We start from the raw sequence: 55,795 nt of genomic DNA, 5'->3' as shown, positions 1-55,795 counted from the left end.
GCCTTCTCCATCCGATACCCGGCGCCGGCACGCATCACGCGCGCCTGAGCGTCGCGGCCCAGACGCCGAGCGCAGCCACGCTCACGGCCGCGCCGAGCACGCAGACGCCCGTCCATCCTGCACGCGCATACATCATCGTCGACGCAATCGCGCCGAGCCCGCTGCCGGCCGAATAGAACAGCATGTAGCAGCCGACGAGGCGCGCATGCGCATCGGGCCGCGCGCCGAGGATCATGCTCTGGTTGACGACGTGGACGGCCTGTCCGCCGACATCGAGCAGCACGATGCCGACGATCAGCCATGCAATCGACGTATTGCCGAACGCGAGCGGCAGCCACGAACATGCGAGCAGCGCGAGCGCGGCGCCGGTCGTCGCTTCACCGCGCCCGCGATCCGCGAGCCGGCCCGCGCGGGCGGCCGCCGCCGCACCTAGCGCGCCGACGAGGCCGAACGCGCCGATCTGCGTATGCGACATCGCGTGCGGCGGCGCGCTCAGCGGCAGCACCAGCGCGCTCCAGAAGATGCTGAACGCCGCGAACATCAGCAATGCGATCGCGCCACGCACGCGCAGCACGCGTTCATTGCGCAGCAGCGACACCATCGATCGCAGCAGCGCCGCGTAGCCGATGCGCTCGCGCGGCCCGTTCTCGTCCGGCAACAGCCGCGACAGCACGACGAGCATGGCGATCGTGAGCGCGCCCGACACGAGATAGACGGCCCGCCAGCCCGCGATATCGGTGACGACGCCCGCCAGCGAGCGTGCGGCCAGCAACCCGACCACGACGCCGCCTTGCGCGGCACCCACCACGCGCCCGCGTTCGCCGGCGCCCGCGAGCGCGGCCGAGCACGCGATCAGCCCTTGCGTCATCGCGGTGCCGAGCAGCCCGATGGAGACCATCCCCACCAGCAGCGCGACGCGCGTCGACGACGCGGCGACACCGATGCAGGCCGCCGTCAGCAGCAGGAGCTGCACGGCGATCAGGCGCTTGCGGTTCAGCAGGTCGCCGAGCGGGACGACGAACAGCAGCGCGAGTGCACAGCCGAGCTGCGTCGCGGTGATGACACCGCCGACGGCCGCCTGCGACACGCCGAAATCGCGCGCGATCGAATCGAGCAGCGGCTGCGCGTAGTAGACGTTCGCGACACTGACCGCACAGCAGGCGGCCAGCAACGCGACGCGCGCCGCGGACAGGCGGCCGACGTCGGCCGGATGCGCTGCATGGGCAGGTACGTTTGATGCAACGGTGCCGGTATGACAGGAAGAATCCATGAGTTTCCTTACGCAAAGTGGTTGCAAATTGAAACTAGTGTGGAGTGTAGGAAAAGTAGTTTTAAAATGCAACCTGTTATGCGGCGGACGGGAGGTCCGTGCACGGATGGCCGGCATTGCCGAGAAGGCGGCCGGCGCGATGGCGGAGAGGAACATGGCCAGGCAGAAAAGTCTTGCGGATTCGCCGTGCCCGGTGGCGCGGGCGACCGATATCGTCGGCGATCGCTGGGCATTGCTGATCGTGCGCGATGCGTTCGACGGCGTGCGCCGGTTCGGCGATTTCCGCGCGAGCCTCGGTGTTGCGAGCAACATCCTGTCCGACCGGCTCAGGATGCTGGTGGACGCGGGCGTGTTCGACGTCGTGCCGGCGTCGGACGGCAGTGCGTATCAGGAGTACGCGCTGACCAAAAAGGGCGAAGGGCTGTTTCCGGTGATCGTGATGCTGCGGCAGTGGGGCGAGGCGAACCTGTTCGCGCGCGGCGAGCCGCATTCGGTGCTGGTCGATCGCGGCACCGGGTGCGCGATCCGCAAGCTCGCGTTGCGGCATGACGACGGCCGGCCTTTGAAGGCGGCAGAGACGGTCGTGCGGAAGATCGGCGACGAAGCCGGTACGACGCGACCGTGAGCGTCATGCGCGACGGCCGCGCCGTCGGATAGACTGTCGCGATCGTCGTCGTCCGGAGCCGCATCGCCATGTCCCACCCGCTGGATTCCGCCGGTTATCGGCTTCTGCTCGACCTGCAGCGTCGCATCCACGACTACTGCGAGCGCGAGGGCGCTGAGGACGGGCGCGACCATGCCGATCCGGCCGAGCCGCTGTGGCAGACCGATTTCAACCATGTCACCGTCGCGCCGATGCGGGCCGGGCTGCATGTCCGGTACTTCGGCGGTGCCTGGGAGGAACCGTTCGACTGGACGCTGCAATGTCTGGCCGAGCGGGACGTCGCGGCGCTCGTGACCGACCTCGCGTTCAGCGGCCTCGACGAAGGCGCGAACGGCACGCGCGAATGGGATTTCGGTCCGCTGCTCGATTCGGATGCGCGCTTTCCGATGCTGCGCTCGCTGTATGTGCGGCCGACCGAGCCGGCCGATCACAACCAGTCGATGATCGTGCACCGCGACCGGATCATGCAGGAGGGCGGCGAGATTGCCCGCTTTGCTGCGAAGGCGCCGTTTCTCACCGAGCTGACGGTGCCGAATGCCCCCGACGGCTGCTTCTTCGACGTGCCGCTTGCGCATCTCGAACGGTTGCGCATCGGCGGCGGAGACGATACACAGCAGTTCATCGATCGTCTTGCGGACAGCGGCAACCTGTCGTCGCTCCGCTGGCTCGATTTCTCCGAATCGACCGCATTGCATTCGACGTGGAAGCGCGAGCGCGAAGCCGGCAGCGTGACGTCGTTCGAGGCCTACGAGCGCTTGCTGAAGAGCCCCGCCGGCCAGCGGCTCCACACGCTGACGCTGAGAAATACCTGTCTCGATCGGGACGCGCTCGAAGCGCTGCAGGCACTGCATCCGCGGCTGTCGTTCATGGTGATCCAGGCCGGCAGCGGCGGCTACGTGAGTCACTTCAAGGACAACGTGTTTCCGTGGCGTCACCTGATCCAGCGCGACCCCGGCGACGCCTGACCGCACCCGTTCAATCGGCCGCGGCCACAGTCTGACGCGAGGACGATGCGCCGCGATGCGCATCGGGCCGCACCCGCGTCGCGAGCAGCGCGGCGGCGACCAGCAGCGCGACCGACACGGCCGTTTCGATCCGCAACCCGTCCACGACCTGCGCCGCGCCGCCTCCGCCGGCGAGCGCGCCGAACGCTGCGACGCCCACCGCGCCGCCGGCCTGCCGCGCGGTATTCAGCACGGCTGACGCGATGCCGGCCCGTTCGGGCGCGACCGACGCGAGCACGGCGGTCGTCATCGCCGGCACCGCGAAGCCCATGCCCGTCGGAATCAGCAGGAACGGCACCAGCAGCACGGCCAGCGGCGTCGACGCGTCGATGAAATGCAGCGACCCGTAGCCGAGTGCGGCGACGAGCGCGCCCGCCAGCATCGGCGCACGCGGGCCGTGACGCGCCACGACGCGGCCGCTCGCGAGGTTCGACAGCAGGAAGCCGCCCGTCAGCGGCAGGAACGTGAGGCCCGCCTGCAACGCCGATTCGCCGCGTGCGCGCTGCAGGTACAGCGCGAGCACGAACACGGTGCCGTAGTACGTGAGGTTCACGCAGATCCCGAACAGCACGGCCGCGCTGAACGTGCGATGGCGGAACAGCGACAACGGCAGCATCGGCGTGGCCGTGCGCGCTTCCACCGCGACGAACGCGAGCGCGGCGAGTACGGCCAGCGCGAAGCCGCCGGCGACGACCGGATGCGCGAAGCCGAGCGGCCGCCATTCGATCACGGCGCCGGTCAGCGCGGTCAGCATCGCGATCGCGATGAACTGGCCGCGCAGGTCGAGCGCCCGGATGGAGGTGTGGGATGGCGTGGTCGGCGTGGTTGCCACACGGCGCGCGGGGATCCACGCAAGGGCGGCCGCCAGCCCGGCCGCACACAGCGGCAGGTTCACGAGGAAGATGCCGCGCCAGCCCCACGCCGCGATCAGCAGGCCGCCGACGACCGGGCCGGCCGCAATCGAAATCGAGCCGGCTGCCGTCCACCCGCTGACGGCTCGCGCACGCAGGTGCGGGTCGTGGCGGCACGCGTCGTTGAGCAGCGCGAGCGAATTGGGCAGCATCGCCGCGGCGCCGACGCCTTGCAGTGCGCGCGCCGCGATCAGCATCGCGGGCGTGCTCGCGGCGCCGCAGGCGAGCGACGCGAGCGCGAACAGCGCGAGGCCGGCGATGTACAGGCGGCGCGCGCCGAAGCGGTCGCCGAGCGCGCCGCCCGACAGCATCAGTACCGCGAACGCGAGCGTGTACGCATCGACGACCCACTGCAGGCCGGCGACCGGCAAGTGCAGGTCGCCGGCGAGATGCGCGAGCGCGATGTTGACGATCGTCACGTCGAGCTGCGTGACGACGAAGCCGGTGCTGACGGTCGCGACGATGCGGGCGAGCGCGGGCGGGAAGGCGGAGGAGGGGGCGGTCGTATCCATGCGTCAATCGTAGGACACGGCGGCGGGCGATGTTTCAGCGGGACGTGAAGCATCGAAGCGGGCGACAGGATGCGGCGGGGCGGCGAACCGGAGCGAAGCGGGGACGGCGAAGGTTGCGACCGGCCGGGCGCCAGCGCGAATGCGCGAATGTGGTTTGCCGAGCCGTGCCGCTACGACGTGCGTCGACGCGTGTTCAACGCGGGCACACGGCTGCGCTCAGTGCCGCTCGCCGCGCCAGCGTCCCGGCGCCACGCCGAAGCGCTTCGTGAACGCGTGCGTGAACGTGCTTTGATCCGCGAAGCCGACCATTCCGGCGATATCGACGAGCGGATACCGGCCGTCCGCGAGCAGGATCACGGCCGCGTCGAGCCTGAGCCGCTGCAGGTAGCGATGCGGTGTTTCGCCGAACGCATCGACGAACAGTTGATGAAAACGGCGCATCCCGTAGCCGCAATGCGCGGCGAGATCGGCGATGCGCAGCGGCTCCGCGAGCCGTGCGCGCAGCCAGCGGTCGATGCGCGCGAAATCGAGGCCTGGTGCGGGCGCGGCGATGTTGCGTTCGTCGAGCAGCGCGCCGCACAGCCGCGCGGCGGCCTGCCACTGGAAACGGTGCGCGGCCGCGTGCTGCGCGTCGCCGGCGGGCGCGTCGAGTTGCGCGGCTGCCGCCGCGATCTGCGCGACCAGCGACGTCAGCGCCGGATCGATTGCCACGGCGCGCGCGTTGTCGAACAGCCGCTGCGGCACCGCGAGCGACGCCGGGGGGAGATTGAGCACGAGCTGGCAGTTCTCGCCAAGGCCCGCGTAATCGTGGCGCGCGCCGGCTGGAATCAGCCAGGCGCCGTGCCGGTCGAGACGCTGGCTGACGCCGTCCACCGCCATCACCATCGCGCCGTCGATGCCGAGCACGATCTGGTGAAAGTCGTGCACGTCCGACGCTTCGAGCGTGTCGTAGCGTTGCAGCGCGACGGTGGGGGACGGAAGGTGTGCCATGGGGCAGCGCGTCAGCCGGCGGCTTGTGTGCCGTGTCAGATGTCGAGCAGTTCGACTTCGAACACGAGCGTGGCGTTCGGCGGAATCACGCCGCCTGCGCCGCGCGGGCCGTAGCCGAGTTGCGGCGGGATCGTCAGGCGACGCACGCCGCCGACCTTCATGCCCTGCACGCCTTCGTCCCAACCCTTGATGACCATGCCGCCGCCGAGCACGAACGCGAACGGGTCGTTGCGATCCTTGCTCGAGTCGAATTTCTGACCGTCGGTCAGCCAGCCCGTGTAGTGGACGCTGACGGTCTGGCCGGCTTGCGCAACGTCGCCGGTGCCTTCGGTCAGGTCTTCGTATTTGAGGCCCGATTCGGTCGTGATGACAGACATGACTTCTCCTGAAAAAGGATGGGTAAAACCGCTATTGTAGGCGAGCGCGCAGCGGGCCGCCGCTCGTGCCTTTCGGCCGGTCGCACGCGTATCGCCGACGGCGGCGGGCTGCCGCGGCCGCGATCGCCCGACACGCGAATGGAACGCGTGTTTGAATTGTTCGCGAGCCGCGCGACAGAGGTTGCACCGCACAAGTGCGACGCGCGTATGAATCGGTGCTACCGGGGCGCTCGGCAGTGTGCCGTGCGGCGCCGTCGCATTCCGCGAAATCCTTGCCACACGGGGCTTTCGGGCCACCGTCATGACACGGCGCGGGTCAGCGCGTATCGCTCGCGAGTCACCGCACGCGTTCGAATCCCGGCCCGTCCGGACGCCGTTCGAGCGCCGGTTTTTCCGCCTTTTCGACCGTGCCCTGTTTGGAAGCGCGCATCTACCGCGCGGCTTGCGTGCGCCGCCGCGGGCGGCCTATCTTTACAGTTGTCGATGTCAAGATTTTGGCGGTGCGCGACGCGCCGCCCGGGCCCGCGCCGGCCGCGTCGGACGACGCGCCGGGCCGCGCCGGAACCAGGAGAACGATGAACATGAAGTCAGCCGCTTCCGCCACCGCAGCCGGGATCATGCCGGTGCGCCGCGACCTGCGCTTCGACCTGCCGGTCGAACGCGCGAAGGACTGGCATGGCCTCGGGTCGCACGTGACCCATTTCTTCAACGCGCTGTCGCTGCTGTTCCCGGCCGGCGAGCGGTTCTTCATGGATTCGGTGCGCAACTACCGCGACCGGATCGACGATCCCGTGCTGAAGCAGCAGGTGCTCGGCTTCATCGGCCAGGAGGCGATGCACACGCGCGAGCACATCGAATACAACGAGCTGATGCAGGCGAACCACCTGCCCGCGCGCAAGCTCGACAAGCGCGTGTGGACCGTGCTCGGCTACATGAAGCGCAAGCTGCCGCATTCGGTGCAGCTCGCGCACACGGTCGCGGCGGAGCACTACACGGCGATGCTGGCCGACTGGCTGCTGCGCGACCCGACGCGCCTCGACGGCTCGGTCGAAGGCTACCGCCAGATGTGGATCTGGCACGCGCTCGAGGAAACCGAGCACAAGGCCGTATCGTTCGACGTTTGGAATGCCGCGATGAAACCGGGGTTGCGCCGTTACCTGATCCGCGTCGGCGTGTATCTGCTGACGACGCTGACGTTCTGGCCGACCGTGTTCCTGATGCACGCGACGCTGCTGTGGCGCGATCGCGGCGCCGGCCATCACGTGCGCGGCATGCTGCGGATGATTGCGTTCCTGTACGGGCCGCGCCGCGGGCTGTTCCCGCGCATCGCCGGCGAATGGCTGAGCTTCTTCCGGCCGGGCTTCCATCCGTGGGATCACGACAACCACCACCATCTCGCGCGGGTCGACGCGCTCGCCGCCACCTATGGCGAACACGGCGGCGCGTCGGCCGGCCGTGGCCGCGCGAACGCGCCGGCATCGCTCGCGTCGGGCCGCTGATACCGCCGCCGCGCCCGCATGCGCGGCAGCGCGCCGCGCATGTTGCGTTCGTGCATCAGCCGGCTTCCTCTGACGATTGACCGAAATCAATTCGAACCGGACGGACGGGCGTCCGGACGGCCGGTTGACCGGCCGCGGACACCCGCGCAGGCCCCCCGGTCGTGCGTGCGCCGTATCGCCCGCGCACCCCGCGCGCCAGCACCGGCGCGGCTTTGCGTGCCGTGCGGCCGCCCGCTCAGGGTTCGTGCCGTACACGCCACCGGGATAACACCCATCTAGCCGCGCGCCGGCCGCATCGATATACCGTTCATGACAATGTCCACCTCTCGCGTGATTCGTGCGCGGGGGGATTTTATTCGGACGGAAATGCGGCCAATATGTCGGTTCTATCGAGGTCCGTCGCGCGCGACGGCGAGCCGGCGCGATACCAACGCCAAGCGGGGAACAACGATGGTTGCTAGGTCACCTGACGCAAACGGGCAAGCGGTGTCCGAGATGACGCATGTGTCCGTCACCGCGCCCGAAGACGGGCGCAAGCTGTTCGTGATCATGCGTTCGCCCGACGAGCCGTTGCTTGCGCAACTGCGCGGGCTCGGCTGGGAAATCTCCGTCGCGAAGACGGCCGGCGCCGCGCAGAACATGACGTCCGGCGTGACCGTTGCCGCCGGTCTGGTCGATTTCACCGGGTTCACGTCGCGCGACTATCCCGCGCTGAAGGCGTGCCTGAGCCAGCCGTCGATCGGCTGGATTTCCATCGCGCAGGCCGGCATCACGATCGGCCCCGCCGTGCGGGAAATGATCCGCAGCTATTGCTTCGATTACGTCACCCTGCCGTTGCCCTACGAATGGATTTCGCACGTGCTCGGCCATGCGCGCGGGATGGCCGCGCTTGATCGCGTCGATGGCGCGGCCTATGCGGCGTCGATCGGCGAACACGGGATGATCGGCAACTGCGAGGCGATGCAGCAGCTGTTCAGCACGATCCGCAAGGTCGCGAAGACCGACGCGAGCGTGTTCATCTCGGGCGAGTCGGGCACCGGCAAGGAACTGACGGCGCTCGCGATTCATGAGCGTTCCGGCCGCGGCAAGGGGCCGTTCGTCGCGATCAATTGCGGTGCGATTCCGCATCACCTGCTGCAGTCGGAACTGTTCGGCTACGAGCGCGGCGCGTTCACCGGCGCGAACCAGCGGCGCGCGGGCCGGATCGAATCGGCGAACGGCGGCACGCTGTTTCTCGACGAAATCGGCGACATGCCGGTCGAAAGCCAGGCGAGCCTGCTGCGCTTCCTGCAGGAAGGGAGGATCGAGCGGCTCGGCGGACAGGAATCGATTCCTGTCGACGTGCGGATCATCTCGGCCACCCACGTGGATCTCGACGGTGCGGTCGAGGCCGGGCGCTTCCGCGCGGACCTTTATCACCGCCTGTGCGTGCTGCGCATCCACGAGCCGCCGCTGCGCGCGCGCGGCAAGGACATCGACATCCTCGCGCACTACGTGCTGCAGAAATACAAGGCCGACAGCGGCCGCAAGATCAGCGGTTTCACATCTGCCGCGCTCGACGCGATGCGGCGCTACGAGTGGCCCGGCAACGTGCGCGAGTTGATCAACCGCGTGCGGCGCGCGATCGTGATGGCCGAGAGCCGGCTGCTGACGCCGCACGATCTCGGGCTCGACACGCCGGGCGAAACCGAGCCGGTGACGCTCGAACAGGCGCGGGCGCTCGCCGAGCGCACCGCGATCGAGAATGCGCTGTTGCGCAACGATCACCGCATCAACAAGGCCGCAGCCGAACTCGGCATTTCGCGCGTGACGCTCTACCGGATGATGATCGAGCACGGGCTGAACGATCACGACAACAACGGCGGGAACGGCGACAACGGCGGGCACGATGGCGCGCCGTCCGGCGACGCGGGGCATCAGCGGGTCGGCTGAGCGGCGCACGCGTGGCGCGTGAACCGATACGGCGCACGCCGGGTTCGCCCTATTGCCGTGCAGTCGGCCGGCCCGGCGCCGGCCGATCCCTGCCGCGCGCGCCCCGCGATTTTTGCGCCGCCGACGGCATGTAAAGCGCATGAAACATTTCGCCTCGGCGGCCAGGCAAATTTGCGCGGCAAATCGGGGTGAACGGCCGGCCGCCCATCGGTAAAAATACCGCGCTGCATTGTTCAGCCTTATCCGGCAAGGCAGGGCCGCCACGCGCCCGATGCGTGCCGCGCGCCACGTGTTTCAGATTCGTAACTTCCCGCATTCCGCCCCCGTTCCGGACGCCGCGCTGTCCGGTCAACCCCTTGTCCGGCCGGGCTCGCGCGAAGCTGGCCCGCTCCTTGCGGAAGAGGGTGTACGAAGGTCGACGATGCACGGTCCGTCCGGTTCGGCAGCGAACCCTGTCAGTACCGGCCAGGACCCAGTCCGCGGGGATGCGGCGGCGGAGTGCGGCACCACGGCCGCGTTCCGGCGAGCACGGAGCGTCGTCGCCTGATCGTCGGGGCACCGGCCTCGCCCGGTTGCCGGAACAACCATCAGACTGATACGGGGAAGAAAAATGATCGATCGCCACACGCCGCGGCCGGCAGGCCGCGATCGCAGTGATTCGGAGCATCGCCGGTCGAACGTCGTTCTCGCAGCCGGCCGGCATGCATCGACAGGCCATCTCTCCGCGCCCGGTGCGAGGCGGATCCGGCTGATTGCCGGTCATCCGCGCCGGGTCGGCACTTTCCTGCAAGCGAACCCGATTCGCAAGGGCATGTGCGCACGGGCGCCGGTACCTCGACGCCCGGTCTTCGCCTACTGACCGAAGCCGTACGACATCCGTTCGCGCCGGACAGCGTCGTCGCGAACGATCAATCTGCAATCCGAATGAAATGCGCAGCGTCGTGCCGCACGTGCGACGGATGATGCATTCGATGTGACGGCGAACGGCATCGTGCCGTTGCCGTCCGGTAGTGAGGGGAGGGGCGGTCGGACGCGCGCGACGGGAGTGGCGCCCGTACGCGCGCGACGCCGTTTCAGCTGCCGTAGATGTCGAAGTCGAAGTACTTCGACGCGAGCCGCTTGTAGGTACCGTCCTTGACCATGTCGAGAATGGCGCCGTCGATCTTCGCCTTCAGGTCGGTGTCCTCCTTGCGCAACCCGATGCCGGCGCCGATGCCGAGCACCTTGTCGTCGACGAGTTCGGGGCCGACGAACGAGTAGTTCGCGCCGCGCGGCGATTTCAGGAACCCGATGGCCGCCTGCACCTCATCCTGCAGCGCCGCGTCGAGGCGGCCCGAGGTCAGGTCCGCATACACGCCGTCCTGGTTCTGGTACGACACGACGTTCGCGCCTTGCTTGCCCCAGTACGCCTTCGCATACGTTTCCTGCGTCGTGCCCTGCTCGACGCCGATCGATTTGCCCTTCAGCGATTCGGCCGTCGGCAGCAGCGGCGAGCCCTTCTTCACGACGAGCCGCGTCGGCTGGTTGTAGATCTTGGTCGTGAAGCCGATCTGCTGCGCGCGTTGCGGCGTGATCGACATCGACGACAGCACCGCGTCGAACTTCTTCGCCTTCAGCGCCGGAATCATCCCGTCGAAATCGTTCTCGAGCCACACGCACTTCGCCTTCAGGCGCGCGCAGATCTCGTTGCCGAGGTCGATATCGAAGCCGACGAGCTTGCCGTCGGGTGCCTTCGACTCGAACGGCGCGTAGCTGGCATCGGTGCCGAAGCGGATCGTGGTCCAGTCCTTCGCGACGGCGGGGCCTGCGGATACCGCGAGCAGGGCGATCGAAACAGCGGCAATCAGTCTCTTCATGGTGCGTTCCTTGGCGGGGTGCTTCCGGTTTCTGTGCGACACGGTTTCACGGACACGAACCGCGTCTGCGCGCGGTGTCCGCACGGCCATTAACGCAGAAAATAAAATCCGAGTCCAGAATGGACAAAAAATATCGTTTCGACGGAGGTGTCGGCCGGTCGCCGGGTGTCGACCCTTGCAAAAATACGAAAATGGACTAATCTTGTTAGTAAATTCGTTTCGAGACTAACGATCATGTCACAGCCCGCCTACGATTCGCATTCCGCCCCGCCGCAGGCCTCGGTCGCGCAGATGTCGGCGGCCGGCCTGCGCGCGTTTTTCAACATCGCGCGCGACTGGGAGCTGACGATCGACGAGCAGATCGTGCTGCTCGGGTCGCCCGGCCGTTCGACGTTCTTCAAGTGGAAGGCCACGCCAGAATCGGCGCGGCTGCCGCGCGATACGCTCGAGCGGCTATCGCTGCTGCTCGGCATCTACAAGGCACTGCAGATCCTGCTGCCGCAGCCGGCCGCGGCCGATGCGTGGGTCAAGCGGCCCAACGACGCGGCGCCGTTCGGCGGCAAGCGCGCACTCGACCGGATGCTCGCCGGCAATGTCGGCGATCTGGTCGCCGTCCGGCAATATCTCGACGCGATGCGAGGTGGCTGGGCGTGACGATGCCGATCCAAGTACAACAATGGCCCACGACCGCGGTCGACTGGGTGCCTGCCTATCGCGTGATTCCCACCCGTTTTCCGGCGATCAACCTGTTCGACCGCGTTGCATCGGCGGACGATTTCGACGCACTTTATGCGCTCGAGTCGCTGACCAACGATCGCATCCGCAATGAAGTCGGCTCGCTCGACCTCGTGCCGCCCGCCGAGCGCCGCTACGGGCAGGGCTGGGGGCCGATCATGGCCGCGTTCACGCACCTGAATCCGCAGGGCAGCCGCTTTTCCGACGGCAGCTATGGCGTGTTCTACTGTGCGCGCTCGCGCGATACGGCGATCGCCGAAACGCGCTATCACAGCGCGCTGTTCCTGGCCGCGACGAAGGAGCCGCCGATGCGCCAGCAGATGCGGCTCTACACGGTGATCGCGCAAGGCGACGTGGCCGATGTGCGCCTGTGGCCGAAACGCGATCCGGCGTTGCTGGATCCGCTCGATTACAGCGCGGGGCAGGCGCTCGGTCGTGCGGTGCGCAATGCCGGCGGCGCGGGAATCGTCTATCCGTCGGTGCGCGACCCGCGCGGCGAGTGCCTGGCGGCGTTCCGTACCGCGCTGCTGCGCGACTGCCATCACGCGGCCTATCTCGAGTACAACTGGAACGGCTCGGCCGTCGATGCGGTGTTCGAACTGAACCAGGTCGGCTAGGTACGGCCGGGTCCGCTCGCAAGTATCAGGGCATCAGGGCCTCAGGGCCTCAGGGCAACGGCGCATCAGCGCATCAGGGGCTCAGGGCAACGGCCAGTCGCCTGCGTGGCGTTCGCGCGCTTCGGCCTGCGTCATCGACCAGGTGCGCCCGGTGCGCGGCTCGGCGAGCGTGAGCCGCCCGGCCGGTGCGAACGCGCCCGTGTCGATGAACCACTGCGCACCGATCCGCTGCGGCGTGCGCACGGGCGTGTGCCCGGTGCAGGTCAGCGACAGCCCGGCCTGCCGCGCCGGATCGGCGAGCCCCTGGACGAGATCGCGGCCCCAGATCAGCCGCTCGCGCACGTCGTGCGCATAGCTGCCCGTGTCGAGCTCGGCATCCGAGCCGAAGAATTCCGCATGCAGCACGTTGAAGCGCCCGGGGCCGTCGCCGATCACGCGCACGAGCGGCAGCGCGTCGACGCGCGCCGCATGCGCGTGCAGCCGTTCCGGCGGCAGGTCGGCGCCCCAGTCGCCGCCGATCCCGCGCCACGCGTCGGGCGACAGCTTGCCGCGCGCCACGAGGCTCAGCACTTCCTCGTGATTGCCGCGCACGACGTGGCACCACGGTCGGTCGAGCAGGTCGAGGGCGGTTTCGGAGGCAGGGCCGCGGTCGACGAGGTCGCCGACCGAGAACAGGCGGTCGCGAGCCGGATCGAAGCGGAGGTCGTGCAGCAGGGCGCGCAGCACATCCACGCAGCCGTGCAGGTCGCCGACGACCAGGTCGCGGCCGGCCGTGTTCGCCGGATGGTGGCAGAGGGGGGCGGTGGCAGTCATCCCATTATCTTAGGCGCTCGCGCCCATCGCCACGTCACGATGGAATGACGATAATCGGGGCAGTACCCGCCGGTACGGCGCGGCGGGCTGCTCCGCGCGTCGGCCGAACCTTTCCATTCGCTTTCGGAATCACATGATGACGTTTTATCCGCAGGTATTACGCAACCGGCCGCGCCTGGTCGCGGCGTTCGTCGCCGGCCTGCTGTGCGCTGTGCTGCTGCCGTTTCCGCTGCGTCCGACGGTGCGTGCGCTGATCGGCTGGGATTGCGCGATCTGGCTGTATCTCGCGCTGATGTGGGTGCGCATGGTCACCGCGCACCACCACAAGGTGCGCGAAATCGCGATCCGCGACGACGAAAACGCGACCACCGTGCTCACGGTCATCTGCATCGCGACCGTCGCGAGCGTGGCCGCGATCGCGATCGAGCTCGCGACCGCCAAGAGCGTCGGCTTTCGCGCGGGGCTCAGCCATTACGCGATCACGGGCGCGACGCTGTTCGGCGCGTGGTTCCTGATCCCGACGATCTTCACGCTGCACTATGCGCGGCTCTATTACGGCTCGCCGAGCAACGATCGCGCGCTGCGCTTCCCGGACCAGAAGCCCGAACCCGATTACTGGGATTTCCTGTATTTCGCGTTCACGCTTGCGGTCGCGTCGCAGACGGCCGACGTGTCGCTGACGAATCGTTCCGCGCGGCGCTCGGTGCTCGCGCAGTCGATCCTGTCGTTCTACTTCAACATGGCCGTGCTCGGGCTGTCGATCAACGTCGCGGCGGGCCTGCTGAGTTGACGCAGGCCGAGGTTACTTGAGCAGGTCGTACGGGCCGCCGCGCTCCAGCGCCCGCTGGTACGCGGGCCGCGCGTGGATCGCGTCGAGGAAACGCGCGATCGCCGGATACCGGCTGCCGCCCCCGCGCGCGGTCGCGGCTTCGAGCGGAAAGCTCATCTGGATGTCGGCGGCGCTGAAGCCGTCGCCGACGAACCAGCCGGTGCGGCTCAACGTGTCGTCGATATAGCCGAGATGCAGCGCGATCTGCGGATCGACGAAGCTCGACTGCAGCGTGTCGGCGATCTTGCGCGCGATCGGCTTTGCGAAGAACGGCATCGGCGCGTGCGCGATCCGCAGCGCGACGAGCTTGAGCAGCAGCGGCGGCATCGCCGACCCTTCCGCGTAGTGCAGCCAGTACGTGTAATCGTGCCGCTCGGGCGTGCCGGGCGGCGGCGCCAGGCGCCCGTTGCCGTAGCGTTCGACCAGGTACTCGATGATCGCGCCCGATTCGGCATACGTGCGGCCGTCGTCGGTGACGACGGGCGACTTGCCGAGCGGGTGGATCGCGCGCAACTCGGCTGGCGCGAGCATCGTCTTCGGATCGCGCGCGTAGCGCACGATCTCGTACGGCACGTCCAGTTCTTCGAGCAGCCAGAGCACGCGCTGCGAGCGCGAGTTGTTCAGGTGATGAACCGTGAGCATGTCGACACCGGAAGTGGGGGCGGAAACGACATCATACCCAGCGCGTGTGGCGCGCACGCGAAACGCGTCGTGCCCCGTTTCGAGCGGCGTCTGGCCGACCGCGTCTGGCCGACCGCGTCTGGCTGACCGCGTCCAGCCAACCGCGTCTGGTCGACCGCCCCGATCCATCACGCGCGTCGCACCGCGATCCACGCGCCCCAGAACAGGCTCGCAAAAAAGCGCAGCGGCGCGTCGAAGCCCGTCTCGCGCAGCAGGCCGAACACGGCTTCCTCGGACGCGGGCGGATCGGCCCCCTGCAGGATCTTCGCGAGTTGCGCGCGCACGGCGTCGGGCGTCGCGCCCTTCATGCGCCAGCGCTGCTGCCATGCGTCGAGCAGGCGAGGGTGGTCCGCGTAGCGGCGATGATTGCCGGCGAGCACGAGCGGCGCGCCGGGTTTCAGGCGCCGCGCGATCGCATGCAGCAGCGCCGCCTTCGCTTCGTCGCCCGGGACGTGATGCAGCACGCCGATCAGCGTCGCGCCATCGAACGCGGGAGTGTCGGGCAACGCATCGACACCATCTTCGACGAACGCCGTGCGCGTGCCGAAGCCCGCAGCCTCGACGTTCGAGCGCGCGAGCGCGAGCATCGGCGCGGACGGATCGACGGCCGTGAGCCGCCAGCCCGGCTCGAGCGCGGCCGCCACGCAGATTTCCTGCCCCGTGCCGCCCGCGCCCGCGACGAGGATCTGCGCATCGGGCGCATCGATGGCCGAGGCGAGCATGCACGCGGTGAGTTCGTGGCAGGCATCGTAGCCGGCGAGCGCGATGCGCGATTGCTCGGCGTATTCGTGTGCGCGTGCCGGGTCGAATTTGGCGGCGCTGGCGGGAAGCGACATGGCGGGTTCCTCGGGTCGGGCGCGGACGACGTGTCCGCGAGCATGGCGCAGAGCGTAAGCGTGCGCAGCCGGTGCAACAAGGCGAGTGATCATTCCGGTATGCCGGCTACCTGACTCGCCGGCACTTGCCGGATTGCGGGTTTTCCCGGGGTCGATTCGTATTTAAAAATGTCCGGGAGCGACGCATCGCGGTGGCGAATCCGGCGCATACTCGTTTCTCTCCCCCCGCCTGGCCGTCGCATGCCGGGCCCCGATGTGCCGCGCCGCTGGCGTGGCCATGCCGCTCGGTACGCACGAGGAGCGCATGATGTCCGATTGTCCGCACGATCCGTATGCGCAGCACCACATTCACTGCTTGCCGTTCGGCGCACAGCCCTGTGGCGCGCTCTGCGCGACGCCGCGCACGCATTTTCGCGTGTGGGCGCCGGGCAGCACGCAGGTCCAGCTCGAACTCGATACCGGCTTTGGCCCGTTGCTCGTCCCGATGACGGCCGCCGGCACGAACTGGTTCGAAGTCTTCGCCGATTGTGGCGCGGGTGCGCTTTACCGCTATCGCCTCGACGATACGGTATCGATTCCCGATCCCGCGTCGCGCTCGCAACCCGAAGGGCTCAACGGCCCGAGCGAGGTCGTCGATCCGCGCGCGTTCACCTGGCGCAACACGTTCTGGCACGGGCGCGCGTGGGAAGACATCGCGCTCTACGCGATTCGTCCGCACGCGGTGGGCGGCTTCGACGGCGTGCGCCGGCGCCTGCCGCGACTCGCGCGCCTCGGCGTGACTGCGCTGGAACTGCTGGCGTCGCCGCACGACAGCCTGCCGTTCGCGCCGCTCGCGGCCGAAGGCGGGCCCGATGCGCTGAAGGCGCTGATCGACGATGCGCATGGCTACGGTCTCGCGGTGCTGCTGGAGCTCGACTACGCGCGCTTCGGCAGCGGCACCGACGCGCTGCGCCACTACGCGGTGCCGTTCTTCCATACGCGCGACGATCCGCTGCAGGCGCCGCCGCTCGCGCTCGATCATCCGGAAGTCTGCGATTTCTTCTGCGACAACGCGCTGTACTGGATCGATGAGTACCGTTGCGACGGGCTGCGCCTGCGCGAAGCCGACCGGATCGGCGTGTCGTGGCTGCGCGAGATCGCGGATCGTGTGCGCGCCGCCGTGCCAGCCGACCGCCTGATCCACCTCGTGCTCGGCAGCGAGCGGCATCCGGCGCATCTTGCCGATACCCATTTCGATGCGCAGTGGAACGGGTGCGGCGAACGTGCGCTGCACCGGCTGACGGGGCGCGACGCGTCGGGTCACGAAGGCATTTCCACGCACCAGTCGATCCACACGCTCGCCCGCGCGCTCACCGCGGCCGGGGCTGCGTTCCAGCCGGCCGCGTCGGGAGAGGGCATGATGGCTGCCGACAGCGGGCTGTCGTTGACGTCGCTGGTGCTGTCCGATGGCGCGTGGCGCGACAGCGGGCAGGGCGACCACGGGCAGGAGGCCGGTCTGGCCGCGCTTGCGCTGTCGCTGCTCACGCCGCAAATTCCGTTGATCTTCGACGAAACCGCGCGCGATGTCGATCGCGCGCATTTCGTGCAGTCGGCGCTGGCGGTGCGCGCGAAGCTGATCGCGCCGCGGCTGTCCGATTGCCGGCCGCAGGATGCGCGTGCGCTGAAGTCGGACGGCGACGGCGATGCCGACGCGCTGCTTGCATCATGGCGGCTCGCCGACGACGAGACGCTGACGATCGCGTTGAACCTGTCGCCCGAGGCGCTGCCGTTCGACGCCCCGAAAGGGCGGGTCGTGTTCGAGACGCCGGCCCGTGCGCGCGACCGGGTCGATGAACGGGTGTTGCCGCCGTATTCGCTCGTCGCGTGGCTGACGGGCGACGTCAACCGGTATGCGCTCACGCACGATGCGCGTCGCATCGATGACGGTGCGTGGCGAGACATGCGTCCGAACCTGAACGCATGATGATGTGAGCGAGTCAGCGTCCGAACGGCCGGGTGTGTGTGCGCCCGGCTGCGCCGCAGGAAATCCCCGAGCTACCAGAACCCGCGAATGCCCGCGACGCCGTACGCGCCGTGGCGGCGCGCGTCGTCGAGGTGCGTGCGCGTCATGCCGCCGAGTGCGAAGACGGGCATCGCGGCCTGGGCAGCCAGCGTTTCGAACTGCGCCCAGCCGAGCGTCGGCGCCCCGGGGTGGCTGAGCGTCGGCAACACGGGCGACAGCGTGACGAAATCCGCGCCGGCACGCGCGGCCAGCAGCAGGTCGTCGCGCGTGTGACAGGCGGCGGACACCCACCTTCCGGCTGGCAAAGGCCGCTGCGCGGCGGCGCGCAATGCGGTGCCGTCGAGATGCCAGCCGGCGCCGTCGAGCCGCATCACGCCGGCCGCATCGATCGGGCCGTTCAGCATCAGGTGCGCGCCGGCCGCGTCGCAGCGCGCGAGCGCGGCGGCGGCGAGTGAGGCGAACGCGGTTGCGTCGAGCGATTTCACGCGCAGCTGCACGAGAGTCTCGCCGCGCGCGAGCACGGCCGACAATCGATCGAGGAACGCCGCGCAATCGGCCGCCGACGCGGACGCCGGTTCCGGCGTGATCACGCAGCAGCGCGGCAGCGTGGCGTTCATCGCGTGCGGCGAAGCGCGGCCGTCATTCGTCGGCCTCTTTCGCGATCTTCGGGTAGACGCGCACGAGCACGATGCGCGGCCCGTTCATCTTCTTCACGACGACGTCGAAGCGATCGAACGACACGCGCTGCCCTTCGGTCGGCAGGTCGCTGAGCGCCTGGATCACGAGGCCGCCAACCGATTCCGCGCGGCCTTCGTCGATGTCGATGCCGAGCGCCTGCTCGAGCGACACGACGGGCAGGCTGCCCTTGCCCATCAGCGTGCCGTCGTCGAGGCGGCTCCAGTCGGCGTCGCCCTGGCGGAACTCGTCGTGGATCTGGCCGACCAGCGCGCCGAGCAGGTTGTCGAGCGTCAGGAAGCCGATCGGCTTCTCGCCCTTGTTGCCGACCAGCGCGAAGTGCGGCGCGCCCTTGCGGAAGCGGCGGAACAGGTCGAGCGCGGGCGTGTCGGGCTTCACGTACTGCACGGGGCGCACGTAGTCCGACAGGTCTTCCAGCGCCGCGCCGGCATGACGTGCGAGCAGCAGGTCCTTCAGGTGGATCAGTCCGCTCACCTGTTCGCGCGACGCATTCTCGAACAGCGGATAGCGGCTGAAGCGGTGCCGCGCGACGATCTCCATGTTGTCGGGTAGCGGCAGGTCGCGGCGCAGGCCGATCATTTCATGGGCCGGCCGCATCAGGTCCGACACGGTCATCGACGAAAAATCGAGCGAATGCGCGAGCGTGTTCCACTCGTCGTTGCTGTACGTGCCGCGCGCCGGCTGGGCCGGATTGCCGGCCGTGCTGCGGCGGCTGCGCAGGATCAGCTTCAGCTCGTCGGTCGAGTAGTGGGCGTCGCCGCCGTGGTCCGCGGACAGCCCCGCGAGCCGCAGCACCGCGTTGGCGCTGTTGTTGAGCACCCAGATCGCCGGATACATCGCCCAGTAGAACGCGTAGAGCGGCAGCGCGACCCACAGGCCGACCTTTTCCGACTGGCGGATCGCCATCGATTTCGGCGCCAGCTCGCCGACGACGATGTGCAGGAACGAGATCAGCGAGAACGCGAACACGAGCGAGACCAGGTGCACGACGCGTTCGGACTGCACGCCGATCAGGTCGAGCAGCGGGCCGAGCAGTTGCGCGAAGGCCGGTTCGCCGACCCAGCCGAGGCCGAGCGACGCGAGCGTGATGCCTAGCTGGCACGCGGAAAGATACGCGTCGAGCCGGCCGTGCACGATGCCGAGGATGCGGCCGCGCAGGCCGTGCTTGCGGGCCAGTGTCTTGACGCGCGTGGCGCGCAGTTTGACGAGGCCGAATTCGGCCGCGACGAAGAACCCGTTCAGGGCCACCAGGAACAACGCGCCGATGAGCGCGAAGATCTGTAACAAAGAAACACTCCGGTTATGACAGGCCCAACAGTATAGAGCCAGAAAGGAATTTGTAATGTATCGGGCGGCCGATTGCTTACACCGGCGCCTCACCGGGGACGGAGAACGTGATGGCGGCGGTCGCGCCATCGGCGAACGCGTCGTGCGAGCACGTGCCGCCGTGTGCGAGCGCGACCCGCTGGCAGAGTGCGAGCGTCCAGGCGATCCGCTTGGCGTCGCGCTCGCGCAGCATTTCGCGGCGAGCGAACGAATCGAACGCGTGCGGCTGCGCGGGATCGGCGAGCGCGCCGGCGTTCACGGTGCAGGTGGCGCGCGCGGTGAACTGCACGCCGTCGCGGGCGCACGCGAACGTCACGCGGCCGCCGGCGGCACTGACTTCGACCGCAGCCGTCAGCATCGTCCAGAGTGCCTGCGCGATGCGTTCGCGGTCGGCGGTCAACGACGGTTCGCCGTCCGGCAGCGTCACGTCGAGCGCGACCTGCCGTGCGTCGGCGAGCGCGAAACGCACGAGCGCGATCGTGTCGTCGAGCAACGGGCGCAGCGCGAACGGCTGCGGCTTGAGTGCGAGCGTGCGCGTTTCCGCGCGCGGCGCGTCGAGCACGTCGTCGATCAGCGCAACCTGCTGGTCGATGCCCGTGCGGATGCCGGCGAGCGCGCGCTGCAGGTTCGGATCGGCGTTGGCGAGCTGGCGCTCGAGCACGTATGCCCAGCTGTGCATCGCATTCAGCGGGCTGCGCAGGTCGTGCGACGCGGTGGAGAGCGCCTGGTCGCGCAGGAACAGCGCCGCCTGGGTGGCGTAATGCGCTGCGCGTTCGCGCAGCAGGTCGGCGGCGGGATCGACGGAAGTGGACGTCACGGAGCTGGCCTGTCGGAAGCGGTTGGCGTGGAAGTCACGCGAACCGCCATTATAGGGACGGTGCGTGTCACGCCGGCAGCGCGTCCTCGTCCTTTTTCCGGGCGTCGCCGTTCGGCAGCAACTGGCACGCGAGCAGGCCGGCCAGCATCAGCGCGCAGCCGACGAGCGCACGCAGCGTCAGCGTTTCGCCGAGCGCGGCCCAGCCGGCGATCGCCGCGAACACGCCTTCCATGCTGAAGATCACGGCCGCGTGCGCGGGCGCCGCGTCGCGTTGCGCGACGACCTGCAGCGTATAGCCGACGCCGACCGACAGCAGGCCGCCGTACAGCAGCGTCGGCAGTGCGTTGCGCAGCATCGTGCCGCTGACCGGCTCGATGACGAGGCCGACCGCGAGGCATGCCACGCCACACACGACGAACTGCATGAATGCGAGCACGAGCGGATTGTGGCGCTTCGCGAAATGGCCGACGGCCATCACGTGCGCGGCGATGATCACGGCGCCGGCGAGCTGGAACCAGTCGCCGTACAGCACCGAGAAGTGCTCGTTGATGCTGAGGAAATACAGGCCGATTGCCGCGAGCAGCGCGCCGAACCAGGTGCCCGGGCCGATCCGGTGACGGGCGAACACGCCCATCAGCGGCACGATCACGACGTACAGCGAGCTGATGAAGCCCGCGTTGGCGATGCGCGTGTACTGCAGGCCGATCTGCTGCAGCGAAATCGATACCGCCAGCAGCCCGCCGAGCGCGAGGCCCGGCAGCAGCAGCACCGGCTCGCGGCGGATCGCCGCGAACTGCGCACGCGACGCCGTGTTCAGCATCAGCAGCGGCACCAGCACCAGTGCGCCGAGCAGGAAACGGAGCCCCGTGAACAGGAACGGCCCGATCACGTCGAGGCTCAGGCGTTGGGCGACGAAAGCCGAACCCCAGATCGCGGCGGCGGCGAGCATCAGCAGGTTGGCACGGAGGTGCTTGCGGGCTTCGGTCTTCATTGGAATTCTTCTGGAGATTGCGGGCGGCGTAATCCGCTAGTTTACGCCGAGATTGCAAGGCTGTCGGCAAACCTTCGCAATGCGGCGGCGGCACGTGCGTCGCGTACGCGCGAATACAGCACGACCTGCGACAGGGGCAGCGGCGGCAGCCCGAATTTCGCGCCGACGTCGACCAGTGTGCGTGGCGCGACCCGCCGCGCCAGCGGGCAGACGGCAAGCCCCGCGGCAGCGGCCGCCGTGACCGCCGCCACGCCGCCGCCCGTAAAGCGCTCGCGCCACGGCCGCCCCGCATGGTCGAGCGCGCGCAGCGCGGCGGCCCGCACGCCGCACGGGCCGGCCAGCACCGCGAGCGGTAGCGGTTCTCCCGCACGCGGCATCCAGTCCGGCGCGGCGAGCCAGGCCAGCGGTTCGGAAAACAGCAGCGTGCCGTCTTCGCGCGGCGGGTCTTCGCCCGGCTCGTGCCGCACGATCACCGCGTCGAACCGGCGTTCGTCGTATTGCGCGAGCAGATTCGTCGACGTGCCGAGATGCATTTCCAGCGTCAACCCGGGATCCTGCCGATGCAGGCTCGTGAGCACGGCCGGCAGGTCGGGCACCGCGACGTGCTCGCTGACGCCGAGCGACAGCCGGTGCGTGCCGGCCGAGATCGCGCCGAGCGCGTGATCGTGCGCGTCGAGCAGCGCGCGGGCGGCCGGCAGGAAATTCTCGCCGTCGGCGGCCAGCTTGACGACGCGCGGCGTGCGCGCGAGCAGCGGCTTGCCGAGGTGGGCCTCCAGCCGCTTCAGCTTCAGGCTGACGGCCGACTGGGTGGTGCCGAGCGCATCGGCGGCGCGCGTGAAGCTGGCGAGATCGGCGACCAGCACGAATGCGCGGACGGCATCGAGGTCCAGGACTTTCATTTCAAATATAAATGGATGAAATATTCATCAATGACTGTTCATTATAGTTCGGCGAGCCTAACCTGACGCTGTGTTTCCGTTCTTCAACGTCAACTTCACCGACAGGAGCAGGACCATGCCATTCACCCGCATCGCAGTCCGCGTAGGCAAACCGGCCGCCTACCGCGCGGCGCTCGTCGACGGCGTGCATCGCGCGTTGATGCACACGTTCAACGTGCCCGAGGACGACATCTTCATGGTCGTCACCGAGCATGCGGCCGAGAACTTCGTGTTCGGTCGCCACTACCTCGACATCGAGCGCAGCGACGATCTCGTGATGATCCAGATCACCGCGAACAACACGCGCACGCTCGAGCAGAAGCGGGCGCTGTACCGGGCGATCGCGGACAACCTTGCGCAGCAGCCCGGTGTGCGACAGCAGGACGTATTCATCAGTCTTGTCGAGGTGCTGAAGGAGGACTGGTCGTTCGGCAACGGCCTCGCGCAATACGCCGTTTGATCTGCGACAGCGCGACAGGGCCAGATCGTCGACTGCGAGTTTTGGCGACGTGTACTATGGAAGCAGCTTCACGAGTGACGCCGGCGCGATCGATGCGCCGGCGATTCTTCATGTGCAGGAGCCTCCATGTCGCGTGTGCTGGAAATCGTGTTGTCGCTGTCGCTGGAAGGATGGCCGGTCGAGGCTGCAAGTCGCGCTCGCGGCGCGCAGCGTGATTTCGGCGCCGAACTCGTGCGCGCGTGGCGGATCTGCCCTCAGGTCAGGATGCGCCGCGGCCATGAGCGCGTGACGATCGAGCCATGCCAGATCGAGGAGGCCGAGCTGAGTCCCGGCGCGAGCTGGTGGACGTGGGTCGAGTCGAATGCGCACGGCAGGCGGGTCGTCGCTTCGCGCGCGAAGGCGTTTGCGCCGGGTGTCACGGCGCGTGAACTGTTCGACGCGGAGCATGCGGGCATCGCCGTCTCGATGCCGTTACCCGTGCCCGAGGCGGCCGTCGCAGCCGAGGCCGTCGTCGCGACGGGCGAAGTCGACGGCGCCGCGCCGGATACGACCGGGCGCCCGGAGGAGGTTGGTGCACAGCCGGAATCGTCGGCGCTGCGCCTCGTCAGCGAACGGCGGCGCGGACGGTGGGCCGACGACAGCGGTGTCGTGGTCGAGATGACGCTCGACGACGTCACGCTGCATCGCGGTAGCGAGCCGCCGCGCCGCTTCGTCGAGCTGCGTCTCACGGCGCCCGACTGGGAAACCCTGCCCGCGCGCACGGCCGCGCTGCACGCGCTGTTTGCCGCGGCGCGTGAACTGAGCGGCGCGTGGCCCGCATTCGTACAACTGACGAGCGTGATCGATCGCACATGTGCGATCGAGCCGACCACCGACGGGCCCGTCAAGGCAAAGCTCGTCGACCTGACCGGCGTGCGCACGCAGCGCGCCGCGCTGTTCGCGCTGTCCGGCGACATCACCGCGCAATGGCTCGGCAACGAGGGCGGTGTGCTCGAGCACGACGATCCCGAATTCGTGCACCAGATGCGGGTCGCGCTGCGCCGCCTGCGCACGCTGATGCGCTTCTTCCCGCTCTTTGCCGACCGCCAGTGGCGCGACACGCTCGGCGTCGACCTGCGCTGGCTTGCCGCGCTGCTCGGCACGGTGCGCGACTGGGACGTGTTCGCGACCGAAAGCCTGCCCGCGCTGATCGCGGCCGACGGTGGCGACGGCGAGTGGAACGGCACGCTCGACGCCGCGCGCGCGCAGTGCGCGGCCGCGCGGCTCGAGTTGCGGCAGGCGCTGCATTCGGCCCGCTATGCACGGCTGACGCTCGGCTGGCTCGAATGGCTGAGCGCGCTTGCGCTGCCGCCTGCCGAAGACGGCGACGCACCCTCGCTGCGACGCCACGCGACGAAGCGCGTGCGGCGGCTGTTCGGTCATCTGTACGCGTCGCCGTCGCTCACGTCGCTCGACACGGCCGCGCGCCATCAGGTGCGGATCGATGCGAAGCGGCTGCGCTATGCGCTCGAATTCTTCGCGTCGCTGGCGTCGCGTCGCACGCGTACCGAGACGGTCAAGACGCTCACGCGCGTGCAGAGCGTGCTTGGCGAAGCGAACGACACGATGGTCGCGCTGCATCATCTCGAAAAACTCGCGGCGCCGCCGTACCAGCTCGGTTTCGTGCGCGGCTACGGCGCGGCGCTCGAGCAGCGCGCGGCGCGCGACGCCGAGACGCTGCTGGCCAGCCTGCGGCCGCCGAAGCTCGACGGCAAGCCGGGTTGAGCCGCACGCGCTGACTATAATGGCCGCCCGATTCCCGCACCCATCCCGATGACCGACGCCCCGCATTCTTCCCCGCCCGCCGAACCGCTCGAACTGGGCGGCGAGCTGTGGCTGCGCGCCGGCGAGCAGACGCTCGGCGGCGCCACGCGCATCGCACTGCTCGCGGCGATCGGCGACACCGGTTCGATCACGCGCGCGGCGAAGGCCGTCGGCCTCAGCTACAAGGCCGCGTGGGATGCGGTCGACACGATGAACAATCTCGCCGGCGAACCGCTCGTCGCGCGTTCGACGGGCGGCAAGGGCGGCGGCGGCACGACGCTGACGCCGCGCGCGACGTCGCTGATCGCCGCGTTCCGCACGATCGAGCGCGAGCATCGCCGGTTCATCGAGGCCGCGAGCGCGGCGGTGTCCGGGTTCGACGTCGACTGGGCGCTGATCGGCCGGATCGGGATGAAAACCAGCGCGCGCAACCAGTTGTTCGGCAAGGTCGCATCGATCGTGCGCGGTACCGTCAACGACGAGGTCACGCTCACGCTGCCCGGCGGACAGCCGATCGTTGCGGTGCTGACGCACGAGAGCGCTGACGCGCTCGGTCTGCGGGTTGGCGCGGACGCATGCGCGCTCGTCAAGGCGTCGTGGGTCGTGCTTGCGGTCGACGATGGCGAGCCCGAACTCAAGGTGTCCGCGCGGAACCAGCTGCGCGGCCGCGTGGAAACCGTCGCGACGGGCGCGGTGAACAGCGAGGTGACACTGGCGCTCGACGGCGGCGGGACGCTGACGGCCGTCGTGACCAACGACAGCGTCGATGCGCTGCAGCTCGACGCAGGCCGGCCGGCGATCGCGCTGTTCAAGGCGTCGAGCGTGATTCTTGCGGTGACGGGGTGACGAAGCAGGCAGGGCGGCGCGCTTCGACGATCGAGTGACGGGCGGGGCGAAGCCGGCATCGCATGGTGCCTGCACGGTACCGGCTTCGTTTCCGCTTTTAGCATATGCCGCTACGCGCGGCTTCTCTCAGGCTCCAACGGTGCCTGCCACGACCACGGCCTCGCGCGCTCAGGTGACGCGCGTCGGCCACTCGGCGTGCGGCGGAGCCGCCTGCACGCGTCCTTCGCTCAACTGCACGACCTGGTCGCCGAACGCGGCGACGTCGTCGGGATCGTGCGAGATCAGCACCATCGGGATATCGAGCCGCGCCTGCAACTCGGCGAGCTCGTGACGCATGCGCTGGCGCATGGCGCCGTCGAGCGCCGCGAACGGTTCGTCGAGCAGCAGGATCCGCGGTTGCGCGACCAGTGCGCGCGCCAGCGCGACGCGCTGTTTCTGCCCGCCCGACAGTTGCGACGGATACTGCCCTGCGAGCGCTTCGAGCTCGAACGCTTGCAGCCAGTACGCGACTTCCGGCGGCACCGTCTTCGCACGCGGGTTGCGCAGTCCCGACGTGAGCCCGAACGCGATGTTCTGGCGCACGTTCAGATGCGGAAACAGCGCGTAGTCCTGGAACAGGTACGCGACACGGCGTTCGCGGGTCGGCACGTCGATGCGGCGCGCGGCGTCGAACAGCGGTTCGTCGTTCAGCACGATCGTGCCTTCGTCGGGCGACAGCAGGCCGGCGATCGCCTGCAGCGTCATGCTCTTGCCCGCGCCGGACGGCCCGAACAGCACGACGCGCTGTGTCGTCGCCGTGAACGACATGTCGAGCGTGAAGCGTCGCTCGGCGGTCGCGTAGGTCTTGCGGATGTCGACGACGAGGCTCATGCGGGCCTCCGCCGAAGCTGGCCGGCCGCCACGCGACACGGGTGACAGGGAACGGACGGGCGCTTCATGTCGGTTGCCTCCGCGCGGCACGCGACGGCGCGAGCCAGCCGGTCGCGAGCAGCACGAGCACGCAGGTGATCGACGTCACCAGCACGAGGAAGTTGGCCGTGCTGTCGTCGCCGGCCTGCACGGCCGCGTAGATCGCGACCGACAGCGTCTGCGTGCGGCCGGGCAGGTTGCCGGCGATCATCAGCGTCGCGCCGAACTCGCCGAGCGCACGTGCAAACGCGAGCAGCGCGCCCGCGAGAATGCCGCGCGTGGCAAGCGGCAGCGTCACGCGAAAGAACACCGCGGCTTCGCCGAGCCCGAGCGTGCGCGCGGCGCGCTCGAGATGCGGATCGACGCCTTCGAACGCGGCGCGCGCCGACTTCAGGATCAGCGGAAACGCGACGACCATCGATGCGATCACCGCGCCTTGCCACGTGAACACGAGCTCGATGCCGAGCTTGTCGAGCCACGCGCCGAACACGCCGCGCCGGCCGAGGAGCACGAGCAGGTAATAGCCGAGCACCGTCGGCGGCAGCACGAGCGGCAGCGTCAGCACGGAATCGACGACGTCGCGCAGCGGCGAGCGCCAGCGCGCGAGCATGAACGCGGCCGCGACGCCGAGCACGATGTCGAGCGCGGTTGCCCAGCCGGCAACCTTCAGCGACAGCAGCAGCGGTACCCAGGCGTCTTGCATCGCGCTACGCTCACTTGCCCGCGGGCTTGAAGCCGAACGTCGACAGTACGGCCTGACCCTGCGGCGACGCGACGAAGTCGATGAACGACTGCGCCTGCGCGGCGTGGCGGCTGTCCTTGACCACGGCAATCGGGTAGGTGATGGCCGTCTTCGTCGGCACCGTCAGCGCGACCTTCACGCGGCCCGGCATGATTGCGGCGTCGGTGCCGAACACGAAGCCCGCGTCGACTTCGCCGCGCGCGACATAGTCGAGGCTCTGGCGCACGTTGGCGGCCAGCACGCCCTTCGCGCTGACGGCATCCCACACGCCGGCCGTGCGCAGTGCGCCTTCGGTGTAGCGGCCGACCGGCACCGACGCCGGGTCGCCATACGCGATGCGCTTCACGCCGGGCGCCGTCAGGTCGTTCAGCGACGTCGGCGCGGCGGCCTTGCTGTCCGCCGGCACGATCAGCACGAGCGAGTTCGCCGCGAAATCGCGACGCGTGCCGGGCACGATCACCTTTTCGTCGGCCGCACGATCCATTGCCTTCTGGTCGGCCGATGCGAACACGTCGGCCGGCGCGCCCTTGGCGATCTGCTGCATCAGCACGTCCGACGCGCCGAAGTTGAACAGTACCTTGGTATCCGGGGGCTGCTTCTCGTACGCGTCACCGACGGCCTTGAACGCGTTCGTCAGGCTGGCGGCGGCCGACACGACCAGTTCGTCGGCGGCGGAAGCGGGCGCGCTGAACGCGATACCGGCAGCGGCAAGCGTGGCGAGCGGCAGCAGACGAAGCAGGGTGCGGCGAAGCGGACGGACGGTTGAGCGCATGGCGAGTTCGTTTGAATGGGTGGAAACCGTAATCGTAATATAGGGCGGGTTATAACGCTCGACATACCGCTCATGCGATGGCGCGCATGTAATGGTCAGACCTGAAAAGGGGCGGGCGTGGCGGCCGGGCGGCCGGTCACGTACGGAGCGTTTGCGGCGACGATTGGGTGCGCTGCAGCGACGACGGCTGCGATGCCGGGCGGTAGTTCGGGTTGGCCTTCCAGCGCGCGCGGACGAACGGGCGCTCGTGGCCCGACAGTTGCAGCGCCACCTTGGTGACCCACCGATGCGACGGCACCGTGATGCCGTGCAACGCCACGGTGACGAGCGCGAGGCTCACGACGACCGCGGGCACCGACCAGCGGTGCGGCACCGCGCGCCACGAACCGGCGATGAACGCGAGCGCGGCGATCGCGCCGACGATACAGCCGGTGATCGATTCGGACGGCGAGTGCGCGTCGAGCGCGACGCGCGACACGCCGACCGCGACGCCGGCCGCGAGCCCGAGCGCGATGCCGGCGATCCTCACCGGCGTGCGCGTGCGGATCAGCGCCAGGAAAATCGCGACCGGATAGACCGACGTCGACAGCATCGCATGGCCGCTGAACCCCGTGAAATCCCACTTGCGGATGCCGATCCCCCAGCCGAGGAACGCGATCTTCGTGAGCGCGACCACGCCGATCGCGGCCGCGAGCACGCCGAGCCACGCGGCCGCGCGCTGCCACGAGTAGCCGAGCGCAAGCCAGACGGCGATCGTGATCGCGAGCGGCAAGGTCAGGCCGGCGCCGCCGAACGCGGTGATCATGATCCACAGGTGAGACGACAGGTCGAACATCGGGAAGGGGACGAACGAAGGCGGGGAAGATGCTTAAATCAACGCGCGAGCCGGAAAGAACGACTACAACGGATACAAGCGGCGAAACCCCAGTATAGCGCCGCGTGCGCATGAGCCCCGTTTTTTGCGCCGCGGGGAACTATCGGCATGCAGGAAAAATCCCAGAAACAATGTTATGGTGCATTGCACAAAGACGAGCGATGCATCCGCGGTGGTGCCCCTATTTTTCCTGACTGCGAGCCCGATCGATGACCAAAAGTCTGACCAAGGTGTGGCTGGGCGGCATGAAACGCATGCTGTCTCCCGACGCCAAGCGCGCGGCGCGCGATGCGCAGCGCATCACACGCGACGCGCTCGAGGCTGCGGCCTCTCCCGCCGTATCCGATCTGTCCCCGCCGCGCGAATCGCGCGTGCGACCGCGCGCGGCTGCGTGGGCGGCCGGCGAGTGGACGCGCGGCGAACATCCGATGGCACCCGCGCTCGGGCGCCTCGTCCAGCATCTCGCGTATGGTCTCTACGTGCCGTCCGGCCGCCGGCGCGGCGCGATGCCGCTCGTCGTGATGCTGCACGGCTGCCAGCAGTCCGTCGACGAGTTCGTGCAGGGCACGCGGATGAACCTGCTGGCCGACAAGCACGGCTTCGCGGTGCTGTATCCGGAGCAGTCGCTGCGCGCGCACGCACACGGCTGCTGGCACTGGTATGAAGACACCGACCGCGCAGGTCGCGGCGAGGCGAACGCGGTAGCGTCGCTCGTCGACGCGCTCGTCGACGAACACGGGTTCGACGCGTCGCGTGTCTATGTCGCGGGGCTGTCGGCCGGCGCGGGTCTCGCGGCGCTTCTTGCACTGCACCATCCCGACCGCTTCGCGGCGGTGGCGCTGCACTCGGGCCCGGCGCTCGGCGAGGCGAGTTCGGGCATCACGGCGATGGACGTGATGCGGCGCGGCGTGCGGCAGAATCCGGCCGCGGCCGTCGATGCGCTGGTCGATGTCGCCGCGTATCCGGGCATGCCCGCGCTGATCGTCCAGGGCGACGGCGATCATGTCGTCGCGCCGAAGAATGCCGATCAACTCACGGTGCAGTTCATGCGCCTGAACGGGCTCGCCGACAGCCGCGGCGCACTGCGCGGCGGCGAACGGGTCGAGACGCGCGAAGCAGGCGCGCAGATTACCGATGTCTGCCGCGACGGTGAGCCGGTCGTGCGGCTCTGCCATGTGAAAGGGCTCGACCATGCGTGGGCCGGCGGTGACGAAGCCGTGCCGTTTCACGCGGCGGTGGGCCCCGATGCAAGCGCGATGATCTGGGCCTTTTTCGAAGCCCAACGCCGCACTGTGGCGGCCGAACGACGCATCGTCTGATCGACGCTGGCCAAAGCCTAGGGTTTTCCCTATAATTCGGGAAAACCCTAGTCAAAGAACCTTTGGATTGCGAGATCAACCATGTACCTGCTGAGCCACCTCTTCCTGATGCTGACCAAGAACGCTGAAACGGCCTCGAAAGAGCGCGCCGAGGCGTATCTGGCTGATGCGACCGACATCTACGATCTCGAATTCCGTATGCGCAAGATCGACCGCGAAGCGGCGATGAACCGCCCGTATTCGTTCGGTTCGCGCTAAGCCGCGCAGGGCGGGCAATCAGGTCCGCCGTTCCGGCGAGTCACGCAGCAAAAAAGGGCGCGTGCGGCTACATGCCGCACGCGCCCTTTTTGTATTCCTGGCCTTGTGTCGCGTCAGACGACCGTCAGGCGCACCGGCACGTTGTTACGCGTCGCGTTCGAATACGGGCACACGTGGTGCGCCTTTTCGACCAGCGCCTGCGCGTCGGCCTTGTCGAACCCGGGCAGCGACACACGCAGCTCGACATCGAGCCCGAAGCCGCCTGCATCGTTCGGGCCGATACCCACTTCCGCCGTGACCTGCGTGTCGGCCGGCAGCGCCTTCTTGTCCTGGCCGGCGACGAATTTCATCGCGCTCAGGAAACAGGCCGAGTAACCTGCGGCAAACAGTTGCTCCGGATTCGTGCCTTCCGCGCCCGTGCCGCCGAGTTCGCGCGGCGCGGCCAGCTTCACTTCCAGCTTGTTGTCAGCGGATACCGCGCGGCCGTCGCGGCCACCCGTGCTCGTGGCGCTGGTCTTGTACAGAATGTTCATCGTGCAGCTCCTGTCGGGAAAAGGGAGGAAAAGCGGCCCGGTCGAACGGGATGTCGCCGGCCACGAGAAAAATATAGAACACAAATCATTAGTGTGCAAATGAAATTTTGAAGAAAAAGCCCGGCGGTCCCGGGCCGGTTCGCCGGGGCTCGCCTGTCAGCGTTCGTTGGCGCCCGACAGCGCGTCGCGCAACTGCTGGAGATCGGCGCGCAGCCTGACCAGGAACTCGGGGGATTGCTGCATCGCGCAGAACAGATCGGCGGGTACCGAGCGCGCGCGGTCCTTCAGTGCACGGCCTTCCGGCGTCACGCGCACGTTCACGACCCGTTCGTCGGCCGCGCTGCGCACGCGTTCGACATAGCCGAGCGCTTCCAGCCGCTTCAGCAGTGGCGTGACCGTGGCCGGGTCGAGGTCGAGCCGCGCGGCGATGTCCTTCACGGCGATGTCGTCGCGTTCCCACAGCACGAGCATCGCGAGATATTGGGGATAGGTCAGCGACAGCTTGTCGAGCAGCGGCTTGTACGCCTTCGTCATCGCGTGCGAAGTCGAGTAGAGCGCGAAGCAGAGTTGCTCGTCGAGCGTCTGGGGCAGCGGGGGCAGGCGGTCCATGATTCGGAAGGCGCGGTGAACGCGCGAACAATTTGTACGCAAATTATTTTGCGCGCAAAAGATCGGGATGAACAGGGGGCAGCCGGCGCGGGGCGGTGGCCGTTGGAGGCGCGGGAAGGGAGGAGGCGCCGGGAGGCAACCCGGCGCGGAAACGGCAGGCCGGCGACGCGCGCCGGCCGGAGAGACTTCAGCGGCCCGACGTGGTCGTCGTCGCGCCCGGCTCCTGTACGCCGAAGCAGCCGCGATAGGTCGCGTAGAACGAGCAATACAGCATCGTGACGATGATGATCGTCACCGGCATCATGATCGTCAGCGCATAGGCGCCGGCACCGAGCGCCTGCAGCAGCAGCGACAGCGCGAGCGACGTGCCGAGCGCGACGCCGAACCACAGCACGCCGTACACGACGAATGCGCCGCGATTGCGCCAGCAACTGACGACGCTGAAGAACAGCGCCTTGGCGGGCGGGACGTCATGCCACGCGACCAGCACCGGCGCGAACCAGAACAGCATCGCGACCGGCAGGTACAGCAGCGTCGCAAAGAACAGCGCACCGAGCGTGCCTTGCGCGGCGAGCGCTTCCGGCGTCGTGCTGGCTTCGTCCGCCGCGCCCATCATCACGTGGAACAGCGCACCGCCGTCCACGAACGACGAAGCGGCGAACACGAGCACCATCGAGGCGACGTAGATCACGCCGAGCACGAGCAGCCGCTGGGTCGCGACGGTGCCGTACGAGCGGAAGCCGTCGACGAGGATCGTCGGCATCACGGGCTTGCCGGCCACCGTGTCGCGGCACGCGGCCATGAAGCCGACCGCGACGCCGGGAATGAATACCAGCGGCAGCGCGGAGCCGATCACGGGCACCATCGATATCAGCGTGATCGCCAGCAGGTACGTGAAGAACAGCGTGATGAACGCGAGCGGGTTCCGGCGGAACAGCCAGACGCCTTGACGGAACCAGACATAGCCCGTTTTGGCGGGCACTTCGATCAGTTGCATGCGGTTTGGATCTCGGGAAGCGCGGGCGTATGCGCGATACGCTCGCGCAGGATGCGTTCGAAATGGCCGGGGTCGTGCGGCTTGAGCATCTCGGCCGCGCGCGGCAGGTAGAAGTCGTACAGGCGCGACACCCAGAAGCGGTACGCGCCCGCGCGCAGCATGTCGCTCCAGTGGCGGCGCTCCTCGGCCGTGAACGGCCGCACGGTCTGGTACGCGCGCAGCAGCGCGTCGGCGCGCGCGACGTCGAGCACGCCGGTCGCGAGGTCGACGCACCAGTCGTTGACCGTGACCGCGACGTCGAACAGCCACTTGTCGCAGCCTGCGAAATAGAAGTCGAAGAAGCCGCCGAGCCGCACGTCGTGGCCGGTGCCGGGCGCCGCGTGCGCGAACAGCACGTTGTCGCGGAACAGGTCGCAATGGCACGGCCCGGCCGGCAGCGCCGCGTAGTCGTCCGACGCGAAGAAGCTGGCCTGGTGCGCGAGCTCGCCTTCCAGCAGCGCGCGCTGCTCATCCGTGATGAACGGCGCGATCGCCGGCACGTTCTCCTGCCACCACGGCAGGCTGCGCAGGTTCGGCTGGTGGCGCGGATAGTCGCGGCCGGCGAGGTGCAGGCGCGCGAGCATCTGCCCGACTTCGATGCAGTGTTCAACCCCCGGCGCGAGTTCAGCCGAGCCGTCGAGCTTCGTGACGATCGCGGCCGGCTTGCCGTGCAGCATGCCGAACAGCGCGCCGTCGTCGCGCGGGATCGGATCCGGCACCGGCACGCCATGACCGGCCAGATGGCGCATCAGGTCGAGGTAGAACGGCAGTTGTTCTGCCGTGAGCTTTTCGAAGATCGTGAGGACGTACTCGCCGCGCGTCGTCGTCAGGAAGAAATTGCTGTTTTCGATACCGGACGGAATGCCGCGGAACGCAAGCACGTCGCCCAGTTCGTAGTGGCGCATCCATTGCGCGAGATCGGAGTCGGAAACAGCAGTGAAAACGGCCATGCGGGATGCGTCAGGTCAGGGTGTCGGCACGCGGACGGCGTGCGGCGCGACAACAGGTGAAGGGAAGGTGGCGCGCGGCGTTCGGTGCGGCGCGCCCCGGAATCAGTAGCGCAGGTTCAGCGACGGCAGGCGCGTGATCGGGATGCCCGCGTCGTGCGGCTTCGGCGACGTGTCGGGCGTCGAGCTCATCTGGTAGCGCGTGCCGAAGTTCGACTTCACGTCGATTTCGACCGGTTTGCCACGATCGCGGTACTCGGTGACTTCGGTGCCGTTCTTGCTCTTTTCGTGGAAGCTCGGCGTGCGGCGGATGTCGGCGAAGTCGACTTTCGACGTGACTTCGGCGCCCGGCCGGTTGATCTTGCGGAGATCGGGCAGGCCGGCGGCCTCGTTGGCCTCGGCCCGTGCCTGCGCGTCGGCGTCAGGCGTGCCGCCGGCGGCGTAAGCGGCGCTGGCGGCGGCAAACGCGGCGGCAGCGACGACGAGAATGAGCGGCTTCATGATGAGTCTCCAGTGAACCCATCGATTTTAGCAAATACTGCGCCCCTTCCGGCCCTCGCGTGCGCAGGGGCGGCCATAAGCGTGACCGGGTTCCGTGGTAATGTCGTCAGATCAGACGAGGTGATGAAAATGAAGAACGATTTGAGCCGCCGGCACCGAGCGCTGACGCCCGAAAGCCCGTCGGTCGAGGCTTTCGACGATCCGATCGCCGCCGTCGCGCGGCTGTCCGCCATTTACGACACGAACACGGGCTTCCTGCGCGATGCCTTTGCGCGCTATCGCCGTCACGAACCGATTACCGAGCACGTCCGCGCGTGCTACCCGTTCGTACGGATCCGCACCGACGTCAACACGCACGTCGATTCGCGCCGCTCGTACGGTTTCGTCGCCGGCCCCGGCGTATTCGAGACGACGGTCACGCGCCCCGATCTCTTCGCGAACTACTATCGCGAGCAACTGCGCCTGCTCGCGAAGAACCACCATGTGAAGATCGAGATCGGCGTGTCGTCGCAGCCGATTCCGATCCATTTCGCGTTTCCGGAAGGCATCCATCTCGAGGGCGAGCTCGACCGCGATCGTCTGCTCGCGATGCGCGACATCTTCGATACGCCCGACCTGTCGTATCTCGACGACCGCATCGTCAACGGCACGTTCGAGCCGGCGCCGGGCGAGCCGCATCCGCTGGCGCTGTTCACCGCCGCGCGTGTCGACTTCTCGCTGCACCGGCTGCGCCACTACACGGCCACGTCGCCCACGCATTTCCAGAACTACGTGCTCTATACGAACTACCAGTTCTACATCGACGAGTTCGTGAAGCTGGGCCGCACGGTGATGACGGAGAGCGACGATCCCGAGGTGCGTGCGTACCGCAGCCAGTACAGTTCGTTCGTCGAGCCGGGCGATGTCGTCACCTACAACGCGAACCTCGGCAGCGAGCCGGCCGAGGGCAACGCGCCGCCGCGCCTGCCGCAGATGCCCGCGTATCACCTGAAGCGCGCCGACGGCAGCGGGATCACGATGGTCAACATCGGCGTCGGCCCGTCGAACGCGAAGACGATTACCGATCACATCGCGGTGCTGCGTCCGCACGCGTGGGTGATGCTCGGTCACTGCGCGGGTCTGCGCAACACGCAGCGTCTCGGCGACTACGTGCTCGCACACGGCTACGTGCGCGAGGATCACGTGCTCGATGCCGATCTGCCGCTGTGGGTGCCGATTCCGGCGCTCGCCGAAGTGCAGCTCGCGCTCGAACGCGGGGTGGCCGACGTGACCCGGCTGGAGGGGGCTGAACTGAAGCGCGTGATGCGCACGGGTACGGTCGCGAGCGTCGACAACCGCAACTGGGAGTTGCGCGACCATCGCGAACCGGTGCAGCGGCTGTCGCAAAGCCGTGCGGTTGCGCTCGACATGGAAAGCGCGACGATCGCCGCGAATGGCTTCCGCTTCCGCGTGCCGTACGGCACGCTGCTGTGCGTATCGGACAAGCCGCTGCACGGCGAGCTCAAGTTGCCGGGCATGGCCGACACGTTCTATCGCGGGCAGGTCGACCAGCATCTGCAGATCGGCGTGAAAGCGATGGAGATCCTGCGCACGAACGGGCTCGACAAGCTCCATAGCCGGAAGCTGCGGAGTTTTGCGGAAGTGGCGTTCCAGTAACGCGCACGGCTTGCGGGGATTTTGATGTCCTGCCGGCTTCACGGCGGCAGGCGCGAGCCTGTGTCACCCCGCGCCGTGTCACCCGTCTGGTCGCCTGGGCACTCGTCGTGGCCGCATCACGGCCTTCGTACTAGCACGTGACCATTTTCTCCAATTTGGAAGTTGTCCTATAGGTTGTCCTTGTCATCGGGAATATGCTTTCCTGCGTGGCGTTATCCGACGCCCGCACGAAGGAACGGCGAATAGTCGATCCAATTGATACCTATCATATTGAGAGCAGACATACCCGATGAAAATCAAAATCCTGCTGGCTTCCCTGATGCTCACCGCATCTCTGTCGGCAATGGCCCAAGCGGTGATCGGCCCATCCAAGCCGCCTTGCAAACCGGTCGCGGTAATCGGCCCGTCCAATCCTTGCAAACCGGTCGCGGTGGTCGGCCCTACTGCCCGACCGTGTTGGTGTAAGTGATGAAACAGGCGTGCCCACCCTTGGGTGCGCCTCGTCCGCGGGTTGGATAGCGACAGAGAAGGGAGCGCGTCAATGGCGCGAGGGAGCGACCTCTACTGCGCAAACCCGATCGAGACACCTGTCGCCTCGAGATTTCATCGTTCATCAGCCACCGCATTTTTCTCGTCATTGTGATCGCTACGGTCTCCGTTCTGAGCGGCGCCATGAAGGCGTGTCCGGCACGGAGGATCGATTGAAGGCGGTGACGGTATTCGTCTGCGTCGCCGTCGGCGGCATCAGCTGGGTGCGTTGAACTGCATGTGCTCCAGTGGCGCGGGCTGCACGTTCCGTTGTCTTCGCGCAGCGCATGCCTTCAACCGGGCCAGTTCCCCGCATCGCCGTTACCACTGCACCGGTTCAACCGTTCGATTGAACGCGACCTCGAGCAACGCGTTTTCAGCATCGTCGAGCGTCAGATCGAGCGCCGCGAGCGCATCGCCCAAGTGGTGCGGCTTCGACAACCCGACGATCGGCGCGGTGATGCCTGGCCGGTTCAGCACCCATGCCAGCGCGATCCGCGCAGGCGCCACCCCGCGCGCCTGCGCCACCTGCCTGACCGCATCGACGGTCGCCGCGACCGCGTCGCGCCCGTCGTACCAGGACACCATCTGCTGGTCGGTTGCGGCCCGCGTCGTCGACGCATCACGCGAGCCGGCCAGCAGCCCGCGGCCGAGCGGGGACCACGGAGTGTAGGCAATCCCTTCTTCCACGCAAAGCGGCAGCATGTCGCGCTCGTCGTCGCGGCAGATCAGGCTGTACTGGCTCTGCATCGACACGAATCGGGCGAGTCCGTGATGCCGCTGAAACGCGAGCATCTTCATGAATTGCCACGCATGCATCGACGACGCGCCGAGGTAGCGGACCTTGCCGCTCCTCACGAGGGTATCGAGCGCATCGAGCGTTTCTTCGATCGGCGTGTCCGGATCGAACCGGTGGATCACGTAGAGATCGACGTAATCCGTCCCGAGGCGCTGCAGCGACGCATCGATGCTGGTGAGCAGATGCTTGCGCGACAGCCCGCGCGCATTCGGCCCGTCGCCGGTTGGAAAGAACGCCTTGGTTGCAATCACCACGTCGTCGCGCGTCGCGAAATCGCGCAGCGCGCGCCCGAGAATGCGCTCGCTCTCGCCGCCCGAGTAGATGTCGGCCGTGTCGAAGAAATTCACCCCCGCATCGAGTGCCGTGCGGATGAAAGGGCGGGCTGCCTCCTCGGTCGCGACCCAGGGGCGCCATGACGGATCGCCGTAGGTCATGCAGCCCAGGCACAGCTTCGATACCTTCAGCCCGGACCTTCCCAGTCTCACGTATTCCATCGGTTCTTCCTCCGTGGCAGCGCCGGTCAGCGCATGCCGCCGATCGTGTAGCCGCCGTCGACCAGGAGCGATTCGCCCGTCACGAAGCGCGCTTCGTCGCTGCAAAGCCAGACGACCGCGTCGGCCACGTCTTCGGGCGTGCCGATCCGCCGGGCGGGCGTGAATGCGGCGAACGGGCGGAACATCTCGTCGTCGCCGAAACGGCGCGCCATCGGCGTATCGATGATGCCGGGGTTCACGTTGTTGATCCGGATGCCGTGCGGGCCGCCTTCGAGCGCGACCGCGCGAACCAGCGCATCGAGCGCGCCCTTGCTGGCCGAATAGGTCGATGAGCCGGCAAGCGCGCCTTTCGCGAGCCACGACGACGTATTGACGATCGCACCGCCGCCGTGCGCGAGCATCGCCTCCATTTCGTACTTGATCGACAGCCACGTACCCTTGAGATTGGTGGCGATCACCGTGTCGAAGTCGGCCTCGGTCTGTTCCACGATCGGCGCGAACGTGCCTTCCGTACCCGCATTGTTGAATGCCGCATGCAATGCGCCGTAGCGTCCGATCGTTGTGTCGACGAGCGCGCGCACGCCATCGGCGGAGGCGACGTCGATGGTTATCGCGAAGGCTTCGCCGCCGCGCTCGGTAATCGCGCGGACGGTCTCGTCGAGCGGCGCCGCGCGCCGTCCGGCAACGACGACGCGGGCGCCTTCACGCGCGAATGCGAGCGCGGCCGCCCGGCCGATGCCGGTGCCGCCGCCGGTGACGAGCGCGACGCGTCCGTCGAGCCGGGGCCGCGTCGCGGCGGAAGAGATTGACAGGCTCCGTGAATCGGACATGACGAGTTGCTCCAGGTGAAGGGAAACGAGCCGGCCGGCTGGCCGGCGCAGGGTCGAGGTGCTTAGTCCTGGCGGTCGGGCACCGTCAGGGGCGCGCCAGGCGTACCGGCGTAGAACACGATCAGTTCGGCGCGCTCGTCGCCGGTCTCGCCGCGATGGGCGCCGTCGACCATTTCCGGCACCACGTCGCCGGGGCCGAGCGCCAGCCGCTTGCCGTCGCTGCGGCGCACGGCGGTGAGGTGGCCCGACAGCACGTAGCCGATGTTGATCGACGGATGTGTATGCCACGGCAATACCGCGTGCGGCGGAATCGTGTAGCGTACGACCGTGATCTCCGGTTGTCCTGACGGATAGGCCCGATACCGCGAACCGTCCCACGCGCGCGTGGTTTGCAGCAGCACCGTTTCGGCCACGCGGCTGCCCGCGTCCGTTTCCTGTGCCGTCACTCGCGGCGAACCAGCGACGATCAATGCGGCCGCGACGGCGGCTCGCGAAACGGCTGAAAATGAAAGTGTGTTCATGGCGGCAGGCCGTTTCGGCCCGGGTATCGAAGACAGCGCCATTGTGCGAAGCCGGGTGCCGCGCGAATAGCATCCGACCGGTTGAAACCGATTCAACCGGTCGGACAGGCGTTGCGATGCCGTGGATGATTGCCCGGGCGTTCCGGGCTTGACGGGAGTTGCGAATGGATCGGTTGAAGGCGCTGACGGTATTCGTCCGTATCGCGGCCGCGGGCGGCATCAGCGCGGGCGCCCGCGAGATGGGCATGACGCCGCAAGCGGCCAGCAAGCAGGTCGCTGCACTGGAAACGCTGTTGAACGTGCGGTTGCTCCAGCGCTCGACACGCGGGATCGTGCTGACGCTCGAAGGCGAACGTCTGCTTGCACAGTGTCGCGGTGCTGTCGGGGAACTGGAGAGCGCGCTGCGCATGCTCGACGACGATCAGGCGCACGCGACCGGCACGATTCGTGTTGCGGCGCCGTATTCGCTGGCCCGGCGCTTTCTCGCGCCGCTGCTCGGCGAATTCTGCGACCGTCAGCCGGGTGTCACGGCCGAACTGATCGTCAGCGACGACATGGCCGACATCGTCGAACAGCGGATCGACATCGCGGTGCGGACCGGCAATCTGCCCGATAGCGGGCTCGTTGCACGGCGCATCGCCGATCTGCAATTGATCGTCTGCGCGGCGCCTGCGTATCTGCGTCGCCACGGCGAGCCGCAGACGATCGACGCGCTGCGCGATCATCGTTGCACCGCGTTCCTGTATCCGCGCACGGGCAAGCCGTTTCCGTGGGAATTCCTGGTTGATGGTCGTGTCGATGCACGGCAGATCGACCCGTTCATCGCGACCAACGACATCGATGCCGAACTCGACACGGTGCTGAGCGGCGCCGCGATCGGTCAGTTCTTCGGCTATTCGGTCCACGCGCACATTCGCGAGGGGCGTCTCGTGCCGCTGCTGACCCGGCACGTGACCTGCCGTTACGGCCTGCACCTGTGCATGCCGCAGCGCATGCACCTGCCGCGGAGGAGCCGTTTGCTGATGGATTTCCTCGCTGCCCGGCTTGGCGCGCATCCGGATCTGGCACCGCTTTCGTTTGCGGACGCGCCGGCATGACGCGCGCCTGATCGCGGACGCGCCACCGGGCGGCTGCGCGTCGTTGCTCCGCGCGCGTTTCTTCAGGCGTCCCGGCAGGCAATGACAGCCGTCACGGCCACGATCGGCGCGTTCGTCGGGACGTGCGACGTCGTCACGTACAACGCGAACCCGGGCGGCCGGCCGGGCAAGGGCGCCGCGCGGTTGTGCGCGCTGCAGATGCCTGCATTGCATGACGCCGGGTTCGGGTGCCGGGAGCCGGCACGCGCTCGCCGAGCATCAATACGCGGGTTCGGCGATGCGAACGTGCGACGGGCCTTGATGCGTCTCGCGCATCGCGGCGAGCGCGGCTTCGAGCATCGTGATCGCATCCGTGCGCCGCTTGACCGCCAGCCGCTGTTCCCCGAGCGCCCGCATCGGCGCGCCGCCGAAATAGTCCATGATGTCCGGCAGGCGGCGCACGACGCCGCGGCTGCCCCAGCGGCCGTCGTCGATTTCCGATGGAAAGACCCACACGCGCGTCGCAATGGCGTCGACCGGCACGCCTTCCGCGCGAGCCACGGCGGCGGTCACGTCCGCAATCAGCCCGGCACGCGCGGCGTCCGTGTACTGGCCTTCCGGCACGGTCGGCACGATCCGGTAGATCGGCGCAGGCGCGACAGCCCCGGCGCGATACACGGCCGCCGGCCGATGGACGAAGATCCAGGTCACGTCGCGCACGCGCGGATTGTCGGGATCGAGTCCCTCGTGGCGGATCAGCGTGTCCGTCAGTTCTTCCATCAGCTGTGCTTCGGCATGCGGTGCGAGCGCACCTTCGGGAATGTATACGTCGATCATCGGCATGATGGTGTCCTGGTTCGGTGGAGAGGGTGTCGCTCCGAGGCGGGGCGACGTGAATCCAGTGTACGAACCTCATGCTGGCGCGCAGAGTGGCGAAACTGCCATTCGACGATGCCAATGCCGACATCGCGTCCGATGCCTGTTGCGCGCGGTCAGGGCGTGAAACGACGGCGATATTCGCCGGGGGAGATGCCGGTCTCGCGCTTGAACAATTGCCGAAAGCCGCTGATGTCCGCGTAGCCGACGCGCTCGCAGACGGTGTCGATCGCGAGCTTCGTTTCCGCGAGCAGCCGCTTCGCGACTTCGATCCTGAGTGTCTGCAGATACCTGAGCGGCGGCGCGCCCACGGCGTCCCTGAAGCGGCGATGGAGCGTGCGTTCGCTCATCGCGACGTGATCGCTCAGCCGGGCGAGGCTGAAGGGTTCCCGCAGGTGCTTTTCCATCCAGCGTTGGGCGCGCGCGATGGTTGCATCGTCGTGCCCGCGATGGCCCATGCGGTCGAGGTCGATGAACGAATCCTGCGAGACGCGGTTCATGTCGATCAGCATGAGCCTGGCGACCGACGCGGCAAGGCGCGCATTCGCCAGTTTGTCGATGACTCGCAGCGCGAGATTCTGGTACGAGGTGACGGCGCCGCCGCACAGTATGCCGTCCTGCTCGGTCAGGATGTCCGACGCACGCAGTGCGACGTCCGGATAGCGTGCGCGGAAGCTCGATGCTTTCGACCAGTGCGTCGTGGCAAGACGGCCGTCGAGCAAGCCGGCCTCTGCGAGCAGGAACGTGCCGGTGCAGTACGTCGCGATCAGCGTGCCGCGCGCGTGTTGCCGGCGCAGCGCGTCGAACAGTGGCGCGAGCGCTGCGGGCCGATCGAGCAGCCGCTCGAGATCCGCGACGAACGGGCTGGTCAGCCAGATCGCGTCGGCGGGACTGCTGCCGTCGATCGCGCCATCGACCGGGATGATCTGGCCGGAGGTCGCGCGCACCGGCCGCCCGCCGATCGATTCGACGCGCCAGCGAAACGGTGCGCTCGTGCGGCCCTGCGAAGTCGTCGAGGCGAGATGGTTGGCCGCCGTGAGCATGTCGGTCGGCGCGGCGACGCCGGATGCAAGGGCCTGGTCGACAACCCAGATTCGGATGAGCGGCATGAGTGGCGGAAATGGCCTCGGACAAGGGCAATACTACCATCCGGTACCGAGCGATTCCGCGGGTCGTCAGGCATGTCGATGCATGCGCTCGGTGCTCGACAATCAAAAGGCCGCCCGGCGCCGAAGCGCACGGGCGGCCTTGGATGCGTCGAGCGGCTGTGCTGTGTCGCTCAGCACTCACCCTTCTTCGCGTGTCCCGGCGGGCAGTGATAGCCGCGATCGTCGTGACCGCGATAGCGCTGGTGGTCTTCCCACTCGCGGCGTTCCCAGTAGCGGTGGCCGTCGTAGTAACGGTCGCCATGCCAGCCGACGATCACGGCGGGCGCCGGGGCGACCATGACGGGCGCAGGCGCGACGACGACCGGTGCGGGCGTGCCGATGTTGACGTCGACGTTGACGGCGTGGGCGAGGCCGGACAGCGAAAGGCCGAGGCCGGCGAAGGCAAGGGCGATCAGCGAGCGTTGCATGTTCTTTTCCGTGATGTCGTTGTAAAAGGCCGGCGCGACGCGATGGAAGCGAGGGGGACCGTTCCACCGGGGGGAACGCCGCACCGACACATGCAGTGTGCTGGCGCGCGGCGGAAAATGCGAGGCGGGTTTGTTACGGCGGATTGGCGGCCTGCAGGCGCGGGGTACGGGTGTCGGGCCGCGTCATTTGACAATGGCGGCCCGCATGTACGGATGATTGCGCGCGCGTCGCACAGCACCGGCTGGGCGGATTTGACATTCGGCGGCGTGCGGCCGCGAAGCGCGATTAACGGCGCGTTACAAAGTGACACGCGGCAGATGGCGGGATCGCCATGCCTGCCGCGCGGGGAGCGGTACGCCGGCCGTCGGGCCGGCGGTCGCCACGGATGGATTACAGATAGAACATCCGGTCCTCTTCGGGGCGCGGCGGATGGCCGTCGTCGTCCGAACCTTCTTCCTCGCCGCTGTCCTCGTAGAACGCGAGCACCGCGTCGAGCACCTGGTCGGGATCGTCGATCACCTGCATCAGATCCATGTCTTCCGGATTGATGAGGCCCATCGGGATCAGCTGATCGCGGAACCACTGCAGCAGCCCCTTCCAGAACTCGCTGCCGACGAGGATGATCGGCACGAGGCGCGACTTCTTCGTCTGGATCAGCGTGAGCACTTCGGACAGTTCGTCGAGCGTGCCGAAGCCGCCCGGCATCACGATCACCGCATCGGAGTTCTTCACGAACGTGACCTTGCGCGTGAAGAAGTGGCGGAAGCGCAGCGAGATGTCCTGGTAGTGGTTGCCGGCCTGCTCGTGCGGCAGCTCGATGTTCAGGCCGACCGACGGCGCCTTGCCGGCGTGCGCGCCCTTGTTCGCGGCTTCCATGATGCCGGGGCCGCCGCCGGAGATCACGGCGAAGCCGGCATCGGACAGCTTGCGCGCGATCTGCGCGGCGAGCTTGTAGTGCGGTGTATCGGGCTTGAGACGGGCAGAACCGTAGATGCTGACAGCCGGGCGGATCTCCGACAGGTACTCGGTCGCCTCGATAAACTCTGCCATAATCGTGAACATCTGCCACGATGCGCGCGCCTTCTTGGCCGTCGCGCGTTCTTGATCTGCGAGCGAACGCAGACTCGGAATCACTTTTCTCTTGTTCATAATGCCTGAAGAACGAAATCTGGAAGGTAAGACCCTGCTATTGGTTGACGGTTCGAGCTATCTGTATCGGGCTTACCATGCGATGCCTGATTTGCGTGGCCCTGGCGGGGAGCCGACCGGAGCGCTCTACGGAATCATCAACATGCTGCGCCGTATGCGCAAGGAAGTCAGTGCAGAGTATAGCGCTTGCGTGTTCGATGCAAAGGGCAAGACGTTCCGTGACGACCTTTATGCCGACTATAAGGCAAACCGTCCGTCGATGCCGCCCGACCTCGCCTTGCAGGTCGAACCGATCCACGGCGCGGTGCGCGCGCTCGGCTGGCCGCTGCTGATGGTCGAAGGCGTCGAGGCCGACGACGTGATCGGCACGCTCGCGCGCGAAGCCGAGCGGCACGGGATGAACGTGGTCGTGTCGACCGGCGACAAGGATCTCGCGCAGCTCGTCACCGACCACGTCACGCTCGTCAACACGATGACCAACGAGACGCTCGACCGCGACGGCGTGATCGCGAAGTTCGGCGTGCCGCCCGAGCGCATCATCGACTACCTCGCACTGATCGGCGACACCGTCGACAACGTGCCGGGCGTCGAGAAGTGCGGGCCGAAGACGGCCGTGAAATGGCTGGCGCAGTACGACAGCCTCGACGGCGTGATCGAGCATGCGGGCGACATCAAGGGCGTGGTCGGCGACAACCTGCGCCGCGCGCTCGACTTCCTGCCGCTCGGCCGCACGCTCGTGACCGTCGAGACGGCCTGCGATCTCGCGCCGCATCTCGAATCGATCGAGGCGTCGTTGAAGACCGACGGCGAAGCGCGCGACCTGATGCGCGACATCTTCGCGCGCTACGGCTTCAAGACCTGGCTGCGCGAAGTCGACAGCGCGCCGGCGGAAGGTGGCGGCGCCGATGCGCCGGAAGGCGAGCCGGCACCGGTGGTGGCGGCCGACATCGTCCGCGAATACGACACGATCCAGACCTGGGAGCAGTTCGACGCGTGGTTCGCGAAGATCGACGCGGCCGCGCTGACCGCGTTCGACACCGAGACGACCTCGCTCGACCCGATGCTCGCGCGGCTCGTCGGCCTGTCATTCTCGGTCGAGCCGGGCAAGGCGGCCTACCTGCCGGTCGGGCACCGCGGCCCCGACATGCCCGACCAGCTTCCGCTCGACGAAGTGCTCGCGCGCCTGAAGCCGTGGCTCGAATCGGCCGATCGCAAGAAGGTCGGCCAGCACCTGAAGTACGACGCGCAGGTGCTCGCGAACTACGACATCGCGCTGAACGGCATCGAGCACGACACGCTGCTCGAATCGTACGTGGTCGAATCGCACCGCACGCACGACATGGACAGCCTGGCGCTCCGTCATCTGGGCGTCAAGACGATCAAGTATGAAGACGTGGCCGGCAAAGGCGCGAAGCAGATCGGTTTCGACGAGGTGGCGCTCACGCAGGCCGCCGAATACGCGGCCGAAGATGCGGACATCACGCTGCAGCTGCATCACGCGCTGTATCCGCAGGTTGCACGCGAACCAGGCCTCCTGCGCGTGTATCGCGAGATCGAGATGCCCGTGTCGCTCGTGCTGCGCAAGATGGAACGCACGGGCGTGCTGATCGACGATGCGCGCCTGCAGGCGCAGAGCACCGAAATCGCGACGCGCCTGATCGAGCTCGAAGCGCAGGCATACGAACTGGCGGGCGGCGAATTCAATCTCGGCTCGCCGAAGCAGATCGGGCAGATCTTCTTCGAGAAGCTGCAGTTGCCGGTCGTGAAGAAGACACCGAGCGGCGCGCCGTCGACCGACGAAGAGGTACTGCAGAAGCTGGCCGAGGACTACCCGCTGCCGAAGCTGCTGCTCGAACATCGCGGGCTGTCGAAGCTGAAGTCGACCTATACCGACAAGCTGCCGCGCATGGTGAACCCTTCGACGGGCCGCGTGCACACGAACTACGCGCAGGCTGTCGCGGTCACGGGCCGCCTTGCGTCGAACGATCCGAATCTTCAGAACATTCCGGTGCGCACGGCCGAAGGCCGGCGGATCCGCGAGGCATTCATCGCGTCGCCGGGCCACAAGATCGTGTCTGCCGACTATTCGCAGATCGAACTGCGGATCATGGCGCACATCTCGGGCGACGCGTCGCTGCTGCGCGCGTTCGCGCAGGGTGAGGACATCCACCGCGCGACGGCCGCCGAAGTGTTCGGCGTGACGCCGCTGGAGGTCAATTCCGACCAGCGCCGGATTGCGAAGGTGATCAACTTCGGGCTCATCTACGGGATGAGCGCGTTCGGGCTCGCGTCGAACCTCGGCATTACGCGCGACGCGGCGAAGCTCTATATCGACCGCTATTTCGCCCGCTATCCGGGCGTCGCGCAGTACATGGAAGACACGCGCGCGATCGCGAAGGAGAAGGGCTACGTCGAAACCGTTTTCGGTCGCCGCCTGTGGCTGCCCGAGATCAACGGCGGCAACGGCCCGCGCCGCCAGGCGGCCGAGCGCGCGGCAATCAATGCGCCGATGCAGGGCACCGCGGCCGACCTGATCAAGCTGTCGATGATCGCGGTGGACGACTGGCTCACCCGCGACAAGCTTGCGTCGCGGATGATCATGCAGGTGCACGATGAACTGGTGCTCGAGGTACCCGACGGCGAACTGTCGCTGGTGCGCGAGAAACTGCCGGAAATGATGTGCGGCGTGGCGAAGCTGAAGGTACCGCTCGTCGCCGAAGTGGGTGCCGGCGCGAACTGGGAAGAGGCACACTGACGCACCGCCGCGCGGTTCCCGATTCCTGCGGCATATTGTTGCAGGGATGCTGAATATCGAGATGGTTTGCTTGTGGTCAACGCGCAAGCTCCCGGACAATGCATGTCATTGATGCGGGGGCGGCGCGCCCCGCGTTCCGGGGTTGGAAACATCGAAGTGCTTCGAACTGCACATCGATGATGTCCGAACCGGTTAATCCACCGGGTGGCGCGAATGCATCGCGTTCGCACTGTCCGGCGGCAGCAGTTTCGAATCGCAAAGGGGGAACAGATGCATCGGATCATCATCGTAGGCGGAGGCGCGGGCGGCCTGGAACTGGCGACGCGGCTCGGCGACCGTTACGGCGCGCGCGGCAATCGTTCCGCGCGTGCGCTTGTCACGCTCGTCGACCGCAATCCGACCCACATCTGGAAACCGCTGCTGCACGAGGTCGCGGCCGGCAGCATGGATCCGTTCACGCAGGAGCTCGAATATGCGGCGCAGGCGCGCTGGCATGGCTTCGAGTTCCAGCAGGGCGGGCTGACCGGGCTCGACCGCGCGGCGAAGCGCATCACGCTCTCGCCGGTCAACGACAGCGACGGCGAGGAACTGCTGCCGGCGCGCGAGCTGGAATACGACACGCTCGTGATCGCGATCGGCAGCACGACTCACTTTTTCGGCGTGCAGGGTGCATCGGAAAACGCGATCGCGCTCGATACCGTTGGCGAGGCCGAGCGCTTCCGCAAGCGGCTGATCGCCGCGTGCATGCGTGCCGAGCACCAGGCGCCGGCGCCGACCGCGCCGGGCGGGGCGGCCGAGCCGCGCATCCAGGTCGCGATCGTCGGTGGCGGCGCGACCGGCGTCGAGCTGTCCGCCGAACTGCGCAACACCGCGCAGGTGTTGTCGGCTTACGGGCTGCACAAGCTCGACCCGCGGCACGACGTCGGCATCGTGCTGATCGAATCGGGGCCGCGGATCCTCCCGGCGTTGCCGGAGCGCGTGTCGTCGGCGACGGCCGAACTGCTCGAAAAGATCGGCGTGCGGCTGATGCTCGCCGAGCGCGTGACCGAGGTGGCGCCCGGGGCCATCCATACGGCGAGCGGCAAGACGGTGCGTGCCGACCTGACGGTCTGGGCCGCAGGCATCAAGGCGCCGTCCGTGCTCGCCAATCTCGATGGCCTCCAGGTCAACAAGCTCGGCCAGCTCGACGTGCGCCGCACGCTGCAGACCTTTACCGACGACAACGTGTTCGCTCTCGGCGATTGTGCGGCATGCGCATGGCCCGGCAACGAACGCAACGTGCCGCCGCGCGCGCAGGCTGCGCACCAGCAGGCGAACTTCCTGCTGAAGGCAATCGGCTGCCGGCTCGACGGGCGCCCGTTGCCCGAATTCACGTATCGCGACCTGGGCTCGCTCGTGTCGCTCGGCCATTTCAGCGCGGTCGGCAACCTGATGGGCGGGCTGATCGGCGGCAACATGCTGATCGAAGGGCTGTTCGCACGCTTCATGTACATGTCGCTGTACCGGATGCACATCGCCGCGCTGCACGGCTATCCGAGGATGATGCTCGACACGGTCGCGCACTGGCTGCGGCGCACGACGCTGCCGCGCGTCAAGCTGCACTGAGCGCGCATTCACGCGGGGAGCGGGCGGGGACTGCGCACGTCGTGCGCGATCCCCGCCCGTTGTCTTTTGCGGGCCGCCGGGCCTGCGTTTGAGGGACTATATCGCCCGCGTGTTTTTCGTTTCAGTTCGCCAGCATCCGATCGCCCAACGGCGATCGACATGCGGCTTGTTGCATCGCGATTCGACGGGCCGCATGCGGGTTTCCGCGTGATGATCGACGTGTCGAATCGACGCGTCGTAATCGAGTCTTACATATCCGACAGTTGACGCGACAACGGATTATTGGGCATCTTGTCCGGGTTTCCGTTTGCGGCGGTGTGCCAATCGCCGCGACATCCGCGCCGCGCGCCGGCGCGATGCCCCGTCATGCCGTGTCCGTGATCGTGACGGCGGCGCCCAATCGAGGAGTGCATTCATGTTGAAACCCGAAGTCGACAGCCTGGTTCCCCACGTTCCGTTCTCGCGCCGCAAGTTCATGCAGGCCGCGCTGGGCGGGGCCTTCGCGGCGGCCGTACTGCCCGTGTCGGCGCAGACGGTCACGACCGACAGCGAAGGGCTGGACGTCGACACCGTCGAGATCCGCTCGGGTGACTCGAGCGTGCCTGCGTATCGTGCGCAACCGAAGGACAAGACGAACCTGCCGGTCGTCATCGTGATCCACGAGATCTTCGGCGTGCACGCGCACATCGCCGATGTCTGCCGCCGCTTCGCGAAGCTCGGCTATCTCGCGATCGCCCCCGACCTGTTCGCGCGGCAGGGCAATGCGGCGAAGTATCCGACGATCAAGGAGCTCGACGAGCACATCATCAGCAAGGTGCCGGACCGACAGGTGACCGAGGATCTCGATGCGACCGTCGCGTGGGCCGGCAAGAACGGCGGCGACCTGTCGCGTCTCGGCGTGGTCGGGTTCTGCTGGGGTGGCCGTCAGAGCTGGCTGTATGCGGAGCACAACCCGCACGTGCGGGCAGCCGTTGCGTGGTACGGGTTCGTCGACGGCAAGACCGACGAGATGACGCCGTTCAACCCGGTCGATCATGCATCGTTGCTGAAGGTGCCGGTGCTCGGGCTGTATGGCGAGAAGGACACGAACATCACGCAGGCGTCGCTCGCCGACATGCGCAAGGCGATCCAGACGAGCGATTCGAAGCTCGCGCGCGAATCGGAGATCGTCGTGTATCCGGATGCCGGTCACGCGTTTTTTGCCGATTACCGGCCGAGCTATGTGAAGGCCGATGCGGAGGAGAGCTGGAAGCGTGCGATCGCGTGGCTCCGCAAGTATGGCGTGATGTAAACGGCAAGCGGCGGCACATGCCGCCGCTTCGTTGCGCCTGCGCCGCGCCTGTGCTTACGGTGTCGGGCCGGTTGCGATCGGCCGCGACGGGTCGGCGCTCCATTCGCTCCACGAGCCCGGATACAGCGACGCGCCGTGCAGGCCCGCAACCTCCAGTGCAAGCGCATTGTGGCATGCGGTGACGCCGGAGCCGCATTGCAGGATCACGCGATTCGGTTCGGTGCCGGCCAGCACGGTGGAAAACGCTTCGCGCAGTTCATGGCCGGTCTTGAAGCGGCCGTCGGCGGTGAGGTTGTCCTTGAAGAAGCGGTTGCGTGCGCCCGGGATGTGGCCGCCTACACGATCGATCGTTTCGTTTTCGCCGCGATAGCGGTCGGGTGCGCGCGCATCGATCACGATGCGCGTGGGTGCGTTCACGTTGGCGAGCACGGCGGCCGCGTCGACCGTCGATTCGAGCGGTGCAGCCGCGCGGAAATCGCCGGCGGCCGGGTGGGGTACGTCGGCCGTCAGCGGCTGGCCGGCTGCTTCCCAGGCCTGCAGGCCGCCGTCGAGCACGGCGACCGAATCGTGGCCGAGCCAGCGCAGCAGCCACCACAGGCGCGCCGCATAGGCGCCGCCTTGTGCGTCGTACGCGACGACCTGCTGGCCCTGCTTGAGGCCGCGGCTCGCGAGCAGCGTGGCGAGTGCGTCGCGGGTCGGCAGCGGGTGGCGGCCGTTGGTGCCCGTCTTGCGGCCCGACAGATCGCGGTCGAGATGGAGGTACTGGGCGCCGGGGAGATGGCCGGTTGCATACGCGGCTTCGCCGGCAGCGGGATCGACGAGATCGAAGCGGCAGTCGAACAGCGCGACGCTGCCGGGCGCCGCCGCCAGGCGCTCGGCGAGATTGGCGGCGGAGATGAGTGTGGTGTAGTGGGTGTGTGGCATGACGGCTCCCTGGAGTGCGAATGGCCTGACATTCCAAGTCTAAACAAAAAAAGACGGGCCGAAGCCCGTCTTTTCGTCTGCCGGATGCCGGGCGGCGTCAAAGCGCCGCACCTGCCGTCAGATGTCGCCGAGATGGCGGCGCAGGAACTCGTGGAAGTGCTGCATGCCGTCTTCCATCGGGCTCTGGTACGGGCCGACCTGCGACTCGCCGCGTGCCATCAGCGCACGGCGGCCTGCGTCCATCCGCATCGCGATCTCGTCGTCCTCGACGGCCGTTTCCATATAGGCGGCGCGCTCGGCCTCGACGAATTCGCGTTCGAACAGCGCGATTTCCTCGGGGTAATAGAACTCGACGATGTTGGTCGTCTTCTGCGGGCCTTGCGGAATCAGCCACGACACGACGAGCACGTGCGGATACCACTCGATCATCAGGCCTGGGTAGTAGACCATCCAGATCGCGCCGAACTCCGGCGGCACGCCGTTGCGGAACTTCAGCACCTGCTCGTGCCATTTCTGGTAAGTCGCGCTGCCCGGTTTCGCGAGGGCGTTGTGCACGCCGACCGTCTGCACGCTGTACCAGTCGCCGAACTCCCATTTGAGATCGTCGCACGACACGAAGCTGCCGAGGCCCGGATGGAACGGGACGACGTGGTAATCCTCGAGGTAGACCTCGATGAACGTCTTCCAGTTGTAATCGCACTCGTGCACTTCGACGTGATCGAAGTGGTACTCGGAGAAGTCGAAGTGATGCTTCGTGCCGAGGTGGGCGAGGTCGCGCGCGACATGCCGGCCTTCGGCCTCGAACAGCAGCCCCTGCCAGTTCTGCAGCGGGCTCTTGCCGAGGTTCAGGCACGGCTTGTCGGGAAAGTGCGGTGCGCCGAGCAACTCGCCTTCCAGATCGTACGTCCAGCGGTGCAGCGGGCACACGATGTTCTGCGTGTGGCCGCGCCCGTTGAGCATGATGGCCTGCCGGTGGCGGCAGACGTTCGACAGCAGTTCGATCTGGTTCGCCTGGTTGCGAACCAGCACGCGGCCTTCCTTCTCGGACGGCAACGCAAAATAATCCCCCGCCTCGGGCACCATCAACTCGTGCCCGACGTAACGAGGTCCTTTCTTGAAGAGGGTTTCGATCTCGCGCTCGAGTAGCGCCTCATCGAAGTATGCAGTGACTGGAAGCTGGCTGTGAGCCGACTTCAACTGAAGCGCATCGCTCAGATTGGACATTCCCACTCCCGGTGTTAGCGTGAAAGCAGTGAACAACCCAACCATCGAAAAATCGATTTAGGGAAACGGGGAATTATACCCGGTTCGCCTCGTAAGGCTAGGAATAAGTGCCTGATTTGTGTCAATTTTTTGTCGGTCGACAATCGGGCGGCGCACAATGTGTGTCGAAGATGGGGCCGGAATATGTACCGGGGGGGCACGACGGCAGGTCGGAAAATTCTCTTTTGCCGTAGAATGTCCGACTTGTTTTGAAATTTGACACCCTCGTCCATGGCGAAAACCGCATCCCCTGGCGCCACGCCGCCCGGTAATGGCACCGAACCGTTGCCGGACAATTACGAGATGGCGCTCGCGGAACTCGAGACGCTGGTTACCCGGATGGAAGGCGGCGCGCTGAGCCTCGAGGATTCACTGGCGGCGTATCGCCGCGGTGCGACCCTCGTTGCGTTTTGCCAACAGCAGCTCGAGAAAGTGGAGCAGCAGGTTCGCGTGCTCGACGGCGCGACGCTGAAGCCGCTTTCGTCCGGAACGGCCGCCACGGACGGCGAAGACGACGATCTATGACATTCGAACAATGGATGCGGTCCGTGCTTGACCGCGTCGAGGACGCACTCGGCCACTATCTGCCCGCTGAAACCGCGATGCCGGCGAAACTTCACGAGGCGATGCGCTATGCGGTCCTCGGCGGCGGCAAACGCGTTCGCCCGCTGCTGTGCCATGCAGCAGGCGAACTCACCGGCGCGACGGAAGCGGCGCGCAATGCGGCGGCGGCAGCACTGGAGATGATCCATGTCTACTCGCTCGTGCACGACGACATGCCGTGCATGGACGACGACGCGCTGCGCCGCGGCAAGCCGACCGTGCACGTGCAGTACGACGAGCCGACGGCACTGCTCGTCGGCGACGCGCTGCAGTCGCAGGCGTTCGTTGCGCTGACCGATGCCGCGGCGCTGTCGCCGGTGCAGCAGGCTGCGCTCGTGCGCGAACTGGCGCTGGCGAGCGGCTCGATCGGCATGGCCGGCGGGCAGGCGATCGACCTGGCGAGCGTCGGCCTCAAGCTGACGCGCGAGCAGCTCGAGACGATGCACCGGATGAAGACGGGCGCACTGTTGCGCGCAGCCGTGCGGATGGGCGCGCTGGCTGGCGAGACGCCGTCCGCGGAAACGATGGCTGCGCTCGACGTGTACGCGGGGGCCGTGGGTCTGGCCTTCCAGGTCGTCGACGATATTCTCGACGTCACGACCGATTCGGCGACGCTCGGCAAGACGGCCGGCAAGGACGCAGCGAACGACAAGCCGACCTATGTATCGATCCTCGGCCTCGAGGCGTCGCGCGAGCTCGCAGCGCAACTGCGCACCGAAGCGCACGACGCGCTGAAACCGTTCGGCGCACGCGCACAGCGTCTCGCCGAACTTGCCGACCTGGTAGTGAACCGGGTCAGCTGACGCGAAAGCCCGCCGCCGCGCACACGCTACGGTGCGTGCAACAGAATGCGGGCGCGTTTGATTTCCTACAATGGAACGACGATGTACGACTTGCTGAAAACCATCGACGACCCGGCGGATTTGCGCCGCCTCGATCGTCGCCAACTTCAACCGCTCGCGGATGAACTGCGCGCGTTCGTGCTCGACAGTGTGTCGAAGACGGGCGGCCATTTGTCGTCCAACCTCGGGACGGTCGAGCTGACGATCGCGTTGCACTACGTGTTCAACACGCCGAACGATCGCATCGTCTGGGACGTGGGTCACCAGACCTACCCGCACAAGATCCTGACGGGCCGCCGCGACCAGATGCATTCGCTGCGTCAGCAGGACGGCATCTCGGGTTTCCCGCGCCGTTCGGAGTCGGAATACGACACGTTCGGCACCGCGCACTCGAGCACGTCGATCTCGGCCGCGCTCGGCATGGCGATCGGCAGCCAGCTGAACGGCGACGACCGCTTCTCGATCGCCGTGATCGGCGACGGCGCGATGACGGCCGGCATGGCGTTCGAGGCGATGAACAACGCGGGCGTGTCGGAAGATGCGAAAGTGCTCGTGATCCTGAACGACAACGACATGTCGATCTCGCCGCCGGTCGGCGCGCTGAATCGCCATCTCGCGCGCCTGATGTCGGGCCGCTTCTACGCGGCCGCGCGCGCGGGCGTCGAGCGCGTGCTGAGTGTGGCGCCGCCGGTGCTCGAACTCGCGCGCAAGCTCGAGGAGCACGCGAAGGGCATGGTCGTGCCGGCCACGCTGTTCGAGGAGTTCGGCTTCAACTACATCGGCCCGATCGACGGTCACGATCTCGATTCGCTGATCCCGACGCTGCAGAACATCCGCGAACTGCGCGGCCCGCAGTTCCTGCATGTGGTGACGAAGAAAGGCCAGGGCTACAAGCTCGCCGAAGCCGATCCCGTGCTTTACCACGGCCCCGGCAAGTTCAACCCGGCCGAAGGCATCAAGCCGTCGACCACGCCCGCGAAGAAGACGTACACGCAGGTGTTCGGCGAATGGCTGTGCGATGAAGCCGAGCGCGATTCACGCGTGGTCGGCATCACGCCCGCGATGCGCGAAGGCTCGGGCATGGTCGAGTTCGAGAAGCGCTTCAAGGATCGCTACTATGACGTCGGCATCGCCGAGCAGCACGCGGTGACGTTCGCGGGCGGCATGGCAACCGAAGGCCTCAAGCCGGTCGTCGCGATCTACTCGACGTTCCTGCAGCGTGCTTATGACCAACTGATCCACGACGTCGCGCTGCAGAACCTGCCGGTCGTGTTCGCGATCGACCGTGCGGGCCTCGTCGGCGCGGACGGTGCGACGCACGCGGGCGCGTACGATCTCGCGTTCATGCGCTGCATCCCGAACATGACGATCATGGCTGCGTCCGACGAGAACGAATGCCGCCAGATGCTGCACACGGCGCTGCAGCAGCCGAACCCGACCGCGGTGCGCTATCCGCGCGGCGCGGGCACGGGCGTGGCGACGGTGAAGGAATTCACCGAGATCCCGCTCGGCAAGGGTGAAGTGCGTCGCCAGACGTCGCAGCCGGAAGGCAAGCGCGTCGCGATCCTCGCGTTCGGCACGATGGTCGCACCGTCGCTCGCCGCAGCCGAGGAGCTCGATGCAACCGTCGCGAACATGCGCTTCGTGAAGCCGGTCGATGCGGCGCTCGTGCGTGAACTCGCCGAGACGCACGACTACCTCGTCACGGTCGAGGAAGGTTGCGTGATGGGTGGCGCGGGCTCGGCCTGCGTGGAAGCCCTGATGGAGAGTGGGGTTATCCGACCCGTACTACAATTGGGCCTCCCTGACCTGTTCATCGATCACGGCGACCCCGCGAAGCTGCTGTCGCAATGCGGCCTCGACGGCGCGGGTATCGCGAAATCGATTCGCGAACGCTTTCTGAATCCGGCGGCCGACGTCGCCGGTCAGGCGAAGCGCGTCGCATAAGCTGGTGCCGCCCGCGGGCGGTGCCGGTGCGACTGGCGCAACCGGTCTTCATTGATGCGGAAAACATGGGCCTGCGGGCCCATGTTGCTTTTCCGGCTGCCGCATGATGCGGCGTGCGCGTCGTCGAACGCGCGGCTTACAAGGATTGAACAAGATGAACCAGATGAATCCCGCCTTCGTGATGCCCGACGTGCAGAGCACGGTGGATACCCGCCAGATTCCGATTCAGCGCGTGGGCGTGAAGGCGGTCCGGCATCCGTTGACGGTGTGTACCGAAAGCGGCGACGTGCAGCCGACCGTCGGTGTCTGGAACCTCGACGTCCGTCTGCCGGCCGACCAGAAGGGCACGCACATGTCGCGCTTCGTCGCGCTGCTCGAAGAGAACCGCGCGCCGCTGACGGTCGAGCGTTTCCGCGCGATGCTCGCATCGATGCTCGAAAAGCTTGAGGCCGAAGCTGGTCGCATCGAAGTCACGTTCCCGTACTTCGTGAACAAGACGGCACCGGTGTCGGGCGTGCAGAGCCTGCTCGACTATGAAGTGACGCTCGCGGGCGAAAGCCGCAACGGCGACACGCGCCTGTTCCTGAAGGTGCTCGTGCCGGTGACGAGCCTGTGCCCGTGCTCGAAGAAGATCTCGCAGTACGGCGCGCACAACCAGCGCTCGCACGTGACGATCGACGCGGAGCTCGCGGCCGACCTGCCGGTCGAGGCGCTGATCCGCATCGCGGAGGAAGAGGCATCGTGCGAGCTGTGGGGCCTGCTGAAGCGTCCGGACGAGAAGTTCGTCACCGAGCGTGCGTATGAGAATCCGAAGTTCGTCGAGGATCTCGTGCGCGACGTCGCGCAGCGTCTCGACGCGGACGAGCGCGTGATGGCCTACGTGCTCGAAGCCGAGAACTTCGAGTCGATCCACAATCACAGCGCGTATGCGCTGATCGAACGCGACAAGCGGCAGGCGGCATAACGCCGCGGCGTTTTGTCGCGCCGATAAAAAAGCCGCTCGGATGAGCGGCCTTTTTGTTTGCCGTGACCCATCCTGAAATAGGTTGACACTTTTTCGCCGAGGCGAGGAGGTGCCAGATGGAGCAAGGGATCAAGCGGACGCAGCGGGACTACAGCCTGGCTTTTAAGCTGTCGGTGGTGGTGCAAGTCGA

The 55,795-nt window shown here is 67.4% G+C and carries 55 protein-coding genes; 23 read left to right on the top strand and 32 right to left on the bottom strand.

Translation table 11 applies throughout. From position 1 onward, the window contains the following. Positions 1–34 precede the first annotated feature (34 nt). The gene (locus LGN19_RS09125; protein ID WP_226214123.1) at positions 35–1,270 is read right to left on the bottom strand and encodes an MFS transporter; all 1,236 of its coding nucleotides are present in this window, start codon (positions 1,268–1,270) and stop codon (positions 35–37) included. A 154-nt stretch (positions 1,271–1,424) separates the two neighbouring features. Between LGN19_RS09125 and LGN19_RS09120 the strand changes: the two genes are divergently transcribed. Both LGN19_RS09120 and LGN19_RS09115 read left to right on the top strand, forming a co-directional pair. Further along, entirely contained in the window at positions 1,425–1,895 is a 471-nt protein-coding gene (locus LGN19_RS09120) for a winged helix-turn-helix transcriptional regulator (protein WP_226214108.1), read from the top strand. Between the two features lie 68 nt (positions 1,896–1,963). Continuing rightward, entirely contained in the window at positions 1,964–2,899 is a 936-nt protein-coding gene (locus LGN19_RS09115) for a hypothetical protein (protein WP_226214106.1), read from the top strand. A gap of 10 nt (positions 2,900–2,909) precedes the next feature. On the opposite strand, the gene LGN19_RS09110 is transcribed toward LGN19_RS09115, so the two are convergent. The 3 genes from LGN19_RS09110 to LGN19_RS09100 all read right to left on the bottom strand — a co-directional run bounded on the left by LGN19_RS09110 (position 2,910) and on the right by LGN19_RS09100 (position 5,728). Beyond that, the gene (locus LGN19_RS09110; protein ID WP_226214104.1) at positions 2,910–4,361 is read right to left on the bottom strand and encodes an MFS transporter; all 1,452 of its coding nucleotides are present in this window, start codon (positions 4,359–4,361) and stop codon (positions 2,910–2,912) included. A 216-nt stretch (positions 4,362–4,577) separates the two neighbouring features. Continuing rightward, a complete protein-coding gene (locus tag LGN19_RS09105) occupies positions 4,578–5,351 on the bottom strand; it encodes a helix-turn-helix transcriptional regulator (RefSeq protein ID WP_122949132.1) in 774 nt (257 codons plus the stop codon). Positions 5,352–5,386: 35 nt separating this feature from the next. Next, a complete protein-coding gene (locus LGN19_RS09100) occupies positions 5,387–5,728 on the bottom strand; it encodes an FKBP-type peptidyl-prolyl cis-trans isomerase (protein WP_011355854.1) in 342 nt (113 codons plus the stop codon). 581 nt (positions 5,729–6,309) lie between these two features. Between LGN19_RS09100 and LGN19_RS09095 the strand changes: the two genes are divergently transcribed. Both LGN19_RS09095 and LGN19_RS09090 read left to right on the top strand, forming a co-directional pair. Then, a complete protein-coding gene (locus LGN19_RS09095) occupies positions 6,310–7,227 on the top strand; it encodes a metal-dependent hydrolase (RefSeq protein ID WP_226214102.1) in 918 nt (305 codons plus the stop codon). Positions 7,228–7,677: 450 nt separating this feature from the next. Next, positions 7,678–9,159 (top strand): sigma-54 dependent transcriptional regulator, encoded by a 1,482-nt coding sequence (locus LGN19_RS09090; protein WP_122949133.1) that lies wholly within the window; start codon positions 7,678–7,680, stop codon positions 9,157–9,159. A gap of 1,073 nt (positions 9,160–10,232) precedes the next feature. Here the strand turns inward: LGN19_RS09090 and LGN19_RS09085 are convergent. Next, the gene (locus LGN19_RS09085) at positions 10,233–11,015 is read right to left on the bottom strand and encodes an ABC transporter substrate-binding protein (RefSeq protein ID WP_226214100.1); all 783 of its coding nucleotides are present in this window, start codon (positions 11,013–11,015) and stop codon (positions 10,233–10,235) included. 234 nt (positions 11,016–11,249) lie between these two features. Here LGN19_RS09085 and LGN19_RS09080 point away from each other — a divergent pair, with 234 nt between their 5' ends. Together LGN19_RS09080 and LGN19_RS09075 are read left to right on the top strand one after the other, a co-directional pair. Further along, positions 11,250–11,669, top strand: coding sequence for an MbcA/ParS/Xre antitoxin family protein (locus LGN19_RS09080; RefSeq protein WP_043177863.1), 420 nt, complete (start codon positions 11,250–11,252; stop codon positions 11,667–11,669). A gap of 2 nt (positions 11,670–11,671) precedes the next feature. Next, positions 11,672–12,367, top strand: coding sequence for an RES family NAD+ phosphorylase (locus tag LGN19_RS09075; RefSeq protein ID WP_226214098.1), 696 nt, complete (start codon positions 11,672–11,674; stop codon positions 12,365–12,367). An 81-nt stretch (positions 12,368–12,448) separates the two neighbouring features. Here the strand turns inward: LGN19_RS09075 and LGN19_RS09070 are convergent, their stop codons facing one another. Beyond that, complete coding sequence (locus LGN19_RS09070) at positions 12,449–13,180, bottom strand: metallophosphoesterase (protein ID WP_226214097.1); 732 nt, start codon at positions 13,178–13,180, stop codon at positions 12,449–12,451. A gap of 136 nt (positions 13,181–13,316) precedes the next feature. On the opposite strand from LGN19_RS09070, the gene LGN19_RS09065 reads away from it, so the two are divergent. Next, complete coding sequence (locus LGN19_RS09065) at positions 13,317–13,970, top strand: DUF1345 domain-containing protein (RefSeq protein WP_043177847.1); 654 nt, start codon at positions 13,317–13,319, stop codon at positions 13,968–13,970. A 12-nt stretch (positions 13,971–13,982) separates the two neighbouring features. Here LGN19_RS09065 and LGN19_RS09060 read toward each other — a convergent pair whose 3' ends face one another. Further along, positions 13,983–14,651 (bottom strand): glutathione S-transferase, encoded by a 669-nt coding sequence (locus tag LGN19_RS09060; RefSeq protein ID WP_122949732.1) that lies wholly within the window; start codon positions 14,649–14,651, stop codon positions 13,983–13,985. A gap of 167 nt (positions 14,652–14,818) precedes the next feature. Beyond that, positions 14,819–15,526, bottom strand: coding sequence for a class I SAM-dependent methyltransferase (locus tag LGN19_RS09055; protein ID WP_226214095.1), 708 nt, complete (start codon positions 15,524–15,526; stop codon positions 14,819–14,821). A gap of 307 nt (positions 15,527–15,833) precedes the next feature. On the opposite strand from LGN19_RS09055, the gene LGN19_RS09050 reads away from it, so the two are divergent. Then, entirely contained in the window at positions 15,834–17,489 is a 1,656-nt protein-coding gene (locus LGN19_RS09050; RefSeq protein WP_226214572.1) for a DUF3459 domain-containing protein, read from the top strand. Positions 17,490–17,560: 71 nt separating this feature from the next. On the opposite strand, the gene LGN19_RS09045 is transcribed toward LGN19_RS09050, so the two are convergent. From LGN19_RS09045 to LGN19_RS09025, 5 genes are all read right to left on the bottom strand, one after another. Beyond that, positions 17,561–18,145, bottom strand: coding sequence for a thiamine phosphate synthase (locus LGN19_RS09045; RefSeq protein ID WP_226214093.1), 585 nt, complete (start codon positions 18,143–18,145; stop codon positions 17,561–17,563). Positions 18,146–18,167: 22 nt separating this feature from the next. Then, entirely contained in the window at positions 18,168–19,511 is a 1,344-nt protein-coding gene (locus tag LGN19_RS09040) for a hemolysin family protein (RefSeq protein WP_122949140.1), read from the bottom strand. A gap of 76 nt (positions 19,512–19,587) precedes the next feature. Beyond that, the gene (locus tag LGN19_RS09035; protein WP_226214091.1) at positions 19,588–20,367 is read right to left on the bottom strand and encodes a sensor histidine kinase; all 780 of its coding nucleotides are present in this window, start codon (positions 20,365–20,367) and stop codon (positions 19,588–19,590) included. Positions 20,368–20,434: 67 nt separating this feature from the next. After that, complete coding sequence (locus LGN19_RS09030; protein WP_122949142.1) at positions 20,435–21,358, bottom strand: DMT family transporter; 924 nt, start codon at positions 21,356–21,358, stop codon at positions 20,435–20,437. 41 nt (positions 21,359–21,399) lie between these two features. Next, positions 21,400–22,257, bottom strand: coding sequence for a LysR family transcriptional regulator (locus tag LGN19_RS09025; RefSeq protein WP_226214089.1), 858 nt, complete (start codon positions 22,255–22,257; stop codon positions 21,400–21,402). A 115-nt stretch (positions 22,258–22,372) separates the two neighbouring features. On the opposite strand from LGN19_RS09025, the gene LGN19_RS09020 reads away from it, so the two are divergent. The 3 genes from LGN19_RS09020 (at position 22,373) to LGN19_RS09010 (ending at position 25,405) form a co-directional block, all read left to right on the top strand. Further along, positions 22,373–22,756 (top strand): tautomerase family protein, encoded by a 384-nt coding sequence (locus tag LGN19_RS09020; protein ID WP_226214087.1) that lies wholly within the window; start codon positions 22,373–22,375, stop codon positions 22,754–22,756. Positions 22,757–22,882: 126 nt separating this feature from the next. Then, complete coding sequence (locus LGN19_RS09015) at positions 22,883–24,520, top strand: CHAD domain-containing protein (RefSeq protein WP_226214085.1); 1,638 nt, start codon at positions 22,883–22,885, stop codon at positions 24,518–24,520. A 48-nt stretch (positions 24,521–24,568) separates the two neighbouring features. Then, positions 24,569–25,405 (top strand): TOBE domain-containing protein, encoded by an 837-nt coding sequence (locus tag LGN19_RS09010; protein WP_226214083.1) that lies wholly within the window; start codon positions 24,569–24,571, stop codon positions 25,403–25,405. A gap of 168 nt (positions 25,406–25,573) precedes the next feature. Here LGN19_RS09010 and LGN19_RS09005 read toward each other — a convergent pair whose 3' ends face one another. From LGN19_RS09005 to LGN19_RS08990, 4 genes are all read right to left on the bottom strand, one after another. After that, positions 25,574–26,275, bottom strand: coding sequence for a sulfate/molybdate ABC transporter ATP-binding protein (locus tag LGN19_RS09005; protein ID WP_122949147.1), 702 nt, complete (start codon positions 26,273–26,275; stop codon positions 25,574–25,576). Positions 26,276–26,339: 64 nt separating this feature from the next. Then, positions 26,340–27,017, bottom strand: coding sequence for a molybdate ABC transporter permease subunit (modB, locus tag LGN19_RS09000; protein ID WP_226214081.1), 678 nt, complete (start codon positions 27,015–27,017; stop codon positions 26,340–26,342). Positions 27,018–27,027: 10 nt separating this feature from the next. After that, positions 27,028–27,828: a molybdate ABC transporter substrate-binding protein gene (modA, locus tag LGN19_RS08995; protein ID WP_226214077.1), complete on the bottom strand. Its 801-nt coding sequence runs from the start codon at positions 27,826–27,828 to the stop codon at positions 27,028–27,030. A 136-nt stretch (positions 27,829–27,964) separates the two neighbouring features. Beyond that, positions 27,965–28,663 (bottom strand): phosphatase PAP2 family protein, encoded by a 699-nt coding sequence (locus LGN19_RS08990; protein ID WP_122949150.1) that lies wholly within the window; start codon positions 28,661–28,663, stop codon positions 27,965–27,967. Positions 28,664–28,911: 248 nt separating this feature from the next. Here LGN19_RS08990 and LGN19_RS08985 point away from each other — a divergent pair, with 248 nt between their 5' ends. Continuing rightward, positions 28,912–30,021, top strand: a complete 1,110-nt coding sequence (locus LGN19_RS08985) for a PHB depolymerase family esterase (protein WP_226214076.1) — start codon at positions 28,912–28,914, stop codon at positions 30,019–30,021. Positions 30,022–30,102: 81 nt separating this feature from the next. Further along, positions 30,103–30,279: a DUF3563 family protein gene (locus LGN19_RS08980; RefSeq protein ID WP_080741415.1), complete on the top strand. Its 177-nt coding sequence runs from the start codon at positions 30,103–30,105 to the stop codon at positions 30,277–30,279. Between the two features lie 113 nt (positions 30,280–30,392). Here the strand turns inward: LGN19_RS08980 and LGN19_RS08975 are convergent, their stop codons facing one another. From LGN19_RS08975 to LGN19_RS08955, 5 genes are all read right to left on the bottom strand, one after another. Continuing rightward, complete coding sequence (locus LGN19_RS08975; protein WP_011355825.1) at positions 30,393–30,812, bottom strand: organic hydroperoxide resistance protein; 420 nt, start codon at positions 30,810–30,812, stop codon at positions 30,393–30,395. 156 nt (positions 30,813–30,968) lie between these two features. Next, positions 30,969–31,421, bottom strand: a complete 453-nt coding sequence (locus LGN19_RS08970; RefSeq protein WP_226214074.1) for a MarR family winged helix-turn-helix transcriptional regulator — start codon at positions 31,419–31,421, stop codon at positions 30,969–30,971. A 187-nt stretch (positions 31,422–31,608) separates the two neighbouring features. Beyond that, a complete protein-coding gene (locus tag LGN19_RS08965; RefSeq protein WP_122949154.1) occupies positions 31,609–32,418 on the bottom strand; it encodes a BPSS1780 family membrane protein in 810 nt (269 codons plus the stop codon). Then, positions 32,409–33,407: a homoserine kinase gene (locus tag LGN19_RS08960; protein WP_226214072.1), complete on the bottom strand. Its 999-nt coding sequence runs from the start codon at positions 33,405–33,407 to the stop codon at positions 32,409–32,411. The genes LGN19_RS08965 and LGN19_RS08960 overlap by 10 nt, the downstream gene beginning before the upstream one ends. Before the next feature lie 102 nt (positions 33,408–33,509). Next, the gene (locus LGN19_RS08955; RefSeq protein WP_021160838.1) at positions 33,510–33,905 is read right to left on the bottom strand and encodes a hypothetical protein; all 396 of its coding nucleotides are present in this window, start codon (positions 33,903–33,905) and stop codon (positions 33,510–33,512) included. A gap of 129 nt (positions 33,906–34,034) precedes the next feature. Between LGN19_RS08955 and LGN19_RS08950 the strand changes: the two genes are divergently transcribed. Both LGN19_RS08950 and LGN19_RS08945 read left to right on the top strand, forming a co-directional pair. Further along, complete coding sequence (locus LGN19_RS08950) at positions 34,035–35,561, top strand: AMP nucleosidase (RefSeq protein WP_226214071.1); 1,527 nt, start codon at positions 34,035–34,037, stop codon at positions 35,559–35,561. 289 nt (positions 35,562–35,850) lie between these two features. Further along, positions 35,851–36,030: a hypothetical protein gene (locus LGN19_RS08945; RefSeq protein ID WP_226214070.1), complete on the top strand. Its 180-nt coding sequence runs from the start codon at positions 35,851–35,853 to the stop codon at positions 36,028–36,030. Positions 36,031–36,410: 380 nt separating this feature from the next. On the opposite strand, the gene LGN19_RS08940 is transcribed toward LGN19_RS08945, so the two are convergent. From LGN19_RS08940 to LGN19_RS08930, 3 genes are all read right to left on the bottom strand, one after another. Then, on the bottom strand, positions 36,411–37,382 hold the full coding sequence (locus tag LGN19_RS08940) for an aldo/keto reductase (RefSeq protein ID WP_226214069.1): 972 nt from the start codon (positions 37,380–37,382) through the stop codon (positions 36,411–36,413). A gap of 26 nt (positions 37,383–37,408) precedes the next feature. After that, the gene (locus tag LGN19_RS08935) at positions 37,409–38,212 is read right to left on the bottom strand and encodes an SDR family NAD(P)-dependent oxidoreductase (RefSeq protein WP_226214067.1); all 804 of its coding nucleotides are present in this window, start codon (positions 38,210–38,212) and stop codon (positions 37,409–37,411) included. 62 nt (positions 38,213–38,274) lie between these two features. Next, the gene (locus tag LGN19_RS08930; RefSeq protein ID WP_226214066.1) at positions 38,275–38,658 is read right to left on the bottom strand and encodes a cupin domain-containing protein; all 384 of its coding nucleotides are present in this window, start codon (positions 38,656–38,658) and stop codon (positions 38,275–38,277) included. Between the two features lie 239 nt (positions 38,659–38,897). Here LGN19_RS08930 and LGN19_RS08925 point away from each other — a divergent pair, with 239 nt between their 5' ends. After that, a complete protein-coding gene (locus LGN19_RS08925) occupies positions 38,898–39,830 on the top strand; it encodes a LysR family transcriptional regulator (protein WP_226214064.1) in 933 nt (310 codons plus the stop codon). Between the two features lie 258 nt (positions 39,831–40,088). Here LGN19_RS08925 and LGN19_RS08920 read toward each other — a convergent pair whose 3' ends face one another. The 4 genes from LGN19_RS08920 to LGN19_RS08905 all read right to left on the bottom strand — a co-directional run bounded on the left by LGN19_RS08920 (position 40,089) and on the right by LGN19_RS08905 (position 43,411). After that, positions 40,089–40,652: a tautomerase family protein gene (locus LGN19_RS08920; RefSeq protein ID WP_122949162.1), complete on the bottom strand. Its 564-nt coding sequence runs from the start codon at positions 40,650–40,652 to the stop codon at positions 40,089–40,091. Positions 40,653–40,801: 149 nt separating this feature from the next. After that, on the bottom strand, positions 40,802–41,794 hold the full coding sequence (locus LGN19_RS08915; RefSeq protein WP_122949163.1) for a GlxA family transcriptional regulator: 993 nt from the start codon (positions 41,792–41,794) through the stop codon (positions 40,802–40,804). Positions 41,795–41,964: 170 nt separating this feature from the next. After that, positions 41,965–42,261: a hypothetical protein gene (locus tag LGN19_RS08910; RefSeq protein ID WP_226214062.1), complete on the bottom strand. Its 297-nt coding sequence runs from the start codon at positions 42,259–42,261 to the stop codon at positions 41,965–41,967. Between the two features lie 391 nt (positions 42,262–42,652). Continuing rightward, positions 42,653–43,411 (bottom strand): TIGR00730 family Rossman fold protein, encoded by a 759-nt coding sequence (locus LGN19_RS08905; protein WP_122949165.1) that lies wholly within the window; start codon positions 43,409–43,411, stop codon positions 42,653–42,655. Position 43,412: 1 nt separating this feature from the next. On the opposite strand from LGN19_RS08905, the gene polA reads away from it, so the two are divergent. From polA to LGN19_RS08890, 3 genes are all read left to right on the top strand, one after another. Then, entirely contained in the window at positions 43,413–46,166 is a 2,754-nt protein-coding gene (gene polA, locus LGN19_RS08900; protein ID WP_226214060.1) for a DNA polymerase I, read from the top strand. A 270-nt stretch (positions 46,167–46,436) separates the two neighbouring features. Next, entirely contained in the window at positions 46,437–47,771 is a 1,335-nt protein-coding gene (locus LGN19_RS08895; RefSeq protein WP_226214058.1) for an NAD(P)/FAD-dependent oxidoreductase, read from the top strand. A gap of 415 nt (positions 47,772–48,186) precedes the next feature. Beyond that, entirely contained in the window at positions 48,187–49,062 is an 876-nt protein-coding gene (locus LGN19_RS08890) for a dienelactone hydrolase family protein (RefSeq protein ID WP_175221794.1), read from the top strand. Positions 49,063–49,116: 54 nt separating this feature from the next. On the opposite strand, the gene LGN19_RS08885 is transcribed toward LGN19_RS08890, so the two are convergent. Both LGN19_RS08885 and LGN19_RS08880 read right to left on the bottom strand, forming a co-directional pair. Continuing rightward, a complete protein-coding gene (locus tag LGN19_RS08885) occupies positions 49,117–49,986 on the bottom strand; it encodes a sulfurtransferase (RefSeq protein ID WP_226214056.1) in 870 nt (289 codons plus the stop codon). Between the two features lie 117 nt (positions 49,987–50,103). Then, positions 50,104–51,210 carry an aromatic ring-hydroxylating oxygenase subunit alpha gene (locus tag LGN19_RS08880; protein WP_226214054.1) on the bottom strand — a complete coding sequence of 369 codons (1,107 nt, stop codon included), beginning with the start codon at positions 51,208–51,210 and terminating at the stop codon, positions 50,104–50,106. Positions 51,211–51,480: 270 nt separating this feature from the next. Here LGN19_RS08880 and LGN19_RS08875 point away from each other — a divergent pair, with 270 nt between their 5' ends. The 4 genes from LGN19_RS08875 (at position 51,481) to folE2 (ending at position 55,605) form a co-directional block, all read left to right on the top strand. Continuing rightward, positions 51,481–51,774: an exodeoxyribonuclease VII small subunit gene (locus LGN19_RS08875; protein WP_122949171.1), complete on the top strand. Its 294-nt coding sequence runs from the start codon at positions 51,481–51,483 to the stop codon at positions 51,772–51,774. After that, on the top strand, positions 51,771–52,655 hold the full coding sequence (locus LGN19_RS08870; protein WP_122949172.1) for a polyprenyl synthetase family protein: 885 nt from the start codon (positions 51,771–51,773) through the stop codon (positions 52,653–52,655). Before LGN19_RS08875 ends, LGN19_RS08870 begins: the two co-directional genes overlap by 4 nt. Positions 52,656–52,736: 81 nt before the next feature. Beyond that, complete coding sequence (dxs, locus tag LGN19_RS08865) at positions 52,737–54,641, top strand: 1-deoxy-D-xylulose-5-phosphate synthase (RefSeq protein ID WP_226214052.1); 1,905 nt, start codon at positions 52,737–52,739, stop codon at positions 54,639–54,641. 154 nt (positions 54,642–54,795) lie between these two features. Then, on the top strand, positions 54,796–55,605 hold the full coding sequence (gene folE2 / locus LGN19_RS08860) for a GTP cyclohydrolase FolE2 (RefSeq protein ID WP_122949734.1): 810 nt from the start codon (positions 54,796–54,798) through the stop codon (positions 55,603–55,605). Here folE2 and LGN19_RS08855 read toward each other — a convergent pair. Further along, the coding region (locus tag LGN19_RS08855; protein WP_226214051.1) for a hypothetical protein at positions 55,557–55,795 on the bottom strand (239 nt) is incomplete at its 5' end. The two genes, folE2 and LGN19_RS08855, sit on opposite strands and share 49 nt — an antisense overlap.

Source organism: Burkholderia sp. AU30198 (genome assembly GCF_020419825.1).
Lineage (GTDB): Bacteria > Pseudomonadota > Gammaproteobacteria > Burkholderiales > Burkholderiaceae > Burkholderia.
This window is presented reverse-complemented; position numbering and strand designations above follow the sequence as displayed.

Bases quoted from the DNA above. Each gene is read 5' to 3' on its own strand.
- LGN19_RS09125 (WP_226214123.1), bottom strand. From the start codon at position 1,270: ATGGATTCTTCCTGTCATACCGGCACCGTTGCATCAAACGTACCTGCC.
- LGN19_RS09120 (WP_226214108.1), top strand. From the start codon at position 1,425: ATGGCCAGGCAGAAAAGTCTTGCGGATTCGCCGTGCCCGGTGGCGCGG.
- LGN19_RS09115 (WP_226214106.1), top strand. From the start codon at position 1,964: ATGTCCCACCCGCTGGATTCCGCCGGTTATCGGCTTCTGCTCGACCTG.
- LGN19_RS09110 (WP_226214104.1), bottom strand. From the start codon at position 4,361: ATGGATACGACCGCCCCCTCCTCCGCCTTCCCGCCCGCGCTCGCCCGC.
- LGN19_RS09105 (WP_122949132.1), bottom strand. From the start codon at position 5,351: ATGGCACACCTTCCGTCCCCCACCGTCGCGCTGCAACGCTACGACACG.
- LGN19_RS09100 (WP_011355854.1), bottom strand. From the start codon at position 5,728: ATGTCTGTCATCACGACCGAATCGGGCCTCAAATACGAAGACCTGACC.
- LGN19_RS09095 (WP_226214102.1), top strand. From the start codon at position 6,310: ATGAAGTCAGCCGCTTCCGCCACCGCAGCCGGGATCATGCCGGTGCGC.
- LGN19_RS09090 (WP_122949133.1), top strand. From the start codon at position 7,678: ATGGTTGCTAGGTCACCTGACGCAAACGGGCAAGCGGTGTCCGAGATG.
- LGN19_RS09085 (WP_226214100.1), bottom strand. From the start codon at position 11,015: ATGAAGAGACTGATTGCCGCTGTTTCGATCGCCCTGCTCGCGGTATCC.
- LGN19_RS09080 (WP_043177863.1), top strand. From the start codon at position 11,250: ATGTCACAGCCCGCCTACGATTCGCATTCCGCCCCGCCGCAGGCCTCG.
- LGN19_RS09075 (WP_226214098.1), top strand. From the start codon at position 11,672: ATGCCGATCCAAGTACAACAATGGCCCACGACCGCGGTCGACTGGGTG.
- LGN19_RS09070 (WP_226214097.1), bottom strand. From the start codon at position 13,180: ATGACTGCCACCGCCCCCCTCTGCCACCATCCGGCGAACACGGCCGGC.
- LGN19_RS09065 (WP_043177847.1), top strand. From the start codon at position 13,317: ATGACGTTTTATCCGCAGGTATTACGCAACCGGCCGCGCCTGGTCGCG.
- LGN19_RS09060 (WP_122949732.1), bottom strand. From the start codon at position 14,651: ATGCTCACGGTTCATCACCTGAACAACTCGCGCTCGCAGCGCGTGCTC.
- LGN19_RS09055 (WP_226214095.1), bottom strand. From the start codon at position 15,526: ATGTCGCTTCCCGCCAGCGCCGCCAAATTCGACCCGGCACGCGCACAC.
- LGN19_RS09050 (WP_226214572.1), top strand. From the start codon at position 15,834: ATGTCCGATTGTCCGCACGATCCGTATGCGCAGCACCACATTCACTGC.
- LGN19_RS09045 (WP_226214093.1), bottom strand. From the start codon at position 18,145: ATGAACGCCACGCTGCCGCGCTGCTGCGTGATCACGCCGGAACCGGCG.
- LGN19_RS09030 (WP_122949142.1), bottom strand. From the start codon at position 21,358: ATGAAGACCGAAGCCCGCAAGCACCTCCGTGCCAACCTGCTGATGCTC.
- LGN19_RS09025 (WP_226214089.1), bottom strand. From the start codon at position 22,257: ATGAAAGTCCTGGACCTCGATGCCGTCCGCGCATTCGTGCTGGTCGCC.
- LGN19_RS09020 (WP_226214087.1), top strand. From the start codon at position 22,373: ATGCCATTCACCCGCATCGCAGTCCGCGTAGGCAAACCGGCCGCCTAC.
- LGN19_RS09015 (WP_226214085.1), top strand. From the start codon at position 22,883: ATGTCGCGTGTGCTGGAAATCGTGTTGTCGCTGTCGCTGGAAGGATGG.
- LGN19_RS09010 (WP_226214083.1), top strand. From the start codon at position 24,569: ATGACCGACGCCCCGCATTCTTCCCCGCCCGCCGAACCGCTCGAACTG.
- LGN19_RS09005 (WP_122949147.1), bottom strand. From the start codon at position 26,275: ATGAGCCTCGTCGTCGACATCCGCAAGACCTACGCGACCGCCGAGCGA.
- modB (WP_226214081.1), bottom strand. From the start codon at position 27,017: ATGCAAGACGCCTGGGTACCGCTGCTGCTGTCGCTGAAGGTTGCCGGC.
- modA (WP_226214077.1), bottom strand. From the start codon at position 27,828: ATGCGCTCAACCGTCCGTCCGCTTCGCCGCACCCTGCTTCGTCTGCTG.
- LGN19_RS08990 (WP_122949150.1), bottom strand. From the start codon at position 28,663: ATGTTCGACCTGTCGTCTCACCTGTGGATCATGATCACCGCGTTCGGC.
- LGN19_RS08985 (WP_226214076.1), top strand. From the start codon at position 28,912: ATGACCAAAAGTCTGACCAAGGTGTGGCTGGGCGGCATGAAACGCATG.
- LGN19_RS08980 (WP_080741415.1), top strand. From the start codon at position 30,103: ATGTACCTGCTGAGCCACCTCTTCCTGATGCTGACCAAGAACGCTGAA.
- LGN19_RS08975 (WP_011355825.1), bottom strand. From the start codon at position 30,812: ATGAACATTCTGTACAAGACCAGCGCCACGAGCACGGGTGGCCGCGAC.
- LGN19_RS08970 (WP_226214074.1), bottom strand. From the start codon at position 31,421: ATGGACCGCCTGCCCCCGCTGCCCCAGACGCTCGACGAGCAACTCTGC.
- LGN19_RS08965 (WP_122949154.1), bottom strand. From the start codon at position 32,418: ATGCAACTGATCGAAGTGCCCGCCAAAACGGGCTATGTCTGGTTCCGT.
- LGN19_RS08960 (WP_226214072.1), bottom strand. From the start codon at position 33,407: ATGGCCGTTTTCACTGCTGTTTCCGACTCCGATCTCGCGCAATGGATG.
- LGN19_RS08955 (WP_021160838.1), bottom strand. From the start codon at position 33,905: ATGAAGCCGCTCATTCTCGTCGTCGCTGCCGCCGCGTTTGCCGCCGCC.
- LGN19_RS08950 (WP_226214071.1), top strand. From the start codon at position 34,035: ATGAAGAACGATTTGAGCCGCCGGCACCGAGCGCTGACGCCCGAAAGC.
- LGN19_RS08945 (WP_226214070.1), top strand. From the start codon at position 35,851: ATGAAAATCAAAATCCTGCTGGCTTCCCTGATGCTCACCGCATCTCTG.
- LGN19_RS08940 (WP_226214069.1), bottom strand. From the start codon at position 37,382: ATGGAATACGTGAGACTGGGAAGGTCCGGGCTGAAGGTATCGAAGCTG.
- LGN19_RS08935 (WP_226214067.1), bottom strand. From the start codon at position 38,212: ATGTCCGATTCACGGAGCCTGTCAATCTCTTCCGCCGCGACGCGGCCC.
- LGN19_RS08925 (WP_226214064.1), top strand. From the start codon at position 38,898: ATGGATCGGTTGAAGGCGCTGACGGTATTCGTCCGTATCGCGGCCGCG.
- LGN19_RS08920 (WP_122949162.1), bottom strand. From the start codon at position 40,652: ATGCCGATGATCGACGTATACATTCCCGAAGGTGCGCTCGCACCGCAT.
- LGN19_RS08915 (WP_122949163.1), bottom strand. From the start codon at position 41,794: ATGCCGCTCATCCGAATCTGGGTTGTCGACCAGGCCCTTGCATCCGGC.
- LGN19_RS08910 (WP_226214062.1), bottom strand. From the start codon at position 42,261: ATGCAACGCTCGCTGATCGCCCTTGCCTTCGCCGGCCTCGGCCTTTCG.
- LGN19_RS08905 (WP_122949165.1), bottom strand. From the start codon at position 43,411: ATGAACAAGAGAAAAGTGATTCCGAGTCTGCGTTCGCTCGCAGATCAA.
- polA (WP_226214060.1), top strand. From the start codon at position 43,413: ATGCCTGAAGAACGAAATCTGGAAGGTAAGACCCTGCTATTGGTTGAC.
- LGN19_RS08895 (WP_226214058.1), top strand. From the start codon at position 46,437: ATGCATCGGATCATCATCGTAGGCGGAGGCGCGGGCGGCCTGGAACTG.
- LGN19_RS08890 (WP_175221794.1), top strand. From the start codon at position 48,187: ATGTTGAAACCCGAAGTCGACAGCCTGGTTCCCCACGTTCCGTTCTCG.
- LGN19_RS08885 (WP_226214056.1), bottom strand. From the start codon at position 49,986: ATGCCACACACCCACTACACCACACTCATCTCCGCCGCCAATCTCGCC.
- LGN19_RS08880 (WP_226214054.1), bottom strand. From the start codon at position 51,210: ATGTCCAATCTGAGCGATGCGCTTCAGTTGAAGTCGGCTCACAGCCAG.
- LGN19_RS08875 (WP_122949171.1), top strand. From the start codon at position 51,481: ATGGCGAAAACCGCATCCCCTGGCGCCACGCCGCCCGGTAATGGCACC.
- LGN19_RS08870 (WP_122949172.1), top strand. From the start codon at position 51,771: ATGACATTCGAACAATGGATGCGGTCCGTGCTTGACCGCGTCGAGGAC.
- dxs (WP_226214052.1), top strand. From the start codon at position 52,737: ATGTACGACTTGCTGAAAACCATCGACGACCCGGCGGATTTGCGCCGC.
- folE2 (WP_122949734.1), top strand. From the start codon at position 54,796: ATGAACCAGATGAATCCCGCCTTCGTGATGCCCGACGTGCAGAGCACG.